Annotated in this window: 52 protein-coding genes and 1 other RNA gene (2 of these 53 cut by a window edge); 25 read left to right on the top strand and 28 right to left on the bottom strand. The window is 54.6% G+C overall.

What is annotated here, in order from left to right; all coding sequences use genetic code 11:
* Window positions 1-371, top strand: partial view of a 4Fe-4S dicluster domain-containing protein gene (locus J0A66_RS07525; RefSeq protein WP_206573173.1) — the 3' portion only. It extends 1,270 nt beyond the left edge of the window; only the last 371 of its 1,641 coding nucleotides appear in the window; its start codon lies beyond the left edge, outside the window; its stop codon occupies window positions 369-371.
* Between the two features lies 1 nt (window position 372).
* Here J0A66_RS07525 and J0A66_RS07520 read toward each other — a convergent pair whose 3' ends face one another.
* The gene (locus J0A66_RS07520) at window positions 373-1,254 is read right to left on the bottom strand and encodes a LysR family transcriptional regulator (RefSeq protein ID WP_206573172.1); all 882 of its coding nucleotides are present in this window, start codon (window positions 1,252-1,254) and stop codon (window positions 373-375) included.
* Window positions 1,255-1,349: 95 nt separating this feature from the next.
* Here J0A66_RS07520 and J0A66_RS07515 point away from each other — a divergent pair, with 95 nt between their 5' ends.
* Window positions 1,350-1,958: a LysE family translocator gene (locus tag J0A66_RS07515; RefSeq protein ID WP_206573171.1), complete on the top strand. Its 609-nt coding sequence runs from the start codon at window positions 1,350-1,352 to the stop codon at window positions 1,956-1,958.
* A gap of 126 nt (window positions 1,959-2,084) precedes the next feature.
* Window positions 2,085-4,931 carry a M16 family metallopeptidase gene (locus J0A66_RS07510; protein ID WP_206573170.1) on the top strand — a complete coding sequence of 949 codons (2,847 nt, stop codon included), beginning with the start codon at window positions 2,085-2,087 and terminating at the stop codon, window positions 4,929-4,931.
* Window positions 4,932-5,172: 241 nt separating this feature from the next.
* On the opposite strand, the gene J0A66_RS07505 is transcribed toward J0A66_RS07510, so the two are convergent.
* A complete protein-coding gene (locus J0A66_RS07505; RefSeq protein WP_206573169.1) occupies window positions 5,173-5,997 on the bottom strand; it encodes a MipA/OmpV family protein in 825 nt (274 codons plus the stop codon).
* A 333-nt stretch (window positions 5,998-6,330) separates the two neighbouring features.
* Here J0A66_RS07505 and J0A66_RS07500 point away from each other — a divergent pair, with 333 nt between their 5' ends.
* The 3 genes from J0A66_RS07500 (at window position 6,331) to J0A66_RS07490 (ending at window position 11,089) form a co-directional block, all read left to right on the top strand.
* Window positions 6,331-8,715 (top strand): TonB-dependent receptor, encoded by a 2,385-nt coding sequence (locus J0A66_RS07500; RefSeq protein ID WP_206573168.1) that lies wholly within the window; start codon window positions 6,331-6,333, stop codon window positions 8,713-8,715.
* 13 nt (window positions 8,716-8,728) lie between these two features.
* Window positions 8,729-9,430, top strand: coding sequence for a response regulator transcription factor (locus tag J0A66_RS07495; RefSeq protein WP_241264065.1), 702 nt, complete (start codon window positions 8,729-8,731; stop codon window positions 9,428-9,430).
* A 402-nt stretch (window positions 9,431-9,832) separates the two neighbouring features.
* Window positions 9,833-11,089: a sensor histidine kinase gene (locus J0A66_RS07490; RefSeq protein ID WP_241264064.1), complete on the top strand. Its 1,257-nt coding sequence runs from the start codon at window positions 9,833-9,835 to the stop codon at window positions 11,087-11,089.
* A gap of 96 nt (window positions 11,090-11,185) precedes the next feature.
* Here the strand turns inward: J0A66_RS07490 and greA are convergent, their stop codons facing one another.
* The 3 genes from greA to carA are packed head-to-tail and all read right to left on the bottom strand — an operon-like array spanning window position 11,186 to window position 16,025.
* The gene (gene greA / locus J0A66_RS07485; protein ID WP_206573167.1) at window positions 11,186-11,662 is read right to left on the bottom strand and encodes a transcription elongation factor GreA; all 477 of its coding nucleotides are present in this window, start codon (window positions 11,660-11,662) and stop codon (window positions 11,186-11,188) included.
* Complete coding sequence (gene carB / locus J0A66_RS07480; protein ID WP_206573166.1) at window positions 11,662-14,883, bottom strand: carbamoyl-phosphate synthase large subunit; 3,222 nt, start codon at window positions 14,881-14,883, stop codon at window positions 11,662-11,664. The genes greA and carB overlap by 1 nt, the downstream gene beginning before the upstream one ends.
* A gap of 11 nt (window positions 14,884-14,894) precedes the next feature.
* Window positions 14,895-16,025, bottom strand: a complete 1,131-nt coding sequence (carA, locus tag J0A66_RS07475) for a glutamine-hydrolyzing carbamoyl-phosphate synthase small subunit (RefSeq protein WP_206573165.1) — start codon at window positions 16,023-16,025, stop codon at window positions 14,895-14,897.
* Window positions 16,026-16,744: 719 nt separating this feature from the next.
* Here carA and J0A66_RS07470 point away from each other — a divergent pair.
* The gene (locus J0A66_RS07470; protein WP_206573164.1) at window positions 16,745-17,422 is read left to right on the top strand and encodes a hypothetical protein; all 678 of its coding nucleotides are present in this window, start codon (window positions 16,745-16,747) and stop codon (window positions 17,420-17,422) included.
* The gene (pulA, locus tag J0A66_RS07465; protein WP_206573163.1) at window positions 17,422-21,468 is read left to right on the top strand and encodes a pullulanase-type alpha-1,6-glucosidase; all 4,047 of its coding nucleotides are present in this window, start codon (window positions 17,422-17,424) and stop codon (window positions 21,466-21,468) included. Before J0A66_RS07470 ends, pulA begins: the two co-directional genes overlap by 1 nt.
* A 44-nt stretch (window positions 21,469-21,512) precedes the next feature.
* Here the strand turns inward: pulA and dapB are convergent, their stop codons facing one another.
* From dapB to grpE, 7 genes are all read right to left on the bottom strand, one after another.
* Entirely contained in the window at window positions 21,513-22,313 is an 801-nt protein-coding gene (gene dapB, locus J0A66_RS07460) for a 4-hydroxy-tetrahydrodipicolinate reductase (RefSeq protein WP_206573162.1), read from the bottom strand.
* Window positions 22,314-22,417: 104 nt separating this feature from the next.
* Window positions 22,418-23,131, bottom strand: coding sequence for a substrate-binding periplasmic protein (locus J0A66_RS07455; protein ID WP_206573161.1), 714 nt, complete (start codon window positions 23,129-23,131; stop codon window positions 22,418-22,420).
* Window positions 23,132-23,343: 212 nt separating this feature from the next.
* A complete protein-coding gene (locus J0A66_RS07450; RefSeq protein ID WP_206573160.1) occupies window positions 23,344-24,378 on the bottom strand; it encodes a sugar-transfer associated ATP-grasp domain-containing protein in 1,035 nt (344 codons plus the stop codon).
* A 43-nt stretch (window positions 24,379-24,421) separates the two neighbouring features.
* Window positions 24,422-25,201: a class I SAM-dependent methyltransferase gene (locus J0A66_RS07445; RefSeq protein WP_206573159.1), complete on the bottom strand. Its 780-nt coding sequence runs from the start codon at window positions 25,199-25,201 to the stop codon at window positions 24,422-24,424.
* Window positions 25,202-25,379: 178 nt separating this feature from the next.
* Complete coding sequence (gene dnaJ / locus J0A66_RS07440; protein ID WP_206573310.1) at window positions 25,380-26,513, bottom strand: molecular chaperone DnaJ; 1,134 nt, start codon at window positions 26,511-26,513, stop codon at window positions 25,380-25,382.
* A gap of 103 nt (window positions 26,514-26,616) precedes the next feature.
* A complete protein-coding gene (dnaK, locus tag J0A66_RS07435) occupies window positions 26,617-28,536 on the bottom strand; it encodes a molecular chaperone DnaK (protein ID WP_206573158.1) in 1,920 nt (639 codons plus the stop codon).
* 118 nt (window positions 28,537-28,654) lie between these two features.
* On the bottom strand, window positions 28,655-29,260 hold the full coding sequence (gene grpE, locus J0A66_RS07430) for a nucleotide exchange factor GrpE (RefSeq protein WP_206573157.1): 606 nt from the start codon (window positions 29,258-29,260) through the stop codon (window positions 28,655-28,657).
* Between the two features lie 206 nt (window positions 29,261-29,466).
* Here grpE and nadK point away from each other — a divergent pair, with 206 nt between their 5' ends.
* From nadK to J0A66_RS07415, 3 genes are all read left to right on the top strand, one after another.
* Entirely contained in the window at window positions 29,467-30,348 is an 882-nt protein-coding gene (gene nadK, locus J0A66_RS07425) for an NAD(+) kinase (RefSeq protein ID WP_206573156.1), read from the top strand.
* 151 nt (window positions 30,349-30,499) lie between these two features.
* Window positions 30,500-32,176 carry a DNA repair protein RecN gene (gene recN / locus J0A66_RS07420; RefSeq protein WP_206573155.1) on the top strand — a complete coding sequence of 559 codons (1,677 nt, stop codon included), beginning with the start codon at window positions 30,500-30,502 and terminating at the stop codon, window positions 32,174-32,176.
* Between the two features lie 191 nt (window positions 32,177-32,367).
* Window positions 32,368-32,718 carry an outer membrane protein assembly factor BamE gene (locus tag J0A66_RS07415; RefSeq protein ID WP_206573154.1) on the top strand — a complete coding sequence of 117 codons (351 nt, stop codon included), beginning with the start codon at window positions 32,368-32,370 and terminating at the stop codon, window positions 32,716-32,718.
* Window positions 32,719-32,789: 71 nt separating this feature from the next.
* Here J0A66_RS07415 and J0A66_RS07410 read toward each other — a convergent pair whose 3' ends face one another.
* Both J0A66_RS07410 and J0A66_RS07405 read right to left on the bottom strand, forming a co-directional pair.
* Window positions 32,790-33,161 (bottom strand): RnfH family protein, encoded by a 372-nt coding sequence (locus J0A66_RS07410; protein ID WP_206573153.1) that lies wholly within the window; start codon window positions 33,159-33,161, stop codon window positions 32,790-32,792.
* Window positions 33,154-33,588 carry a type II toxin-antitoxin system RatA family toxin gene (locus J0A66_RS07405; RefSeq protein WP_206573152.1) on the bottom strand — a complete coding sequence of 145 codons (435 nt, stop codon included), beginning with the start codon at window positions 33,586-33,588 and terminating at the stop codon, window positions 33,154-33,156. The genes J0A66_RS07410 and J0A66_RS07405 overlap by 8 nt, the downstream gene beginning before the upstream one ends.
* Window positions 33,589-33,773: 185 nt before the next feature.
* Between J0A66_RS07405 and smpB the strand changes: the two genes are divergently transcribed.
* The 4 genes from smpB (at window position 33,774) to J0A66_RS07385 (ending at window position 36,943) form a co-directional block, all read left to right on the top strand.
* Window positions 33,774-34,253 carry an SsrA-binding protein SmpB gene (smpB, locus tag J0A66_RS07400; protein ID WP_206573151.1) on the top strand — a complete coding sequence of 160 codons (480 nt, stop codon included), beginning with the start codon at window positions 33,774-33,776 and terminating at the stop codon, window positions 34,251-34,253.
* Between the two features lie 95 nt (window positions 34,254-34,348).
* Window positions 34,349-34,709, top strand: a transfer-messenger RNA (tmRNA) gene (gene ssrA, locus J0A66_RS07395).
* Window positions 34,710-35,159: 450 nt separating this feature from the next.
* Entirely contained in the window at window positions 35,160-35,897 is a 738-nt protein-coding gene (locus tag J0A66_RS07390) for an SDR family oxidoreductase (RefSeq protein WP_206573150.1), read from the top strand.
* 101 nt (window positions 35,898-35,998) lie between these two features.
* Window positions 35,999-36,943 carry a YihY/virulence factor BrkB family protein gene (locus J0A66_RS07385; protein WP_206573149.1) on the top strand — a complete coding sequence of 315 codons (945 nt, stop codon included), beginning with the start codon at window positions 35,999-36,001 and terminating at the stop codon, window positions 36,941-36,943.
* A 12-nt stretch (window positions 36,944-36,955) separates the two neighbouring features.
* Here J0A66_RS07385 and J0A66_RS07380 read toward each other — a convergent pair whose 3' ends face one another.
* Together J0A66_RS07380 and J0A66_RS07375 are read right to left on the bottom strand one after the other, a co-directional pair.
* A complete protein-coding gene (locus tag J0A66_RS07380; RefSeq protein ID WP_206573148.1) occupies window positions 36,956-38,020 on the bottom strand; it encodes a saccharopine dehydrogenase family protein in 1,065 nt (354 codons plus the stop codon).
* A gap of 290 nt (window positions 38,021-38,310) precedes the next feature.
* The gene (locus J0A66_RS07375) at window positions 38,311-39,216 is read right to left on the bottom strand and encodes a LysR family transcriptional regulator (RefSeq protein WP_206573147.1); all 906 of its coding nucleotides are present in this window, start codon (window positions 39,214-39,216) and stop codon (window positions 38,311-38,313) included.
* 92 nt (window positions 39,217-39,308) lie between these two features.
* On the opposite strand from J0A66_RS07375, the gene J0A66_RS07370 reads away from it, so the two are divergent.
* From J0A66_RS07370 to J0A66_RS07350, 5 genes are read left to right on the top strand one after another with little or no spacing between them, the layout of a single operon-like run.
* Window positions 39,309-40,517 (top strand): acyl-CoA dehydrogenase family protein, encoded by a 1,209-nt coding sequence (locus tag J0A66_RS07370; RefSeq protein WP_206573146.1) that lies wholly within the window; start codon window positions 39,309-39,311, stop codon window positions 40,515-40,517.
* Window positions 40,514-41,296 (top strand): SDR family NAD(P)-dependent oxidoreductase, encoded by a 783-nt coding sequence (locus J0A66_RS07365; RefSeq protein WP_206573145.1) that lies wholly within the window; start codon window positions 40,514-40,516, stop codon window positions 41,294-41,296. The genes J0A66_RS07370 and J0A66_RS07365 overlap by 4 nt, the downstream gene beginning before the upstream one ends.
* A 12-nt stretch (window positions 41,297-41,308) precedes the next feature.
* Window positions 41,309-42,364 carry a phosphotransferase family protein gene (locus J0A66_RS07360; protein ID WP_206573144.1) on the top strand — a complete coding sequence of 352 codons (1,056 nt, stop codon included), beginning with the start codon at window positions 41,309-41,311 and terminating at the stop codon, window positions 42,362-42,364.
* Window positions 42,361-43,041: a histidine phosphatase family protein gene (locus tag J0A66_RS07355; RefSeq protein ID WP_206573143.1), complete on the top strand. Its 681-nt coding sequence runs from the start codon at window positions 42,361-42,363 to the stop codon at window positions 43,039-43,041. The genes J0A66_RS07360 and J0A66_RS07355 overlap by 4 nt, the downstream gene beginning before the upstream one ends.
* Before the next feature lie 10 nt (window positions 43,042-43,051).
* Window positions 43,052-43,822, top strand: a complete 771-nt coding sequence (locus J0A66_RS07350; RefSeq protein ID WP_206573142.1) for an SDR family oxidoreductase — start codon at window positions 43,052-43,054, stop codon at window positions 43,820-43,822.
* Here the strand turns inward: J0A66_RS07350 and J0A66_RS07345 are convergent.
* Window positions 43,807-44,706, bottom strand: coding sequence for a LysR substrate-binding domain-containing protein (locus J0A66_RS07345; RefSeq protein ID WP_241264089.1), 900 nt, complete (start codon window positions 44,704-44,706; stop codon window positions 43,807-43,809). The two genes, J0A66_RS07350 and J0A66_RS07345, sit on opposite strands and share 16 nt — an antisense overlap.
* Window positions 44,707-44,878: 172 nt before the next feature.
* Here J0A66_RS07345 and J0A66_RS07340 point away from each other — a divergent pair, with 172 nt between their 5' ends.
* The gene (locus J0A66_RS07340; protein WP_206573140.1) at window positions 44,879-45,196 is read left to right on the top strand and encodes a hypothetical protein; all 318 of its coding nucleotides are present in this window, start codon (window positions 44,879-44,881) and stop codon (window positions 45,194-45,196) included.
* Window positions 45,197-45,485: 289 nt separating this feature from the next.
* Window positions 45,486-45,881, top strand: a complete 396-nt coding sequence (locus tag J0A66_RS07335; protein WP_206573139.1) for a DUF3718 domain-containing protein — start codon at window positions 45,486-45,488, stop codon at window positions 45,879-45,881.
* Window positions 45,882-45,979: 98 nt separating this feature from the next.
* Here J0A66_RS07335 and J0A66_RS07330 read toward each other — a convergent pair whose 3' ends face one another.
* The gene (locus tag J0A66_RS07330) at window positions 45,980-46,750 is read right to left on the bottom strand and encodes a substrate-binding periplasmic protein (RefSeq protein WP_206573138.1); all 771 of its coding nucleotides are present in this window, start codon (window positions 46,748-46,750) and stop codon (window positions 45,980-45,982) included.
* A 302-nt stretch (window positions 46,751-47,052) separates the two neighbouring features.
* Between J0A66_RS07330 and J0A66_RS07325 the strand changes: the two genes are divergently transcribed.
* The 3 genes from J0A66_RS07325 to J0A66_RS07315 are packed head-to-tail and all read left to right on the top strand — an operon-like array spanning window position 47,053 to window position 49,408.
* Window positions 47,053-47,967: an aminotransferase class IV gene (locus J0A66_RS07325; RefSeq protein WP_206573137.1), complete on the top strand. Its 915-nt coding sequence runs from the start codon at window positions 47,053-47,055 to the stop codon at window positions 47,965-47,967.
* Window positions 47,964-48,689 carry a sulfotransferase-like domain-containing protein gene (locus J0A66_RS07320; protein WP_206573136.1) on the top strand — a complete coding sequence of 242 codons (726 nt, stop codon included), beginning with the start codon at window positions 47,964-47,966 and terminating at the stop codon, window positions 48,687-48,689. Before J0A66_RS07325 ends, J0A66_RS07320 begins: the two co-directional genes overlap by 4 nt.
* Before the next feature lie 17 nt (window positions 48,690-48,706).
* Complete coding sequence (locus tag J0A66_RS07315) at window positions 48,707-49,408, top strand: DUF4336 domain-containing protein (protein WP_206573135.1); 702 nt, start codon at window positions 48,707-48,709, stop codon at window positions 49,406-49,408.
* A gap of 6 nt (window positions 49,409-49,414) precedes the next feature.
* Here J0A66_RS07315 and J0A66_RS07310 read toward each other — a convergent pair whose 3' ends face one another.
* The 10 genes from J0A66_RS07310 to tsaB form a co-directional block, all read right to left on the bottom strand.
* On the bottom strand, window positions 49,415-49,912 hold the full coding sequence (locus J0A66_RS07310; RefSeq protein WP_206573134.1) for a YcgN family cysteine cluster protein: 498 nt from the start codon (window positions 49,910-49,912) through the stop codon (window positions 49,415-49,417).
* A complete protein-coding gene (locus J0A66_RS07305) occupies window positions 49,909-50,574 on the bottom strand; it encodes a fumarylacetoacetate hydrolase family protein (RefSeq protein WP_206573133.1) in 666 nt (221 codons plus the stop codon). The genes J0A66_RS07310 and J0A66_RS07305 overlap by 4 nt, the downstream gene beginning before the upstream one ends.
* Window positions 50,552-51,550, bottom strand: coding sequence for a lytic murein transglycosylase (locus tag J0A66_RS07300; protein ID WP_206573132.1), 999 nt, complete (start codon window positions 51,548-51,550; stop codon window positions 50,552-50,554). Before J0A66_RS07300 ends, J0A66_RS07305 begins: the two co-directional genes overlap by 23 nt.
* Entirely contained in the window at window positions 51,547-51,831 is a 285-nt protein-coding gene (locus J0A66_RS07295; RefSeq protein ID WP_206573131.1) for a YcgL domain-containing protein, read from the bottom strand. The genes J0A66_RS07300 and J0A66_RS07295 overlap by 4 nt, the downstream gene beginning before the upstream one ends.
* A gap of 31 nt (window positions 51,832-51,862) precedes the next feature.
* A complete protein-coding gene (gene rnd, locus J0A66_RS07290) occupies window positions 51,863-53,005 on the bottom strand; it encodes a ribonuclease D (RefSeq protein ID WP_206573130.1) in 1,143 nt (380 codons plus the stop codon).
* A 37-nt stretch (window positions 53,006-53,042) separates the two neighbouring features.
* On the bottom strand, window positions 53,043-54,698 hold the full coding sequence (gene fadD / locus J0A66_RS07285; protein ID WP_338143871.1) for a long-chain-fatty-acid--CoA ligase FadD: 1,656 nt from the start codon (window positions 54,696-54,698) through the stop codon (window positions 53,043-53,045).
* 116 nt (window positions 54,699-54,814) lie between these two features.
* A complete protein-coding gene (locus tag J0A66_RS07280; RefSeq protein ID WP_206573128.1) occupies window positions 54,815-55,663 on the bottom strand; it encodes an alpha/beta fold hydrolase in 849 nt (282 codons plus the stop codon).
* A 159-nt stretch (window positions 55,664-55,822) separates the two neighbouring features.
* Entirely contained in the window at window positions 55,823-56,515 is a 693-nt protein-coding gene (locus J0A66_RS07275; protein WP_206573127.1) for a Slp family lipoprotein, read from the bottom strand.
* Window positions 56,516-56,662: 147 nt separating this feature from the next.
* On the bottom strand, window positions 56,663-56,977 hold the full coding sequence (locus J0A66_RS07270; protein ID WP_206573126.1) for a hypothetical protein: 315 nt from the start codon (window positions 56,975-56,977) through the stop codon (window positions 56,663-56,665).
* Between the two features lie 119 nt (window positions 56,978-57,096).
* On the bottom strand, window positions 57,097-57,671 hold the 3' portion of the coding sequence (gene tsaB / locus J0A66_RS07265; RefSeq protein WP_206573125.1) for a tRNA (adenosine(37)-N6)-threonylcarbamoyltransferase complex dimerization subunit type 1 TsaB. The gene runs 109 nt beyond the window's last position; the window shows 575 of its 684 coding nt (coding positions 110-684); its start codon lies off the right edge, out of view — the gene reads right to left on this strand; it ends in the stop codon at window positions 57,097-57,099.

The following is a 57,671-nucleotide window of genomic DNA, read 5'->3' as shown; positions in this document are numbered from 1 at the left end:
ATCTGACCCTGGCCCACAAGGACAAGGCCACTAAGCCTGACTACCCTAAACCGGATGGCGTGCTGAGTTTCGACAAGCTGTCCTCGGTATTTTTGTCCAACACCAATCATGAAGAAGATCAGCCCTGCCACCTCAAGCTCAAGGATGACAGCGTGCCGGTTAAGGTGAATCTGGCCAAGTACGACGAGCCTGCCCAGCGATACTGCCCAGCAGCAGTCTACGAGATAGTCGAGGAGGCAGACGGGCCCAGGTTGCAGATCAACGCGCAAAACTGCGTACACTGTAAAACCTGTGATATTAAGGATCCCACCCAGAATATCGTCTGGGTGACACCCGAAGGCACCGGCGGACCCAACTATCCCAATATGTAACTCACCAATTGCGTTGTTGTTCCAGAAAATCGAGCAGCCGTCTGACCAGGTGATTGGGCGCCGTATTCCCGGGCCAGACGGCATACAGCGGAATCGGCGCAACCTGCCAGTCGGGCAATACTTCTGTCAGCCTGCCGTCTTTCAGCGCCTCATCCACCATGGCTGAGGGCGGCGTGGCCAACCCCATCCCCAGTATTGACAGGTAGCTCATGGCCTCCACACTGTTCACCTCCATATAGGTGTGAAAAGCCACTTCCCGGCGCACCTGGCCTTTGCTCAGCATTCTGGAGGCCGGCAGCATGCGTAACTTAATCCATCTCCACCTCTGCAGGGATTCAGGCTCCTCAGGCTCTGGCTGTTGTCGAAAGTACCCCGGCGAACAAACGAGTTTTCGCTTAATCGCCCCCAGCGGTCTGGCTTTGAGTGAACTGTCCTCCAACTGTCCGGCACGAAAGGCCAGGTCGATCGCATCGGCATAGAGATCCCTGCAATCATCACTGAATTCCAGTTGCATCCGGATGGCCGGATGCAGGTTGGCAAATTCGGCTATCCCCCCCAGCAAGGGCGATTGTTGCAACGCCGTCGACAGACTCAGACGAAGTTTCCCACTGAGCCTCCCATCGTCCGGGTGAATTCTGGCCAACCCCTCCTGCACCGCCTTTACCATGTCCATTGCGTGCTGCTGCAGCAATTCCCCTTCATGGGTCAGTGAGAGCCGACGGGTGGATCGGTATATAAGCGCTACCCCCAGGCGCTTTTCCAACTGGCTAACATGGTAACTGACGACTGAGGGTGACAAACCCAGTTCGGCAGCGGCCCGCGTAAAGGAGCCGTGGCGGGCCACCTGGGCAAACACTGCCATGGCGCGGATATCTTCGATCATTAGACATCTAATTGGAAAAGTATTTTCTAATTGCAGCAATTTATCGAATGAATAACAAGAGCCTACAATGACAAAAACCTATCAGGAGAGCTGCCATGTGGATGCTGCTTAGTATGAGCCTTTTTGCCTTTTCACTCTCGGTGACGCCGGGACCGGTCAATCTCGTCAGCTTCATTAACGGATTGAACCACGGCTTGTATAAAGCCCAGGCTTTTGTGCTGGGGGCCACCATTGGCTTTTGTCTGTTGCTGATGGCCTGTGGCCTGGGTATGGAGGCGTTGATTGGCCAACATCCCCAGCTTGGCCCCTGGCTGGGCGCCCTGGGGGCGGTATTTATTCTCTATCTGGGTTATCGCATTGCCTTTGGTTCCTCTAGCGAAGCTCATCAGCAGCAGCCCCTGGCCGGATTTCTCCAGGGCTTTACGCTGCAATGGCTAAATCCCAAGGCCTGGGCGGCCTGTTTGTCAGCCGTTTCAGCTTTTAACCTTACCCAGTCAGGACATGTGCTGCTGCTATTCGTCGGGCTGTATTTCGTCTGCTGTTATCTGGGCATCAGTCTCTGGGCCTGGGTCGGTACCAGACTTCGGCATCATGCTTCCTCGGCAAGGGTGTCCGGGTACCTGAATCTGGCCACAGGTGTCACCTTGTTCCTATTGGGCGGTTACCTGTTTATTCAAAGAGGATTAAGCCTGCCCTTTGACTGACCAGTACACAGCTTGTAACAGGCAATTTCCAGTCTGGCGGAGTAAAGCACTTGTCCTTGGGGAATCGATTCTGCATATTAGCCGGTTATAGAAACGCTCTTGCAGTAACCTAGAAGGATCTCTGTTTTGACCAAAGCTTCCTGCTTGTTGGTGGCCGTCGCCCTTATCAGCCTGACCGCCTGTAGCCCGACTCCCAATGCCTCCCTGCCTGCGGGTGTCACCCTGATTGAGAAGGTGCAGGCCAGCGACGATACGTTGGTAATCCCCTACAGCAAATACCGGCTGGCCAATGGCCTGACCCTGATCGTGCATGAGGATCACTCCGATCCCCTGGTGCATGTGGATGTAACCTATCATGTGGGCTCCTCCAGGGAAGAGCCCGGCCAGTCAGGTTTCGCCCATTTCTTTGAACATATGATGTTCCAGGGTACAGAGCACGTGGCGGACGAGGAGCATTTCCGGCTGATTACCGAAGCGGGCGGCACCATGAACGGCACCACCAGTTCGGATCGGACCAATTACTATCAGACCGTGCCGGTTAACCAATTGGAAACCGTATTATGGCTCGAATCCGATCGTATGGGCTTTTTGCTCGATGCGGTGACCCAGGAAAAATTCGAGGTGCAGCGGGAAACCGTTAAAAATGAACGTGGCCAGCGGGTGGATAACCAGCCTTACGGCCGCCTGGGTGAAAGCGTCGCCCAGGCCCTGTATCCGCCCGACCATCCCTATTCCTGGCCTGTCATAGGCTGGATGGAAGATCTCAACCGGGTCAACGTCAATGACCTGAAGAAGTTCTTCCTGCGCTGGTACGGGCCCAATAACGCCACCCTGACCGTAGGCGGAGATGTGAACAGCCAGGAGGTGGTGCGCCTGGTGGACAAATACTTCGGTGATATCCCAGCCGGGCCTGCCGTCAGCCCGCCCACAGCGCCTGAGGTAGCGTTGGACAGGACGCGCTACCTGTCCCTGCAGGACAATGTGCACCTGCCACTGCTGTATATCGCCTATCCCACTGTGGAAGCGTTTCATCCGGATGAAGCCGCGCTGGACGTGCTGATGCAGATTTTAGGCTCGGGACGCAACTCTTTGCTGTATCAGAATCTGGTCAAGTCACAACAGGCCGTGCAGGCCCAGGCCAGCCATGGCTGTTCTGAGCTGGCCTGTCAGTTTGCCCTGCTGGCACTACCCCACCCCAGTGCCGGCATGTCACTGGATAAGATGGAACAGGCGATCCGCGACAGCCTGCAGGAATTTGAGCAACGCGGCGTCACCCAGGACGATCTGGACAAAATCAAAGTCGAGATATACACCGATGCCATCTTCGGCCTGCAAAGTGTGCAGGGTAAGGTTTCGCAGCTGGCCAGTTACGAAACCTTCCTGGGCAATCCGGACTTTATCCAGAAACAGGTGGACCGTTACAAGTCAGTGAGCAAGGAAGACGTGATGCGGGTGTATGACAAATACATCAAAGACCAGCCGTCCGTGGTGATGAGCATCGTGCCCGCCGGACAGCCACAACTGGCGGCAAGAGAGGACAATTACCAGCCGCCCGTCCGGCCCCAATTGGGCCCTTCCGATACCAAGGCCGAAGATCTGAGCTTTCGCACCACGCCGAAAACCTTTGACAGGTCGGTAAGGCCTAAGCCAGGCCCTAACCCCGCGGTAACCCTGCCGGTGTACTGGCAGGACAAATGGGCTAACGGCATAGAGATCCTGGGGACCGACAACCCGGAAACTCCCACCACGGCCCTATTGCTGCGAGTACAGGGCGGCGCCTATCAACAGGCTCCTGAAAAAGCCGGCGTAGCCGGCATTCTGGCCGCCATGCTCACTGAAGACACCCAACTTCGCAGCAGCGAGGAAATGAGCCGGGCACTGGATAAGCTGGGCAGCAGCATCCTGGTCAGCGCCACCGATGAGAGTCTGGATGTATTCGTCAACAGCCTGAGTGAAAACCTGCCCCAGACTCTTAACCTGCTGGAAGAGTTTTTGTTTATGCCCGCCTTTAATCCGGATGATTTCGACAGGATTAAAAACCGCGCCATTGAGTCGGTCAGAAATGCCAAGAAGAACCCCGGTTATCTGGCCAATGAAGCCTTGCGTGAGCTGCTCTACGGTAAGGACAGCATCGCCGGTATGCCTAGGGGGGGCACCGAGCAGAGTCTGGCCAGCATTTCACTTGCAGATGTGAAAAATTACTACCAAACCTGGTTCAAACCCGCCGAGGCAGAGCTGATTCTGGTCTCCGACCTGGATAAACAGGCCATCTTCGCCAATCTGGATAAGATGCAGGCCTGGACTGGCAGCGCCCCGGATGCTGAGCCAGTGTTCGGCGAGCCGGTTTATCAGCCCGGCAGTATCTATCTGGTCAACAAGGATGAGGCCGCCCAGTCGGCTATCCGTATTGGCAAGCGCGGCCTGAAAAAGGACTTTACCGGTGAGTTCTACCGCACCGGATTGATGAACTTCCCCTTAGGCGGCGCCTTTAACAGCCGTATTAACCTCAACCTGCGTGAAGACAAGGGCTATACCTACGGCGCCGGCTCCGGCTTTGGTGGCGACAGCTATGTAGGCCGCCTTACCGTCTCGGCCGATGTCAGAGCCGATGTAACAGTCGAAGCACTCAAGGAGCTGTACGGCGAGATCCGCCAGTACGCCAAAGAAGGAATCGATAAAAACGAACTGGCTTTCCTACGCCTGGCCATCAATCAGCAGGACGCCCTGGAATACGAGACCCCCTACGCCAAGCTCAGCTTCCTGGCCCAGATCCTCAAATACGATCTTGAGCCCGGCTTTGTCAAAGCGCGGGCCAGGATCGTGGATAATATCACCGCCAAAGAAATCAACGCCCTGGCCGAGAAGCATTTGCAGTTGGATGAAATGGTCACGGTCATCGTAGGGGATGCCGAAACCCTCAAACCCAAGCTACAGGAACTGGACAAGCCGGTGATGGATTATCATTTGGAGTGAGCTTGGGGCTTGGTCGCAGCCAGTTGGCTGCGATCTGCTTTCAGCAAGGTTTCACACGGCGATGCCATGAGCGCAGTGGATGCTCCTTATCAGGGAAGTTTTTAAACGGCATCGCCGGATAGATCGGTTTGTTTATGCCTACAACTGAAGGTGAAGGTTTAAAATTTGTGGACTCGCCTTTAACCCTTAGCAGACATTCAGCGACTGAACGAAAATATATTCAATTCTCTTCTAGGGTGCATTAAAAAACATAAACAAAGCCAATACCGATTTCCGCTTCATAATCATTCCGGGATAGGGGGCTATCTGAAACGTCACTCCCGTAACGTTCGTAAAGCGCTTCACCGAAAAGCTGCCAGTTCTTGTTCAGGTAATACCGATAGTTAACATTAATGCCAACGGATCTGAATCCGCCATCAACATCGGTTTGGGGAATACCTGAATCGATGGATTGTTGCGCATTCACTCCAAAGCCCCGGTTGGCGAACTCGCTATCGTGAAAAGTGACCACCGCGCCGATTTCCCAGCCAGTGCCGTCAGGTTGGCAAGCCAAACAGGTTCCTACGCCGAAAATCCCCAGTGTGCCAATGCTTCCTGTTGATATCCGGCCATCTAAGAAGTAACGCCAGTCTTGTCCCAGGGCATGACGCACTTCCAACAGCAATTCCGCCCCAGACCCCGATTCGCCTAAGCCATTGAGTCTGCCATCTTTTGAGTCACCCTCTTCACGACCTTCTTCGTAGCCTAAGGAGGCTTGAAACAACCAGGAATCATCCACCAAAGTCCGCCAGCCAATGGCTTCTCCAGCCCAGAAAAAAATGTGTTCGCCAGTTCGCCACTGCACCCCGCCAGCCGGATCAACCTCTAGCTCAAATTCATCCGAACCCTCATAAGCAGACTCATATTCAACGCCAAGCCCAACGCCAACCCCCCAACCATCACCATGGGTAAAATCGTCGATGGAAGGAAGCGGAACCAGAGGTGTTTTTGTCTCTGCTGCATTTATCGCTCCAAAATATAAAAGCGTGCCAGCAAATGTGGCGAGTGGAAGCTGTATTCTTTTCATGGTTTCATTCCCGATAAAGTACTAGGCGGTAATACGATTTACTCCAGAGCGGGATCAACCTTTTACAGAAGAATTTGTACCGGCATTTTGTCTGTGAACTAATCAGCCCTGTTGGTGGAAAGGCTGATATTGTCACTGATTGAACACTAAACCCCTTACAAAAAGAATTTGACGCTGCTGATATTACCTTCACATTTCAGCGACGTTTTAGTCACATTGGCTTTGCTAATCTTCCAGCGTTTCATCAACTAAATACGGTCGATTCTGGGAGGGAAGCAATATGAACAGGCATTTGAAGCACGTCTCGTGGCTGACACATAGAGGGATAACATTATGAGCCGGCAATACCGACAAGTATCGTGGTTGACCCTGTGGACCCTCCTGATCGGTTTTTCATTTTTTAGCCATGCAGCAGAGGCACCCGGTGCGCTGACCCTGATAGTCAAAGATCAGACTACTGACCGGCCACTCTCAGGCGTGCAGATCAGGATCAGGGAACGGGAAACCGCTTCCATACAAACTTTAGAAACCGACGAACAAGGTCGCATCGTCGTTGAACAGCTCGACCCGGGGCTCTACTCGGTGGACCTGGCCAAAAGCGGGTTCACTTCATTGTATGAACCAAGCGTACGGGTGGTTTCGCGCAAAAACATCAAGATAGAGTTCAAACTTAGAGAAGTGGAAATAGAGAAAGTAGTGGTGCTAGGAAAGCAAACCGATACATTTGCATCAGCTTCCAGCATCTATCTCGACAGAGAAGCGCTGCGAAGCGCTGTGGGCGGCGGCGCAGATCCGCTGCTCTCACTGGACGGATTGCCGGGCCTGGCATCCGCCAGTGAATTCGCCAGCTTTAGTGTACGCGGTCGTGGCCCAAGAGATAATTTGCTATTCGTTGATGACTTTCCCTTTGATAAAGCGGTGCACTTTGATGCGACACTGGGTGAAGAGGAAGATGTCGGTGGTGGAGGTCGTTTCTCGATTTTTGCACCGAACGTTATCGACGGGGCTGAGTTCTCCCCAGGGGGCTGGGGCCCTGCTTATGGTGGCCGTGCCGCATCGCTGCTGAAACTGGATGTTGCCGATGGCAATCCTAGCCCTTCAGCCAGCCTTCGCCTCGATCTTGCGGGTTATGAAGTGGGTTACGACGGTCCTGCCGGTATCACTGAAGACGCCACGATGCTCGTTTCTGCCCGGCGACTTGACTTCGGTGCTTTGTTTGAAACCATTGAAGAACTGGATATTGGCGAACCTGTGTTAAGAGATATCATCCTGAAATCGGTCATACCCGTCAACCCGGACAACCGCATTGAAATTCTCCTGATGGATACACACGAGGACTATACCCGCGGTGTGACTCACGTTGCCGAATCGCCCGACTTTGAAGATACTGCGCTGCTGGATTTTGAACAGGATAGTGATTTGTATGGCCTGACATTGCGATCACTGATCGGTGACAAAGCGGTCTGGACCAACAAAGTTTATTACCGCACAAGCGACAAAGTCAGCTCGGAAGGCGAAGCCTTTCCTGATCTGGTACCAGCAGAATCCCCCCCGTCCAGTTTTCCGGTGCGCGAAGACATTATTACCATTGGTGAAGATGAGACGGAGATTGGCTGGCGAAGCGATTTTGAGACAATAAATCAATGGGGTGTGTTCAGTGCCGGTGTGCGGGTAACGCAAATTGAACTGGATTACCACACTGTCCTAGATGGCGACTGGATCCGTTTTGTTTACGACGATGATGATTTCAGACCTGACCCCGGGCAGCAATATATTGTGTTGACTCCCGAGAACATCAACTCTTCAATCAATCAGAAAGAAACCAGCTACGCCGGCTACGTCGATCAGGTTTTTGAACTTGGTGCTTGGGATGTTGGCACCGGCTTACGGGTGGAGCGGGATGGTTTTGCCGACCAAAGCTTCGCGTCGCCCAGGTTCAGCGTCAACTGGCAGCCGGGTGAACGGGTTAAATATTTTGCCACCGCAGGACTCTTTTATCAGTCACCCCGGTTTTTAGAGCTCGCCGCTAATGAGTCAAACAACCTTAAGAACGAAAAAATCACCCATGCCAGTGTCGGTTTAAACTACTTTCTGAACAGCCAATGGTCGGTACTAACGGAGACCTACTATCAAAACCTCGACGACCTGGTGGTCGACCTTGATCGGGCAAGCGGAACCTTTGCCAACATTGGGGAAGGCAGATCGTACGGCGTCGACATCGTGGTCAACGGTACGATCCGTGAAGGCCTTTACGCCAGCGCAACCTATTCTTACAACGATGCCGTAGTTGACCGCAAAGACGGTCGCGGTGCTGTGGCCGCTGAATTCAGTCGTAAGCATGTCGCCACCCTCGGTCTGACCTGGGAAATCAACGACCGCTGGAAGGTCGCCGGGCGCTACAAGTATCTCTCCGGCAGGCCAGACGACAACTTTGTTATTCACTCAGACGTATTGGGGCCCGGACAGCCACTACGCTATTCGAAAGAGATCACCGAGCGTAATGTCGGTCGCAAAAGCGGCTACAGTTTGTTGAACCTTCGCGTTGATTATCGGCGCGCATTCGGACCCATAGATGTCACAGCCTTTCTCGATGTCATCAACGTAACCTCAGCGTCATCGAGCGACGACACCGAGTTTGACTATCGCCGGGGCGTTGAAGTGAAAGACGATAGCGAGGCCGAGCCGCTTATTGGTCTTCGACTGGACTATGCCTGGTAAGGGGGAGGAACATATGGCACACGGGCTTGGTTCGGCGTCGATTAGAGCATTGATTGTCGAAGACAACCGCGACATATGTGAAAACATTGCCGCCTATCTGGAAAAGCACAGCTATATACTGGATTTTGCCTATGACGGTATCAGCGCGATGCACATTGCGTTGACAAACCCGTTTGACGTAATTGTTCTGGATCTGATGCTGCCGGGGATGGATGGCCTGAGTTTTTGCCAGAAGCTGCGAACCGATGCCTTCGTTGCAACGCCTGTGCTTATGCTAACGGCAAGAGACACGCTTGACGATAAACTTAAGGGGTTCGAGGCGGGCGCCGATGACTATTTGGTCAAGCCATTCGCATTACAGGAGCTGCATGCCCGACTGCAAGCGCTTTATAAACGCAGTCACGGAAAAACCGACAACCTGTTAACTGTGGGTGAGCTGACTTTGAATAGGTCCACGCTGCAAGTGCATCGCGCAGGAAGGCGCGTCGATCTCAACCCTGCCTGCATGAAACTACTGCAGCGATTGATGGAAGAGGCTCCCTCTGTTGTGGCACGCGATACGCTCGAAACCTTGCTGTGGGCTGACGAGCGCCCCGATGGTGACGCGCTACGCTCGCACATGTACAAGCTGCGTCAGGCCATCGACAGACCGTTTGACAGCCCGCTGATTCATACTGTGCATCGCATCGGCTACCGAATTTCAGAGGATGAGTAGTGGCTGTTAACCTCTTATGCGCGCGTTGCTGGCGGCCATTTTATTGTCCATCGAGGCCACAGGAGTGAAGTTTAGTGGGCCAAAATAAGCGACTGACCTATGAGAATGGAATCCATTGGAACAGCAAAGCTGGCCGCGAAGCGGTGAAATATAGGGATAGATTTCATATCACGCGGCTGGGCGGAAAAAAATGCCCGGAGCAATTTGTAACAGCTTGGCTGGCCGTTTGTCGGCGAGCATCAGGGATGACAGGAGTAAGAATGGCACCAGCCCCCTTTTCTGAAAGAGAGGGGGTTGAGGCTATAAATGGCTCATTCCGGGTTGCGCCAGCTTCGTTCAGATGGCTAAACCACACCACACGCGCCTTGATTGAGCTATTTATATCTCTCAACAAAGGGGTATATGAAAGATAAACAGCCTCTGAAAATGTACCGGCTCAGTTTACGCAAACGCGTCGCCTTTGCCTTTGCAATCTGTGTTGCCGCACTCAGCGTAGCCTGGGGATTCGCTTTCTTCGCTGCCATCAGGTTGAGCGAAGACCGTGTGCTGACACAACAGCTGCAGGTTGCTGCCAACAGCTATCCCGTTATGCCGGTGAACCTTCGCGGCTACGATGCGGTTGCCCGCTTGCCCGAATCACTGCAGGAGTGGGCGCAGACCAACCCCGCTGAGGGACTGTACGAATTCGAAGCCGAAGAGTTGCATGTGGCGGTAATCCCCTCCGGCAGTGAAAAGCCGCGCGCCTTTGTGGTGTTCGATGTAGCCGGGATTGAAGCGGCATCGTCAGAGGATTGGTGGTTGCTGCTGGTTATCACCGGTGTCGTAGGGACGCTCGGTGCCCTTGGTTTCGGACTGGGCGTGGTTGTGATGCGCAAAGCTGTCGCTCCTGTGGCGCAACTCGCCAGAGCGGTGGAGGACATCGACCTGGAGCACCTGTCAGCCGAAGATTATAAACGCATAGAGTCCGGTCGGTTTGGTGATGATGAGGTTGGCATGCTCGCTGAGACCATTGAGAAAACCCTTGAGCGTATCAGCGCTTTTGTTGAGAGGGAGCGATACTTTACCAGCTCAGCCAGTCATGAGTTGCGTACGCCCATCACGGTGATCACCGGCGCACTTGAACTGCTGGAACAAAGCGATCTGTCAGCAGCCGATGCGAAGGCGCTGAATCGGGTGAGGCGTGCGACGCTCGACATGAAAACCACCATTGAAATGTTTTTGTGCCTGGCCCGCGAAACCGACGACGGTTTGTATGACGAGCAGTTTTCAGTGATGCCGCTGGTGAGCAAAGCGATAGATCAGCAACGCTACCTGCTGAACGGCAAGTGTATCGATGTGGATATACACGAACTGGCCAAACCCTTAGTCTGCGGACATCCACAGGCTTTTTCTATCGCGGTCAATAATCTGGTGCGAAATGCGTTCGAGCACACACTCGACGGGCAGGGACCGATCACTATTCTCATCAAAGAGCAGGAGCTCTTAGTCACCAATCAGGTATGCAGTAACGCAGATGAGCGGCACACGCCGACCGAGGCGCCTTCGCATCATGGGTATGGTCTGGGCCTGGGTATAGTGCAACGGCTGTGTGAGCGCAATGGCTGGTCGTTTTCGCTGCTCGCTGACAAGAAGCGTGTAGCCACCCGTCTGTCGTGGTGACGACGGAAGCCATTGGAGATACTGAACCCTGTTGGGGCCACACAAACAAAAAACGGCGCCACGGGGCGCCGTTTTTAATTTCAAGCAAAAGCAGATCTAAAGATATTCCACTTCCACAATCTCATACTCCACCGCGCCAGCGGGGGTCTGGATATTCACCACGTCATCCTGGCTCTTGCCAATCAGCCCACGGGCGATGGGCGAGTTAACGGAGATCAGGTTGTTTTTGATATCCGCTTCGTCGTCGCCGACGATACGGTAACGGGTTTCCTTGTCCGTATCCAGGTTGAGCAGGGTCACGGTGGCGCCGAAAATGACCTTGCCATTATTGGTCATCTTGGTCACATCGATAATCTGCGCATTGGACAGTTTGGCTTCGATATCCTGAATGCGGCCTTCGCAGAAGCCCTGCTGCTCACGGGCAGCGTGGTATTCGGCATTTTCTTTCAGGTCGCCGTGCTCGCGGGCATCGGCAATGGCCTGAATGATTTGCGGCCGCTTGACACTTTTCAGTTCATTCAGCTCATTGCGCAGCATCTCTGCGCCTTTAGCTGTCATGGGTATTGGTTGCATTAACGACTTACTCTCTCATGTAATTCCTGAACAGAGCTGACTCTGGCCCTGTCATCTGCTTCCTGTGCATTGGTAGTAGCAAAGGCTGCATTCATAGTGGTGGTATAGGCGACTTTATTCAACAGGGCCTCACGACGAATATACACAGAATCATTAATCGCCTGGCGCCCCTCGGTAGTATTGATAATGTAAGAATACACACCGTTTTTAATCGCATCGACAATGTTCGGCCGGCCCTCAGCCAGCTTGTTGACCACCGCACATTCTAAGCCCGCATCATTAATGACCTGAGCCGTGCCTTTGGTGGCTTCCAGCTTGAAGCCTTTGGCCAGCATGGCCTTGGCAAGCTCCACCACTCTTTGCTTGTCCGTTTCGCGCACCGACAGCAGGGCCTTGCCGCGCTTCGGCAAAGGCGAACTGGCACCCAGGTTGGCCTTGGCATAGGCCTCTTCGAAGCTTTCACCCACGCCCATCACCTCACCGGTGCTGCGCATCTCAGGGCCAAGCAAGGGATCGACCCCCTGGAACTTGGCAAAGGGCATCACTACTTCCTTGACGGAGAAGTAAGGCGGGATGATCTCCCGGGTCACGCCCTGCTCGGCCAGCGACTGACCGGCCATGGCCCGGGCAGCGATTTTGGCTACCGGCACACCGGTCGCCTTGGACACGAAGGGCACGGTGCGGGCCGCACGGGGGTTAACTTCGATAAGATAGACTTCTCCGCCTTTTACCGCAAACTGGGTATTCATCAGGCCGATTACGCCAAGCTCCAGGGCCATGGCCCTGACCTGCTCACGCATCTTGTCCTGGATCTCCTTTGGCAGGCTGTAAGGCGGCAACGAACAGGCCGAATCACCTGAGTGAACACCCGCCTGTTCGATATGCTCCATAATACCGCCGATGACGACCTCCTTACCGTCGCTCATGGCATCGATATCCACTTCGATGGCATCATCCAAGAAGCGATCCAGCAACACCGGCGAATCGTTGGAAACTTTCACCGCTTCATTCAGGTAACGTTTCAAATCCTTAATGTCATAGACGATTTCCATGGCCCGGCCACCCAGCACATAGGAAGGACGCACCACCAGCGGGAAGCCGATCCGTTCGGCCTGGATCAGGGCCTGTTCCACATTGCTGACCGTGGCATTGGCCGGCTGCTTAAGGTTCAGCTTGTGCACCATCTGCAGGAAACGTTCACGGTCTTCGGCGCGGTCAATGGCATCCGGGCTGGTGCCGATAATAGGTACGCCGTTGGCTTCCAGAGCGCGGGCCAGTTTCAGCGGCGTCTGGCCCCCGTACTGGACGATCACGCCTTTGGGCTTCTCAACCCGGACGATTTCCAGTACGTCTTCCAGGGTCACCGGCTCGAAATACAGGCGATCCGAGGTGTCGTAATCGGTGGAGACTGTTTCAGGGTTGCAGTTGACCATAATGGTCTCATAGCCGTCCTCACGCAGGGCCAGGGCCGCATGCACACAACAGTAGTCGAACTCGATCCCCTGGCCGATACGGTTCGGCCCGCCCCCAAGCACCATGATCTTATCGCGATCGCTGGGGTTGGCTTCGCATTCCTCATCATAGGTGGAGTACATATAAGCGGTGCTGGTGGCAAACTCGGCGGCACAGGTATCCACCCGCTTGTAGACGGGTACTATACCCATCTTATGGCGGTTGCCCCGTACGTCGGCCTCGGCCACATTGGTCAGGGCCGCCAGGCGCGCGTCCGAGAAGCCTTTGCGTTTTAGCTGACGCATCAGGTCTTCATCAATACCCGACAGACCCAATTCGGCCACCCTGGCTTCCATCTGCACCAGATCTTCAATCTGCACCAGGAACCAGCGGTCAACATTGGTCAGTTGGAATATCTCATCCACCGACATGCCGATCCTGAAGGCATCGGCGATGTAGAACAACCGCTCGGCGCCGGCTTCACGCAACTCACGCACAATACGGGTGCGGGCATCAGAATCATTTAAATCAATAACAGGATCCAGCCCGTTGGCGCCGGTTTCCAGGCCACGAATGGCTTTTTGCAGGGACTCCTGCTGGTTACGGCCGATGGCCATCACCTCGCCCACCGACTTCATCTGTGTGGTCAGGCGATCATTGGCACCGGGGAATTTTTCAAAATTGAAACGTGGGATCTTGGTGACCACGTAGTCGATGGACGGCTCAAAGGAAGCCGGGGTCAAACCGCCGGTTATCTCATTGGCCAGTTCATCCAGGGTATAGCCTACCGCCAGTTTGGCGGCCACTTTGGCAATGGGGAAGCCGGTAGCCTTGGAGGCCAGCGCCGATGAGCGGGACACCCGGGGGTTCATCTCAATGATAACCATACGACCGGTCTGGGGGTCGACACCAAACTGCACGTTGGAACCGCCTGTTTCCACACCGATTTCACGCAGAATCGCCAGCGAGGCGTTACGCATGATCTGGAATTCCTTGTCGGTCAGGGTCTGGGCCGGAGCCACTGTGATGGAATCGCCGGTGTGGATACCCATAGGATCGAAGTTTTCGATGGTACACACGATAATGCAGTTGTCGTTCTTGTCCCGCACCACTTCCATTTCATATTCTTTCCAGCCAATCAGCGACTCGTCAATCAGCAGCTCATTGGTGGGCGAGAGATCCAGGCCGCGCCGGCAGACTTCCTCGAATTCCTCGATGTTGTAGGCAATACCGCCGCCGCTGCCGCCCATGGTAAAGGACGGGCGGATAATGCAGGGGAAGCCGATGCGCGAGAGTACATCGTGGGCCTGTTCCATGCTGTGGGCAATTTCGGCACGGGGACATTCCAGGCCGATGCTTTTCATGGCCTGATCGAAACGTTCCCGATCCTCGGCCTTGTCGATGGCATCGGCGGTGGCGCCGATCATCTCAACACCGAATTCCTTCAATACACCGTGACGGTCAAGATCCAGCGCGCAGTTCAATGCGGTCTGGCCGCCCATGGTGGGCAGGATGGCGTCCGGGCGCTCTTTTTCGATAATCTTCTTTACTACCTCCCAGTGAATGGGCTCGATGTAGGTGGCATCGGCCATTTCCGGGTCGGTCATGATAGTCGCCGGGTTGGAGTTAACCAGGATCACCCGGAATCCTTCCTCGCGCAGCGCTTTGCACGCCTGGGCGCCTGAGTAGTCAAATTCACAGGCCTGGCCGATAACGATGGGGCCGGCGCCGAGAATCAGAATGCTTTTTAAATCGGTACGTTTTGGCATGCTTCCCCCTGTTACTTATTGGCTGCGATAAGGTCGATAAAATGGTCGAACAACGGCGCCGCATCATGCGGGCCGGGGCTGGCCTCGGGGTGTCCCTGAAAGCTGAACGCCGGCTTGTCTGTGCGATGAATACCCTGGATGGATTTGTCGAACAGGGAAATGTGGGTCACCTCCAGGTTGGAGGGCATGGTCTTCTCATCCACCGCAAAACCGTGATTCTGACTGGTAATCATCACCCTGTTGTTGGGGATGTCCTTAACCGGATGGTTAGCCCCGTGGTGACCGAACTTCATTTTCATGGTTTTGGCGCCGCTGGCCAGGGCCAGTAACTGATGTCCCAGGCAGATGCCAAAGGTGGGGATGCCCTTGTCCACAATAGTTTTGATGGCCTCAATGGCATAGGTACAAGGCTCCGGGTCGCCAGGTCCATTGGACAGGAATACCCCATCGGGATTCATGGCCAGCACTTCATCGGCCGGGGTCTGGGCCGGCACCACCGTCAGCTTGCAGCCGCGATCCACCAGCATACGCAGGATATTGTGCTTGGCGCCGTAATCGTAGGCCACCACGTGGAAGGGCAGATCCTGGCGATTCTCCTCATGACCGCTGCCCAGCTTCCAGGAGCCGTGGTTCCACACATAGGTCTTGTCCGTGCACACTTCCTTGGCCAGATCCATTCCCTTCAGGCCGGGGAATTTCTTCGCTGCCTGAAGCGCCTTGGCTTCATCCAAATCGTCGCCGGCCATGATGCAGCCGCTTTGCGCCCCTGTGGTCCTGAGAATACGGGTCAGGCGACGGGTGTCGATATCGGCGATGCCCAGAATATTGTGCTTTTTAAGGTAGTCGGAAAGGGAGAGCTGATTGCGGAAGTTACTGGCGATGATGGGGAGGTCTCTGATAATCAGGCCTTTGGCCCAGATCCGGTTGGACTCCTCATCTTCGTCATTGGTACCTGTGTTGCCAATGTGAGGATAGGTAAGGGTCACTATCTGTTCGGCATAGGATGGGTCGGTGAGGATTTCCTGGTATCCCGTCATGGCGGTATTGAACACCACCTCTCCCACCGTGATACCATCGGCTCCAATTGCTGTCCCTTTGAAAACCGAACCGTCTTCGAGGACTAAAAGGGCGGATTTAGTCAAGTCAACCTCCTATTCGCTGCCCATATCCCTTTACTTGGCAATACGGGCATTCTGGCAACCTAAAAAAAACGGGTGTAAATGTCTGATTTACATCCCGTTTACTTGAATTTGCTGACTTCGCAGGCCGGACACTCCCGGTAAAAAGCAAAAAATTGGCAAATTCTTGGTAGTCTACATTAACTTGATAAATTCGTCCATTCTGAATTGGAAATTTTATATAAACAGCCCTTTAAACACAAAATTCCATCTAAACACACAAAACCACAAGTATCCTGTCTGCGGATGGCTCAGTTATTGTTGGCAGACCTTGCTTTTGCCCATCTCTGACAGCACTATCCCGGCCTGGTCTTACCCTGGGTGTAAGTTATTCTGACACCACCACCCTCCTGTTGCAGAGGATCCCCGGCCTGGCTGCCCTGATGCAACGGCAGAAAAATCCAAAGGGTTGGCACCCTTAATCCATCTTCTGTTTACCGCTATCAATTTGATTTTTAATAAATAAATATGCCAGATCGATGGTTACTTACAGTCGGTTGAATGGCGCCGGTGGCTCCCATGAAAACCGTTGTCCAAATGCAGTGTCAAGAATGCTGACACTCAAACAGCTGCATACGTATTCATTCGTCAAAGCCGTCACTAACCCTTGCCTGACGAGTTTTTGTTCAACTATTGTCAAGCGCTTGTAAGCATTTTGTTAAACCCCTGACGGAGAACACCTAGTGAAGCGTTACTCGAAGCTCTTGCTGCCCCTGTGCCTGCTGTTAACCCTGCCGGTACAGGCCGCCCTTATTACCAACGGTGATTTCCAGAGCTGTGATCTCGGCGGTTGGAACCTGGATACAGACGGCCTGGGCGACCAGGGTGCCACGGGTGATTTTGCCGTTGAAAACAATGCCGGTCACTGTCGTGCCCTGCTGACGGTGGATGACGGGCAAAACGCCAGCGCCTTTTTTGCCAATACCCTCTATCAGGAGCTGGATCTCAGTGTTGCCGCCGGACAGTCACTGTGGCTGAGTTTTGACTGGGAGTTTTTCGGGACCGACGGCGACCCGCTGTCCGGTGACTTCTTCAATATTTCCCTCAATGACGGCCTGGGCAACCTGTACGGAGCCGATGGCCAGTTGGGGGCGCTGTTGCAATCCTCCCTGGAAGGGCAGAGCAGTTACGGATCTGGGAGCCTCAATATCCTGCTGGACAGCAGTTTTTATAACCAGTCAGGCTGGTTCCTGGACTTTACACTGCAGGAAGGCTTTGCCATTGGTGACGGGCTGTTCTCCACCCTGGCCATCGATAATGTCAGTTTGCGCGCAGTCTCAGTGCAGGTCAGTGAGCCCGCCCTGCCCGCTTTGATGCTGCTGGGAATTCTGGCACTGTGTATGCGCAGGAGGATAAACTGATGTTCCGCTATCTTCTGAGCCTGTGTTTTTTGCTGCTGGCCCTGCCGGCAGCGGCCGATTGGCAGGACCAGTCGGAGGTCTCCTTCGATTATTCCCCAAGGCCGGTTTTCGATCGTATCAACCGCCAGTATGTGAGCCAGGTAACCCTGACCCACCAGGGTGAGGAGACACTCCCCGGCCCCCTGCGGGTGGTGGTGGATAGCAGCACCCATACCCTGAAAAATGCCGATGGCGAAGTGGACGGCAAGCCCTATATATCCCTTGCTGCAGAGAGCCTATCCCCGGGACAGTCCCTGTCATTCACCCTTAATCTGAGTATGGAACGGGTACCGCTGGCCTTATCGCTGCGATTACAGGCCGATATTGAGGATTCAGGCACCGGTCTGGTGCTGACAGACAATCAGATAGCCGTCTTTTACCAGCGTGAAGACAATGACTATACGGGTTGGGGTCTGCACCTGTGGAACGGCGAAGGCTGTGGCAATTATGCCCCCCCCACCCGCGACAGCGACTATTTCGCCAACTGGAGCAATCCCTACCCCGCCGATGGGATCCATCCCGAGTATGGTGCCTATTACGTTCTGACTATTGAGCCTGGTGCCGGATGTTATAACTTTATTATCCATAAGGACGATGACAAGGCTCTGGGACCGGATAACAGTCGTTTCGAGCCCGCCCAGGGTCAACAGGGTTTTACCTTCCACGGTTATGCAGAGATCTGGTATGAGCCACTGACCAGTCGGCCACTGTTCCTCGACGGTGCGCGGGCCCACTGGCTGGGTACCGACACTCTGGTGTGGCAGACAGGCCAGGCAGCCGAATATCGCCTTTATCACAGTGAGTCGGCAACCTTGTCGCCCATCGACGATGACAAACTGCAAAGTACCGATTATCTGCCGTTAAGCCCTGCCGATGCCGATGCCAGTTATTATCAGCGCGATCCACAGCTGACTGGTTTCAGCGGCTTTAGTCTGAGCCTGGAAGAGGATCAGGCCAAATCACTGGTCAGGAACCAGTTGATTGCGGTGGCGCTGGACGCTGAAGGAAACCTGGCCGATGCCACCCGGGTCCAAACGGGGCGGCTGCTGGACTATCTCTATACCCGCAGCCACAACGATGCCGATGAGTCCACGCTTGGCGTTCAATACCTGGGTGAGCAGGTGCTGGTATCGGTCTGGGCACCCACCGCCCGGGCACTGACATTGCAGGTGTTCGATCAGCACAAAGATCCACTGTCCAGCCACCCTATGCAATGGGATGCCGGTACCGGCATCTGGTCCTATACCGGCAACAAAGCACAGCTGGATAGGCGCTTCTACCAATTCCAGGTGGAAGTCTTCCATCCTCTGACCGAACAGGTGGAAGTCCTGACCAGTACCGATCCCTACTCCGTTAGTCTTTCCACCAATGGTCGTTACAGCCAGTTTGTTAACCTCAAAGATGCGGATCTCAAGCCCGCCGGCTGGGATGGCCATCCGGTGCCCACTGTCGGCGCCCCGGAAGACAGTATTATTTACGAGACCCACATCCGTGATTTCAGTGTCTGGGATGAGACTGTCAGCGCAGGCAACCGCGGCAAATACCTGGCATTTACCGAGGCGAACAGTCAGTCAGTTCAGCACCTGCAGTCCTTACAGCAGGCGGGGCTGACCCACATTCACCTGCTGCCGGCCAATGATATTGCCTCCATCGAAGAAGACACGAACAAGCGGGTGGATCTGAGCGACACCGTGGGCCGGCTGTGCCAGTTTAATGCCAGTGCACCTGTGTGCGGGGTGGAGGATGCCAGTGCCACGTTGCAACAGGTGCTGGAAAGCTATACCCCCGGTACGACAGACGCCCAGGCCCTGATCGATGCCATGCGCGCCCTGGATGGCTTTAACTGGGGTTACGACCCACATCATTTTGCCGCCCCTGAAGGAAGCTATGCCAGTGATCCGGACGGCGTAGCGCGAATTATTGAGATGCGCGCCATGAACCAGGCATTGCATGAGATGGGCCTGCGCACCGTGCTGGATGTGGTGTACAACCATACGGCCTCCTCCGGATTGTATGACAACTCGGTGCTGGACAAGCTGGTACCCGGCTACTACCAGCGTCTCAACGAGGTCAGCGGCCGCATCGAAAATTCCACCTGCTGTGAAAATACCGCCACAGAGCTGGTGATGATGAGCAAACTGATGCGCGACTCGCTGGTGATATTCGCCGAACAGTTTGGCTTTGACGGTTTTCGTTTTGATCTGATGGGCCATATTCCACGAGATGCCGTGTTATCAGCCAGGGACGCGGTCCGTGCCGTGGATCCTGACACCTATTTCTATGGGGAAGGCTGGAATTTTGGTGAGGTAGTCAATAACAGGCGCTTCGAACAGGCCTCTCAACTGGCCATGGCCGGTACCGAAGTGGGTACTTTCTCGGATCGCCAGCGTGAAGCTGTGCGCAGCGGTGCCCTGTTCAACGCAGGTGGCAGCCTGCATGAGCAGGACACCACCCGCATCGGTTTGGCCGGTAATATCGGCAGCTTTGAGTTTGTCGCCGCCAGCGGTAACTACCTGTCTGCCTTTGATTACCAGTGGAATGGTCAGCCGGCCGGTTATGCGCAGGATCCTGCCGATACGGTCAACTATGTGTCCAAGCACGACAATGAGACCCTGTGGGACAAACTGCAGTTTGTGTTGCCCTCCGATATGGACGCCGCCGAACGGGTCAGGATCCAGAATCAGGCACTGAGCTATCCTCTGCTCAGTCAGGGCATTCCTTTCCTGCACCTGGGCTCGGATCTGCTGCGCTCCAAATCCATGGATCGCAACACCTATGACTCGGGCGACTGGTTCAACCGGGTTGACTTCAGTCTGACGACCAACAACTGGAATGTCGGTCTGCCCCGTGCGGCTGACAACCAGAACAACTGGCTGGCCATCAGTGCCGCCAGTAGCAACCCTAACAGTCAGGTGGGGCCTGCCGATATAGCTTTCAGCGCAGCCATATTCCGCGAGTTTGTGCAGATCCGCTCAGGCAGTCCGCTGTTTCGCCTAACGGATGCCGGTCAGGTTCGCCAGCGTCTGAAGTTTCATAACACAGGGGAAGACCAGCTCCAGGGTCTGATCGCGATGAGCCTGGACGATGGGTTAGGGCTACCGGATCTGGATCCGGCATATGATGCCCTGGTGGTGGTATTTAACAGCAGCAGCGCCGCCCAGAGCGTCGAAATAGACGACGCCAACGGCTTTGTATTGCATCCGGTACAGCAGGGCTCTGAGGATCCCTTACTGCAGCAGGCCTCTGCCAATGGTGGGCACTTCAACGTACCGGCACGCACCACTGCGGTGTTCGTTAAACCACAAAGCGGGGACCAGGGCTATGGCCTGAGTGCACTGCCTCCTTATGGTGACCAGCCCATATACCTGCGCGGGGGCCTTAACGACTGGGAGACTTCCCTGCCCTTCAGTTATCAGGGCAATGACCGTTACATCCTGGATGTTCAACTGGAAACGGGAAGTTTTGAGTTTAAGATTGCCGACCAAAGCTTCAGTGCGGTCAATCTTGGTGGTGGCTTCCCGGTCACCGTGGGACAGCCGCAGACCCTCTATCAGCAAGGCAACAACCTCAGCCTGACAATCACTCAGGCTGGCGGTTATCGCTTTGAGCTGGATGCAAGCAACAGCAGCAGTCCGACCCTGACCATTATCCCGGAGGACCCCACGGCCATCCCGCCTCCCTATGGCAACCATACCCTTTACCTGCGGGGCAGCCTCAACGGCTGGGGCACCGGGATGCCACTGGCTTATGAGGGGGACGGCATTTATCAGGCCACACTGGCCCTGCCAGCCGGCACCCATCAGTTCAAGATTGCCGATGCTGACTGGGGCGGTACGGGAGGTGCCAATCTGGGCGGTAACCTGACCCTGACGGCCGGGGATACCGTTACCCTGGTGCCCGGCAGCAATGACAACCTGACCTTGTCATTAGCTGCAGGGGATGACTATCGGGTCACACTTGACGCCAGCAGTCTGGCGGGCCCCCTGCTGACCATTGCCTTTCCATAACACAAAACGGGGCCTCATGGCCCCGTTCTCTTCCGCAGTATAGGCTATTCCAGCCCCAAAACCTGCTGCATATTATACAGGCCGGCCGGTTTGTCTTTCACCCAAAGGGCGGCTCTGAGGGCGCCCCTGGCGAAGGTCAGACGGCTGCTGGCTTTATGGGTCAGCTCGAGCCGTTCCCCGATATCGGCAAACAGTGCCGTGTGCTCCCCCACCACGTCCCCAGCGCGTACAGTGGCAAAGCCGATTTGCTTCTGCGGCCTTTGTCCCGTGTGGCCTTCACGGCCGTATACGGCACATTGGTTCAGATCCCAATCGAGGGTATCGGCAATAGCCTCCCCCATGGCCATAGCCGTGCCGGACGGCGCATCCACTTTATGTCTGTGATGAGTTTCCCAGATCTCGATATCGGCGGTTTCTCCCATGACTCTGGCTGTCTGCTTGAGAAGATTCAGCAATAGGTTCACACCCACGCTGTAGTTGGCGGCAAAGACAATGGGGATGGATTGGGCCGCTGTAGTGAGCAGTGATTTCTGAGACAGGGTTAACCCCGTGGTCCCCACCACAACGGGCTTGCCATGGGCCACGCACCAGTCGAGATTGCCTTTGAGCGCCTGGGGCAGGGTAAAGTCGATCATGACATCGACCTGACCGGCCCGGTCGTCCGGCCGATCACTGACGGTCAGACCGGTACGGCCGATGCCGGCCAGTTCTCCCACATCCATGCCCAGCCAGTCCGAGCCAGAACGCACCAGTGCTGCGACCAGCTCAGCCTGTTCCGATTGGTGAAAAGCTTCAATAAGGACCCTGCCCATGCGCCCGTTGGCGCCGAATATTCCTGCTTTCATGCACAATTCCTGTCACGATTTGATGGCCGGATTGTGCCCTAATCCTGACCCGGCGTCAGCTTACAAAGCCCTATAAGACATAAGCAGATGGCAGGCCGGTAGCCTCAAGGCCAGTCCTTTTCCAGTAGTTGCTGGTATTCACCAGATTCTTTCAGTTGCCGCAGCCCCTGATTGAAAAGGTCGGTCAGCCTTTTGTCCCAGGTCGCTCCTGGATAGGTTACGGTGGGAAAGATTGGGTGAATACGCAGGCGGCCTGCGCCGTAATGCTTTTCGCTGAAGTACTCCAAAACCTTGCGATCACCGACCACCAAATCCACCCTGTCATTGAACAACAGGGTAAATTGCTGGGCACGGTCAGCCATCTCCAGGTATCCCCCATCCTCGACCAGGCTGGCAAATATCGGCCCAAGCACGTCCGAGGCTTTCTGGTAGGCCACCACGGCTTTGCCTTGCAGGTCCTGCAAGTCATCAAGTTTGAACCTGGCACTGCGGCGGCTGACAGCCACATCCTGAATCGGCATATAGGGCATGGTGGGATAAGCACCCGGTACCTCAAAGGCCATGGGGCTGGCATAATCCAGCTCTTTATCGTGGAATTTCTGCACCAGGCGCTCGTGGCTGAATACTTCCACCCGCACCTGGTAGCCGGCCTGTTCAAAAATGCGGGTCACCATCTGGTAATCGATACCGGTCAACTGACCAGCTTCATCTGCATAGGCCCAGGGCGCAGAGTAGTGCAATCCTATCCGCAAGGGTCTGTCAGCATTGGCCAGACAAACTGAGGTAAAAAGCAACATGATCAGGACTAACTGCTTCATGGTCCGGATGCCCTCGTTTGTTAAAATAATCGAGTTGGGCCTAGGGCCTGTTTATTGAGCTATATAGCTTTGTCTGAGTACGTTCTCTCCAGACTCCCCACCTTATAACCTTAATTGATACCACTGGCCAGGAAGCGAGCTTCAAATCTGCCCGGTTCAATTCGCTCAGCGACAGAGGTTTCACGGACATCCTATTGATTAATATATTTTTATCAGCCAAGCAATCTGGCCATTGGCATGTCGAAATTACGTGCCGTGACTTTATCCGGCTCCAGGTTTAATTCGATAATCACCGGTCCGTCTTTACCAATAGCCATATCCAGACCGGTAAAATGCGCATGGGGAAAGGCCCGCAACGCGTTGCCGGCCAGCTCCAGACATTCGGCCCAGAAAGGCAACTGACAGCCGGTTAGGGGCACGCCGGTATCCGGATGCTCAGTAAAAAGCTGCGGAATCACTTCACAACTCATGGCCTGGATCAGACGCCCACTGGCCATATCAATTTTGACTACAAAGCCCCCCTGTCCTGCATTGTCCACCAGGGCGCCCTGCCTGCCTACGCGTAAAATACTGCCCAGAATCTCCACCCCTGTGGCTGATTGCCTAACCCAGATCCTCAGGGTATTGACACTGGTGGGATTGAATCCCGCCATCATTGGATGCTGGATGAAAAATTCTTCGATTAATATTCCCTCATCGACATCCATATGTGTTTGTACAAACTGCTCGACTGACAATGCCACAGTCTTATCCAGGGGTTCCAAGGTGATATCGTCATGACTGAGCCTGATCCTGGCGGCAACAAATCCGCTGCCCCCCCAGCCTTCTGTGTGTTTGAAGCATAAGATTTGCCCTGCCCTTTCCCTGAGAACGGCCTGCAAATCCCCCGGCCTGCACAAGGGACGGCCATCCGCTGCATAGCCCTTATAAGAATGGAAGAAACCGACAAAGGCGGGGGTCGGTATACGGGCCAGTTGCAGTAAGGCCTTTTCTGCCACCTTGTGCTGTGAGAACTTTCGGTAAGCCGGCGGGTTAAGAAGATTGAGTCGCTTGAGATATTGCTCGCCATTAAAAAAAGCCATTTTATCCGCCAGCGAATATTCGGGTCGCCACAGCCTGGCCTCGTAATACATAACCGGACCCAGTCTGCGCAGCACAAACAGCAGTCCAAGCTCAGTAAACTGGCGCCACCTGGAAATGCCGTTCTCCCGTTGAATCCGCCTGGAGGCCTGGTTGACAAATTTCACCTTTTTCCCCAGTTGATGCCAAAACTTGCCCGGCCGGTCTGAATCAGCGGCCATATGCACTCTCCCGTAACCTCGGGGCCGGCCTGGCACTCAGATAATACAAACTCCATTGCAACCGGTGTTTGCCGTCTGACTCCCCCGGCGATAAATAATCCTGAATACCACTTAGAATGGTCTGTTCATCCGCCTTATCCAGACCGAACAGATCCCTGCAATAGCTGACCATTTCCTCCTGCGTTGTGAAGTTCCAGGTAAAATTATGTAATTTTGCCCTTTCCACCCGAAAGCCGTTTGCATCCAGTTGTTCCTGGACAGATTCATCCCAAAACAGCCCCTCATGCCCCATGGAGTTAAACTCATGGACAAACTCGTTGAGGAACTTTGCCTGTGGCGTATCCCTCAGCACATCGGCCACCACCAGGCGCCCCGAGGGGTCGAGCACCCGGGCACACTCCCTGAAGAAACTGAGTTTATCTTCAACATGATGCAAAGCGGCCAGCGACAACATGCGCTGTACGCCGGCATCTTGCAGCGGCAAGGCATGAAAGTCTCCGATGAGGCTTTTGCAGCCGGATGAGGTTGGACAATGCCGGGCAAATTCTGAGGTCGTTTCGATAAACAGGCAATGAGGCGAATCATCCTGCAGATACTGTTTCAAATAGCCGCCTCCGGCAGGCATATCTGCCAGCCACTGACCCGCCTTGGGTTGCAGGTACTCCAATGCGATGGAAAACTCTGCATCCCGTGCCCGTGGCGAACGCTCCATAGCGCGATGATAAAGCCAGGCGCGACTCTTGAATATTTTCTGATAGCTGTCAAACATCTCTTTTACCCGTAGGATCCTCAGTACCAACAAGAACGTGTATTGTCTGCAAAATGAGACAGCAGCTTTGATCCTTACGCTATCACTGGATCGATAGGGCAGACCAGCCCAAAGATTCGGCATACGGCGGTAATGCATAAAAAAACCCGGCAGCGCCGGGTTTTTGCAGGAGTTGGGATCAACTGGTTAAATCATCAAAAAACTTCTTCACGCCGTCGAAGAAGCCTTTTTCCCTGGGACGGTACTTGGCGGCTTCATCGCCGGTGCCCATGGACTTATCCAGTTCTTCAAGCATTTCTTTCTGCCTGGCGTTGAGGTTGACGGGTGTTTCCACCACCACTTTGCACATCAGATCGCCTACCGTGCCGCTGCGTACTGATTTGACGCCCTTGCCGCGCAAACGGAACATGCGTCCTGTCTGGGTCTCGGGGGCAACCTTCAGCTTGACTTTGCCATCCAGGGTCGGCACTTCGATATCGCCGCCAAGCGCTGCGCGGGTAAAGCTGATAGGCACCTCGCAGTAAAGATTATTGCCGTCACGGACAAAAATCGGGTGCTCCTTGATATGCACCTGCACATAGAGATCGCCTGCCGGCCCACCCATCTCGCCGGCTTCCCCTTCGCCACTCAGACGAATACGGTCTCCGGTGTCCACACCGGCCGGTACCTTGACCGACAGGGTCTTGGATTTCTCCACCCGGCCGTGGCCGTGACACTTACGGCAGGGGTCGGCAATGATCTTGCCCCGTCCCGAACAGGTGGGACAGGTCTGCTGCACGGCGAAAAAGCCCTGGCGCATCTGCACCTGGCCCTGGCCGTGACAGGTGGGACAGGTGGTGGGGCTGGTGCCCTTCCTGGCACCTGAGCCGTCGCATTCGTCACAGCCCACCAGGGTGGGCACCTTGATCTCGACATTTTTGCCCCGGACTGCGTCTTCCAACGACATCTCCAGGTTATAGCGGAGATCCGAGCCCTGCCGGGCACGGGACTGGCGACGGGCACCGCCACCGAAAATGTCACCGAACACATCGCCGAAAATGTCGCCGAAATCCGCATGGCCGCCACGGGCGCCGCCACCCCGGTTGGGATCGACACCGGCATGGCCGTACCTGTCGTAGGCAGCACGTTTCTGTTCGTCAGTGAGGACCTCGTAAGCTTCCTGCACTTCCTTAAATTTTTCTTCCAGGGCCTTGTCACCCTTGGTTCGGTCAGGGTGATACTTCATGGCCATACGCTTGTAGGCCTTTTTGATATCTCTTTCGGAGGCGTCTTTGGCCACCCCTAACACTTCGTAATAGTCTTGCTTCGACATATTGCTGGTCAGCTCCGATACAAACTCGGGCGCCAAAGGAAAAGTCCCCTGCGCCCGACGTTAGCTGCGGCCGCCTGCGCGGCCGCGTTAAGGTGACTCAAGATTACTTCTTGTTGTCGTCTTTGACTTCTTCGAACTCGGCATCCACCACGTCGTCGTCACCTGCTTTGGAAGCCTGGGCCTCACCTTCAGCACCCTGTTGGGCCTGCTTGGCCTGGGCCACTTCCATCAGCTTGCCGGACGCCTCGATAAGGGCCTGGGTCTTGGCTTCGATCTCAGCCTTGTCACTGCCCTTAATGGCGCTTTCCAGTGCGGACAGGGCCTCTTCGATCTTCGCTTTGTCGTCCTCACCCAGCGCATCGCCGGCTTCTTCCACCTGCTTGCGGGTGGCGTGAACCAGTCCATCGGCCTGGTTGCGAGCCTGTACCAGCTCCTCGAACTTCTTGTCCGCTTCCTTATTGGCTTCGGCGTCCCGTACCATCTGGTTCACTTCCTCCTCGGACAGACCTGAGGAAGCCTGGATGGTAATCTTCTGCTCCTTGCCGGTGTCCTTGTCCTTAGCGGAGACGTGCAGGATACCGTCTGCATCAATATCGAAGGTCACCTCGATTTGCGGCGCGCCACGCGTAGCCGGACGAATACCCTCCAGGTTAAACTGCCCCAGTGATTTGTTGCCGGAGGCCTGCTTACGCTCCCCCTGCAGCACGTGCACTGTTACCGCAGACTGGTTGTCTTCGGCAGTGGAGAACACCTGCGACTTCTTGGTCGGAATCGTGGTGTTCTTTTCGATCAGCTTGGTCATCACACCGCCCATGGTTTCAATACCCAGGGACAGAGGCGTCACATCCAGCAACAATACGTCTTTCACCTCGCCGGCCAGCACGCCGCCCTGGATAGCCGCACCCACTGCTACGGCTTCATCTGGGTTGACGTCTTTACGCGGCTCTTTGCCGAAGAATTCAGTTACATACTTCTGTACCAGCGGCATACGGGTCTGACCGCCCACCAGAATGATATCGTGAATATCATTCACTGACAGATCGGCATCGGCCAGCGCCTGCTTGACCGGCTCCAGTGAATTCTTGACCATGTCTTCCACCAGGGATTCCAGCTTGGCGCGGGTCACCTTGATGGTCAGGTGCTTGGGACCTGAAGCATCTGCAGTAATATAGGGCAGGTTCACTTCGGTCTGCTGGGCAGAAGAAAGCTCAATCTTGGCTTTCTCACCCGCTTCCTTGAGACGCTGCATGGCCAGGGGATCCTTACGCAGATCCATGCCCTGGTCTTTCTTGAATTCGTCCACCAGATAAGTAATCAGGCGATTGTCGAAATCTTCACCCCCTAAGTGCGTGTCACCGTTGGTGGCCAGAACTTCAAAGGTATGCTCCCCTTCCACTTCATCGATTTCGATGATGGAAATATCAAACGTACCACCGCCCAGGTCGTAGACAGCAATGACATTGTCACCCTTCTTCCTGTCCATTCCATAGGCCAGGGCCGCAGCGGTGGGCTCGTTGATAATCCGCTTCACTTCAAGCCCGGCAATACGGCCTGCATCTTTGGTAGCCTGACGCTGGGAGTCATTGAAGTAGGCCGGTACCGTGATCACGGCCGCGGTGACTTCCTCACCCAGGTAGTCCTCGGCAGTCTTCTTCATCTTCTTCAGCACTTCGGCAGAAATCTGCGGCGGTGCTATTTTCTTGTCGTTCACTTCGACCCAGGCGTCACCGTTATCAGCCTTGATGATGCCGAACGGCATGATGTCGATGTCGCGCTGCACTTCTTTGTCTTCCCAGCGACGACCAATCAACCGCTTGATGGCGAACAAGGTGTTCTTGGGGTTGGTAACGGCCTGACGCTTGGCAGGTTGACCAACCAATGTCTCGCCGTCTTTGGTAAAAGCGATAATCGAGGGGGTAGTACGATCCCCTTCGGCATTTTCTATTACACGAGGTTTGTCACCGTCCAGCACGGCAACACATGAATTGGTTGTACCCAAGTCAATACCAATGATTCTACCCATTAGTCCACTCCAAATGATTCGTTAAAACCTGATGTTCTCTTTGTGGGGTTGTGACACTTTGTTTTCAACAAGGTCAGCAAAAAAATCCCCAAAATCTCTGTGTTTATATGCCTGGTGCTCAGGCTTCGGTATCCACACCGCCGTCCGGGGCACGGGACACCATGACCATGGCCGGACGCAGCAGCCGACCATTCAGCTCATAGCCCTTCTGCATCACCGCCATCACCGAGTTGGGCTCCAGCTCGGCGCTTTCCTGCATAGCCATGGCCTGATGCAGGTCCGGATTAAAAGGCTGACCCTGCGGGTCGATGACCTGCATACCGAATTTCTCTATGGTGGAAATAAAGGATTTGTGCGTCAGTTCCACCCCTTCCACCAAGGGCTTAACCGCTTCATTGGACGCATCGGCCACCTGCAGGGCACGCTCCAGATTGTCGATAACCGGCAGCAATTCGCCGGCAAAGCGCTCCAGGGCAAACTTACGCGCCTTGTCCACTTCTGCATCGGCACGCTTGCGGGCGTTGTCCATGTCGGCGCGGGCCCGTAAAACGGAATCCTTCTGTTCGCTCAGGGTTGCCTTGGCGGCAGCCAATTCGGCTTCCAGCTCGGCAATCCGCTGTTGTTCAGGGCTCAACTCCTGTCCGGCTTCACTCTGTTGATTCTGTTCGGCCGTGTCAGCCTGGGGCTGATCCTGATCTTTTTCTGGCTGCTGCTCAGTGCTCATTCGCCTCTCCGTCAAAACTCTCGGTTATGAAAATTAATCGCTGCTCTAGATGGGGTTGCCGCCGGCCGATTCAAGGGCTTTTTTTTTATTTCCCTGAATTATCTGCGGGTATTGGCAGGGCAAGTCCCGCAGAGCTTGTATATTTGCCTGTGAAGTGACGATAATTTTCAATAAGATAGGCGACAAACTCCACACGGCCTAAGCGGATGCAAGCAGGTTTTGACACCATAGGACTGATTGGCAAACTCAACCATGAAGGGGCGACAGAAAGCCTCAGCGCCATCCATGCCTATCTGAAAAAACGCGGCTGCCGCATCCTGGTGGAAGAGCGGGTTGCCAAAGAGCTGGACGAAAGCGAACTCGAAGTTCTGGATCTGGTCAGCATTGGCAGGGAAGCGGACCTGGCCATAGTAGTGGGCGGCGACGGCAATATGCTCGGTGCTGCCCGGGTACTGTCACGCTTCAATGTAGGCGTCGTAGGAGTTAACCGGGGTAATCTGGGCTTTCTGACCGATATCCACCCGGATAATATCGAAACCGAACTGGACGATATTTTTGCCGGCAACTACCAGACCGAGCAGCGCTTTCTTCTGGAGGTGGAGGTTTACCGCCATGATCAGCTAAAGAGCAACAATGCGGCGATCAATGAAGCAGTCCTCCACCACGGCAAGGTCGCTCACATGATGGAGTTTGAAGTCTACATTGATGACCACTTCGTCTTCAGCCAGCGTTCAGACGGTTTGATCGTGGCCACCCCTACCGGGTCTACTGCCTATTCCCTGTCCGGCGGGGGCCCCATTATCACCCCCAACCTGGATACCTTGTGCCTGGTGCCCATGTTTCCCCATACGCTGTCCAGCCGTCCCATCGTTGTGGATGCCAACAGCATGGTGCGTCTGGTGGTATCACCTGATAACAGCGAAGCACTTCAGGTCAGCTGCGACGGCCATGTGGTACTGAGCGTGCTGCCGGGAGACGAAATTCGTATCCGCAAGAATCCCTATACCCTGCGCCTGATCCATCCCAAGAGTTACAACTATTTCAATGTACTTCGCACCAAGCTGGGCTGGGGCAGTAAGCTGTATTGAGTGAGGAGAAAACCTGACTTAACCAAGTGACCTCTCAAACTTTTTCTGCCCACTCACCACCCTCATTCTGCAAAAATCTTTTCCACTGTCTGGACAAGATAAATTTACTGTATATAGTTACAGCATCTGTATAGATTAACAGGTGTTTATCATGCTGCTGCAACTTTCTGTGCGTAACTTCGCCATCGTCCAGTCCCTGGACATCGACCTGCAATCCGGTATGACTGCCATTACCGGCGAAACGGGAGCGGGAAAATCCATTGCCATCGATGCGCTGGGATTATGCCTGGGTGAAAGAGCCGACGCGGGCATGGTACGCGGTGGAGCTGACAAGGCCGAAATTACCGCCTGTTTTACCCTGGCCAATCTGCCGCAGGCGCAACGCTGGCTGGCCCGGCAGGAACTGGCGGATCCGGATGAGGATCAGGACTGTATCATCCGCCGGGTGATCTCGGCAGAAGGCCGTTCCAAAGCCTTTATCAACGGGGTGCCCGTTTCCCTGCAACAATTGAAGGGACTGGGCCAGTATCTGGTCAATATTCATGGTCAGCACGCCCATCATCAGTTACTCAAAGCAGACAACCAACGCGTGATCCTGGACGAGTTTGCCGATCATGAATCTCTTCAGCAGGAGGTGGTGACGCAATATCAGGCCCTGCAGGAAAGTCGAAAACACTATCAGGAACTGCAGGAAAGTCGCGAACAACGTGAGGCCAGGCGCCAGTTGCTGGAGTACCAGGTACAGGAACTGAATGAATTTGCCATCGAAGAAGGCGAATTCGAACAACTGGAAACCGAGCATAAAAGGCTGAGCCACAGCCAGAGCCTGCTGGAACAATCACAGTTGAGCTTTTATCAGTTATACGACTCTGATGAGATCAATGCCCTGTCCATTATCCAGCAGTCTATCGACCGCCTGTCAGAGTTGCAGGAACATGACGCTACCCTGGGCCCGATCGTTGAGCTGCTGTCAGAGGCCAATATCCAGGTGGACGAGGCCTCCCAGCAATTGCGAGACTACATGGAAGGACTGGAGATCGATCCCCTGCGCATGCAGCAGGTTGAAGCACGATTCTCACGAGCCATGGAGCTGGCGCGCAAGCATCAGGTAGTGCCAGAAGGTTTGTATCAGTACCATCAGCAACTGCTGGGCGAGTTTGACCAGTTGCAACAGGATGATGATCTGCTCAATGAACTGGCCGGTAAACTGGAATTACAGTATCAGGCCTACCAGCATTCAGCTTTGGCACTCAGCCAATCCCGTCAGCAGGCTGCCGACAGGTTGGCTGAAGCGGTGCAAAGCCAGATTCGACTGATGAATATGAAGCAGGCCTGCTTCCAGGTTCAGGTCAGTTACGATGAACAGGCCCCGGCCAGTCGCCATGGTCTGGATCAGGTGCATCTGCTGGTAGCCACGAACCCGGGGCAGACACCCGACCTGCTGGAGAAAGTCGCCTCGGGCGGCGAGCTGTCCCGTATCGGTCTGGCTATCCAGGTTATTTCCAGTGCCAGCCATCAGGTGCCCACCCTGATCTTCGACGAAGTGGACACCGGTATCAGCGGTCCCACCGCTTCGGTGGTGGGGCAGTTGCTAAGACGCCTGGGAGAAACCGCCCAGGTGCTCTGTGTTACCCACCTCCCGCAGGTGGCCGCCAGTGGTCATCATCAGATGCTGGTCACCAAGTTCAGTGACGGCAAGACCACCGAAACCCATATGATGTCCCTGGAACAGGATCAGCGGGTGGAAGAGCTTGCCAGATTATTGGCCGGAGACAAACTGACTGAGTCGGCCCTGGCTAATGCCCGGGAACTTTTAGGCCAGCACTGACTCCTATTTTGCACTTGAATCCGTGCAGCCTGTCCACATATAGAAGCTAACAATTTGCGTGGAGGAGCCCGGAGCAGGACGTTGAATCCTGTTCCGGGCGCTTCTTTATTGGCAGCCTCAATCAGGCAGGCAGATAGACAGTCACCTGCCACTAAGTTAGGATGCTGCCTCCTTGAGAAAAGCAAAATAATATGAAGTACACAAAACTCCTCATCAGTCTCCTTGTTATTGCCAGCTTGCAGGCCTGCAGCAGTTGGATTTACCGTATTGATATTCCGCAGGGAAACTACCTGGACGAAAAGGATGTGCAGAAACTGCGTATTCAGATGACCAAGGAACAGGTGATCTATGTGCTGGGCCAGCCCGTGGTCAATGACCCTTTCAACCAGGACAAGTGGTATTACGTCTATACCATGAAGCGTGGTATGAGTGACGACCATGTGCGCAAGGAACTGATTATAGAATTCGACAATGGCAAGCTGGCCAAAGTCAGCGGCGACTTCGAAATGGGCGAAGACTTTAATACCCCCTTGGACCAGTAAGTGCTAACACCCGAATAGAAAAGAAAAAAGCCAGCGTTTGCTGGCTTTTTCCTATTTTGTCGCCGCTTATTTCAATCAGGCTGTTCCTCTTCGTCCCCTTCCTGCCGCTTAAGGGGATTGGGCCGTCCGCCAGTCACCTTGTCTGCCCTGCCCTCATCCTTGGCCTTCTCGGCACGGCGACGCCTGGCTTCCTTGGGGTCGGCAATCAGTGGCCTGAAAATGGCAATGCGATCACCTTCCCTGGGCTCATCGGACAGCTTGCAGGTGCGATACCAGATGCCCACCTTGTTATTATCCAAATCGATCTCAGGAAAGCGTTGCAGGATCCCCGAAGCGCGGATTGCCTGCTCCACCGTACTGCCCTGCTCGACCACCACTTCCAGCAGCGCCTGTTTGTCCGGCAGGGCGTAAGTCACTTCCAGCCGAATCTGCTTATCAGTCACCGTAAACCTCCCTGGCCCTTTTGGTAAAGGCATCCACCATATTACTGGCGATACTGGAGAACACTTTGCCAAAAGCCATCTGTGCCAGACGGCTGGAAAATTCAAACTCCAGGTTTAACTCAATCTTGCAGGCATCCTCTGACAGAGGAATAAACTGCCAGCCGCCCCGCAAATGAGTAAACGGTCCGTCGACCAGCTGCATGCGGATGTACTCGCCGCGCTTGAGTTCGTTCAGGGTGGTAAACCACTGCCTAAGGCCGCCCTTACTGACCAGCAGAGAGGCTTTCATATGGGCTTCATCGCTTTCCAGTACTTTGGTTTCGGCACAGCCCGGCAAAAAGCAGGGGTAGGCGCTCACATCGTTGACCAGATCAAACATCGACTCGGCGCTGAAACTGACCAGCGCACTGCGATTCACGTTTGGCATCAGTACTCCTCTTTGCCACTCCTCTGCACGGGAGCTTCAGCTTTTCGTCCCACAATTAAACCAACCGGAGACGAGAAAAATTCGTTGCAGTATAACCGTAAAGCCCGCCATGATGCATGCCTGAAAAACGCATCCGGTGGTCCTTCCACTCGCTAATAAAAATGGTTCGGGTATAATACGCGGCGATGAACAAGAAGCACTCAAAATCCAATCAAAGCAATACCATAGCGCTGAACAAAAAAGCCAGGCATGAATACTTCCTGGAGGACAAGTTCGAGGCAGGTGTTTCCCTGCAGGGCTGGGAAGTCAAAAGTATCCGGGCCGGCAAGGCGAATATTGCCGACAGTTATGTGATTATCCAAAATGGCGAAGCTTACCTCCTTGGCGCCCAGATCCAACCCATGAATCAGGCGTCAAGTCATGTGGTCTGCGATCCAAACCGGACCCGTAAACTGCTGCTCAAGCGTCGCGAACTGAACCGGTTGATCGGCCTGCGCGAGCGTCAGGGATACTCCATTGTCTGTACTGCCATGTACTGGAAAAAATGCTGGGTCAAGGTCGAGATCTATCTGGCCAAGGGCAAGCAGAGCCAGGACAAGCGTGACACCATTAAGGACAGAGACTGGTCGCGGCAGAAGGAACGAATCATGAAACACGCTGTCTGAGTACCAGGCGGAATTCAGCGTAAGGAAAATCTTCCTTACCACCCTTGAATAAAGTAGACTCCGCCCTCACTTAGATAGAGTGACAAAACGCTTTCGGGGCTGATTTAGGATTCGACAGGATTCTGGACGCTCGAGGTGCATGCAGAGGATGCGGTTGGCCTCTCAAAAAAACCGCATTAAAGTAGTCGCAAACGACGAAAACTACGCTCTCGCCGCTTAATAACCGGCCGTGAGCCCTTCCACTCTGGCTTTGTCCATGGGTAGAGGTTCGGAAGGTCATCCACATGGACTAGCGAGGGAAACCCGCCTGGGGTTGAACCGCGAAATAGAATCAGGACCGCTACGAGAAATCCTGTTTGTCGGAGTTCGAAGTAGTTAAATAAAAGACAAACTAAGCATGTAGTACCAACAGTTGACGCTTTCTGGACGGGGGTTCAACTCCCCCCAGCTCCACCAAATTAAAAAAGGCCACCCCGCAAAGGTGGCCTTTTTTAATTTGGCCGCTGCGGCGGACGCGCGCCCCCGTGGGGGTTCACGAGCAACGTCTGGAGCGTTGCCGAACATCGCTGCCGTCTGCCGATAGCCCGAAGGGTGAGGCCAGGGATGGGCCGAATAGCTCCCCCATCGGATCTTGCTAACTGCAATACAGGCTGCCGCTTTTCTATCCAGTCTTGCCTGCGCTGAAAGGCATGGTTTTTTTATTGGTTGAATTAGGGAATTGCAAGTCCCATAGAGGGTTCACCAGTTCGTCTGGAACGAACTGGAACAGCCGCAGGCTGGCCCAAAGGGCCAGATACAAGGAAGTATTTTGTAGCTCCCCCCAGCAGACTGAAAAGGCATCGATTGCTTGACCAGACAAGTCAGCCTCTTTTACCTTGGCAACACTTAAGATCTGATGGGAATCCCATGACCCAGAGTAAAACCGTGCTGGTAACAGGCGGCAGCCGTGGCATAGGCGCCGCCACCAGCCTGCTGCTCGCTTCTCAGGGCTATCAGGTGGCAGTCAATTACCTCAGACAACAGGACGAAGCCAGTCAGCTGGTGGAGAAAATTCGCTCCGGGGGCGGCCAGGCTCAAGCATTTCAGGCCGATATAAGTCATGAGGCACAGGTTATCCGGCTGTTTGAGCAGATAGATAGTCTGTTGGGACCTGTGACCCATCTGGTTAACAATGCCGCGATCCTGCTGCCGCAATCCAGACTCATTGATATGGATGTCGAGCGGATCAGCCGGCTGCTGCAGGTCAATGTCACCGGCACCTTTCTGTGTTGCCGGGAGGCTCTTAAGCGCATGCAATCAGGCGCAGCCATCGTCAATGTGTCCTCGGTGGCCGCCAGGACAGGTTCCCCCAACGAATATATCGACTATGCAGCCTCCAAAGGGGCTATCGACAGTCTGACCCGAGGCCTGGCGGTGGAAGTCGCACCGCAGGGTATCCGGGTAAACGCGGTCAGGCCGGGCTTTATCCACACCCGGATGCATGCAGACGGCGGGGAACCGGAACGCATCGAAAGGCTGAAAAGCCGGATTCCGATGGGCAGGGGCGGTGAGCCGGAAGAAGTGGCCGCGGCCATTGCCTGGCTGCTGTCGGATCAGGCTTCCTATCTGACCGGTACTTTTATGGATTTGGCCGGCGGGGTCTGAGGCTGATCAGAATTTTCCTGTTGAATCCGTGCCTGGTCCCTTGTGCGGATTGGCATTGTCTACACTCAAGGTTAAGACCAGAGCAAGCAAAGGAACAGGCAATGAACAAGGGCCACAAGGCCTCTCATCCGGGTCAGATCCCACTGGCCGGGTGGTGGGCTATCAGCCGGCGTATCTTCCGCAAAATGGCAGATGACAGACTGCCACTGATAGCTGCCGGCGTGGCCTTTTATTTCCTGCTCGCCCTGTTCCCGTTGCTGGCGGCGTTTATTTCCCTGTATGGACTCCTGGTGGACAGCCAGCAGCTGACCCAACACCTGGATGCCATGGTGGGTATACTGCCCTACGACAGCCGACAGCTTTTGCTGGAACATGCCGGGCGACTTGTAGGCTCATCGCAGGCAACCCTGAGCATGGGCGCCCTGCTGAGTCTGCTATTTGCCCTTTGGAGCGGCAGCCGAGGGGCCCAGGCGTTGATGTCGGCCTCCAATATCACCTACGGGGAAGCAGAGGATCGGGGATGGCTGAAGGGCCTGCTCATGCGCCTGGCATTGACCCTGGGGGCAGTGGTCTTTTTGGTCATCTCCTTGTCGCTGATTACCTGGCTGCCCTTGCTGCTTGAATCCATTGGCCTGGGCCGCATCGGCGAGCAACTTTTCTCCGGCCTGACCTGGCCGTTTCTGGCACTGATTTTCAGTTTAGGTCTGTCACTAATGTATCGTTATGCCCCCTATCGACGACGGGCCAAATGGCGCTGGATCACGCCGGGTTCGGCGATTGCCACCCTGCTCTGGCTGATGGCCTCTGCGGCTTTTTCCCTCTACGTCAGCGAGTTTTCTCGTTATAACGAGACCTATGGTTCATTGGGCGGCATTGTGATTCTGCTGATGTGGCTTTACCTGAGTGCCTACATCATCCTTTTTGGCGCCGAATTCAATGCCGCTACTGAGCACCAGACCAATCAGGACAGCACAAAGGGACCGGACAAGCCGATGGGAGAAAGAGGGGCCTACGTTGCCGATACCCTCCCCGACAAAGACTCGTAACACATCAGGCCTTCATTCTGAAAGCCACTCCAGTTGGGTGACCCCGGGCAGTCGCCAGACAAAGTCCGCCCCCATCATCTTCGACGGGGTGGTACAACCCTGGCCACTCACCTCACCGGCCATCAGCGCCTGGATCATGGCCAGTGGCGCTGAGATAGTCAGGTCATAACCGTTGGGCGTAATAAAGCGAGCCGTTTTGCGATTACCCTGTTCGTCCCATACCTGCCCCCACAAAATGGTGGGACTCTCCCTGCGTACTTCTTCAGACGGGCCTTTAATACGTTTATCCACCTGTTTCTTGCTCCAGGCCTGTACCCAGGACAGGGACCAGAACCAGCGGAATTTTTGCATCCTGTGTACCCGTTTGACCGTGTTGGGTGAAACGGGCACATACACAGCCACGTTAGGAATGCCGGTACTGTGATAGGCGGTGCTGACATCGCCCCAGGGGATAGTCATAGCCAGTCGCTCTCCCTGGCCGAAATCGATCTGCCGGGTTCTGGAATAAATACCCTTGATGCGGCCGTTTTCCCTTACCTTACACAGCTCTCCCATACCCTCTGCCATGGTCTTGGCTGTCCCCGGGCTTAGGTGTTTGCCGGCCTTGTAGGCAAGTTCCAGATGAGTAGCCGACGGCAAGGCCTGTTTCAGTTTGGCGGCAAGACAATCGGTAGGGACCACATCGAACCCCACTCCCGGGCAGACCAGGATACCGGCTTCCCTGGCTCTCTTGTCTGTGTCAGTGGAGTGGCATTGCTCGAATACGGCTATCTCGCCGGTAATATCGAAGTAGTGGGTGGCGGTATCCAGGCAGGCGTCCAGCATCGGCTGGCTGGTCGAGGAGAAAGGACCGGCGCAATGCAGCACTAAGTCCACATCGTTGAGGGCCTGGCGGACCGCCTGACCATCGGACAAGTCAAACACCCGGGACGGCAACGCCAGCTCATCGGCCAGCGCTTTGATCTTTTCACCGCTGCGGCCAGCCAGAATCGGCTGCATACCACGGGCCTTGGCCTCCCTGGCAATCAGGCTGGCACTGTAGCCATTAGCACCATAGATCATCCAATTTCGTTGCATGTTATTCTCCTGTGACATTAGAGGCTGTTTATCTTTCATATGCCCCTCTGGTGAGAGATAAAAATGGCTCAACCCATAGGGCTGGGGCTATTTTCCCGCCCAGTGGCGTCATCAGTCGCTTATTTAGGCCCACTAAACTTCACTCCTGCCGCCTTGCTGGACAAGAAAATAGCCGCCAGCAGAGGCGCACATGAAAGATAAACAGCCTCTAGGTGGCCGGACCAGACTGGTCTTTTTTATTAATTTCATAAAACCTGTCAGGAAGCAAAGGCTAGATTAACCGACCCGGCTCACAGAGCAGGGATCAGCGCCAGGATCTGCTCCCGAAGCCAAACGTTAGCGGGATCCTCACCTCGGGATCTGTGCCAATACAGATAGACCTCCAGTTTCAGTTCAGGCAGGGGAAAATCAGCCAGGGAAAAAGCATGCAGCCTCTGAATCTGGGAGAAAAACAACCTGGGCAGAGTCACCAGGCAATCTGTTCCCGCCGCCAACTGGCAAGCAGTCCAATGACTCTGGCAACGCATAGAAAGCTCTCTTGAGTGTCCATGACGGGCCAGGAAGTGATCCTCTATTCCCTGTCCCTGGGCCCGGCGGCTGACCAGCACATGTTTGGCCGCTAAGTACCCGGACAGTGATAAGGACTGCGCCAGCAGGGGATGGCCTTGTCGGCCCAGTACCACATAGTCGCTTTGCAGCAACAACTGCTGTTGAATCTGATCATTGACCAGGGTGGCCGCGTCAATGGCCAGATCAAATTCACCGCCTACCAGTCGCTCAATGACAGACTCGCGACTGATGCCCTGCCCGGTCACCGTCACCCTGGGTGCCGCCTGTGCCAGTCTGCTCATCAGCGGCGGCAACAACAGGTTCTCTATAGCGCTGTTAAGCCCCAGCACGAACCGCTGATTGGACTGGCCGGGGTCAAATCTGTGCAACTGGGCCAGGCTGCTGTCCAGCAGAGCCAGAGCCGGGGTCATTGCAGTGACCAACCGCTCAGCCTTGGCAGTGGGTACCATACGCCGTCCCCGTCGTTCAAACAGTGGATCGTCCAGGGCGAGACGCAAACGGTTCAAGGCATGGCTGATGGCGGGTTGGGAGACATGCAGGATCTCCCCGGCCCGGGTAGTGGAGCGACAGTCGTAAAGCACTTTCATCAGCACCAGCAGATTCAAATCCAGCTTATTAATATTCATTATCTGAATCAAAAGTAATAAATAGAATTCATTCCTTTTATACGAATGAATTAACTAGACTGCAAGCAAGTTCAAATCCTCAGGCTCTTTGCATGTTCGAACTTTCACTCCATGCCCGGCAGACGCTCAAGCAGGTCACAGAACGGGTACAGCAGCAAATCATTCCGTTGGAACAGCCCTTTGCACAAGCCATGGCCAATCCAGACCGGGGTTGGCAACTGATGCCAGAGCTTGAGACGCTTAAGTTGGATTGCCGGGAAAAGGGACTGTGGAACCTGTTTATGCCGGTTAAGGAGTATGGCGCCGGCTTTAGCAACTATGAATACGCCCTGATGGCCGAGGCAATGGGACACAGCCTGCTGGCCCCCGAAGTATTCAACTGTAATGCCCCTGATACGGGAAATATGGAAGTGCTGGTACATTACGGATCGCAGCTACAACAGGAGCAATGGCTTAAGCCCCTGCTGCGCGGGGACATCCGTTCGGCCTTTTGTATGACCGAGCCAGAGGTAGCCAGCAGCGATGCCACCAATATGCAGGCCACTGCCCAAATCCAGGGCAATGAGGTAGTGCTTAACGGTCGCAAATGGTGGAGCACGGGAATCGGCCATCCAAACTGCCGGATGCTGATCTTTATGGGCCTGACCTTCCCGGAAGCCCCCAAGCATCAGCAACATTCCATGGTCCTGGTGCCCAGGGACCATCCGGGGGTAAAAATAGAGCGATTGCTCAGTGTATTTGGGAGCAGGCACCTGCCACAGGGTCACGGGGAAGTCAGCTTCGACAATGTGCGCCTGCCACTGGGTGCCATTATTGCCGGTCCCGGTCGCGGCTTCGAAATCGCCCAGGGACGACTGGGACCTGGACGGATCCACCACGCCATGCGCGCCATCGGCGCCGCTGAACGTCTGCTGAAAATGATGATTGAGCGGGGTATCCACCGTCGGGCTTTCGGCAAGCCGCTGATCGATTTAGGCGGCAACAGGGAGCGTATCGCCAATCACAGGATGGCCATCGATCAGGCCCGGCTCCTGTGCCTGCATACGGCCAGACTCATCGACAACCAGGGCATCAAGGCTGCCATCTGCGAGGTAGCGCAAATCAAGGTGGTGGCAGCCAATCTGATGCAGCAGGTAGCAGATGACGCTATCCAGATGCACGGCGGCGCCGGAGTGGATGACAGCCTGCCACTGGCTGAATTCTGGGCCGGCGGCAGAGTGCTGCGCATCGCCGATGGCCCCGATGAGGTTCACCGCGCCACCATCGCCAAACTGGAACTGAAGAAATACGGACATCTATGAGCCAATACATTCTGATTACCGGTGGTGCCCACGGGCTGGGTCTGGCCCTGGCCAAAGTCCATGCCAGACGCGGCGACCAAATCTTTATCCTGGATATCAATCCTGAAAATGGTCAACAGGCAGTGAGGACGCTGAATGCCCTTGGCGGTCACAGCCGGTTTATTCAAACCGACCTGACCAGTGCGCAGGCCTGCCGGCAGGCTATTGATGAGGTTATCTCCACCTGGTCCCACATTGACAGACTGTACAATAATGCCGGCATTGCTGGGCGTATCTGCAAGCTGGAACAGCAGCAGGACGAGGACTGGCAACAGGTATTTGAGCTGAATCTGTTTGCACAGGCGCGGCTGACCCGGTTGCTGCTGCCTCAGCTGCGACAGAGCGCAAAGGCCCATGTGACCAATATTGCCTCCATGGCCGGTCTGCTGTGTGGCAGCCACACCTCCATTTACAGTGCCAGCAAGGCGGCGGTGATTGCTCTTTCGGAGGTGTTGCAACAGGAACTGGGTAAGGAAAAGATTGGAGTAACGGTCGCCTGTCCGGCATTTTTCCAGACTGCCCTGGCACATAGTATTCCGAAGCAGGATGCAAAAGCCCGTCTGGCGGTGGAGAAGCTGATGCAGCGCAGCCCCCTGAATGCCGATGAGGTAGCCACGATTATCATTGAAGCCTCGGATCAGGGCCAGTTCTTATGCCTGCCTCACAGGCGTGAGCGCTGGATGTGGTACCTCAAGCGCCTGCATCCTGGCGCCTTGTATTCCCTGATGCGTAAACTCTGAGTAAGGAATATTATGCGCGAGCAAGACAACACCATAGCCCCTAGAGACGGTGAGCATCTGCCGCTGGAGAGGGTAGATCAGTGGCTGAAAAGCCAATGTCCACACCTTCAGGGCCAGCCACAGATCCGTCAGTTTCCGGCCGGGGCGTCCAATCTCACTTACCGGCTCGCCTACGATAACGACACATTCATCCTGCGCCGACCGCCCTTTGGCAAACTGCCGGCAGGCGCCCATGATGTGGCCCGTGAGGCAAAGCTGATGCAGGCGCTTAAACCCCATTATCCCTATGTGCCCGAGGTACGGCTTATCTGCACCGACCATCGGGTAATGGCTTGTGATTTTTATCTGATGAGTGAAGTAAGGGGCCTGATTCTGCGCCGTGAATTGCCGGATTCTTTGCCTGCAAGCCCTACCACCAGTGACTCCCTGTGCCGGATCTATATTGAGGGACTGGCCCGGTTGCATAACCTGGATATCAAATGCTGTGGCCTGGAGGGTTTGGGTAAAGGCGAAGGCTATATGCAGCGCCAGATATCGGGCTGGCGAAAACGACTGGAAAGAGCCAAGACAGAAGATGTGGCCGATTTTCTTCCTATAAGTGAGTGGCTGGATGCCAATCAGCCTGCTGAAGACTCTCCCTGTGTGATCCATAACGACTACCGGTTCGATAATCTGGTGCTTGACCCGGACAGCCTTGAAGTTATCGGGGTATTGGACTGGGAACTGGCCACCCTGGGCGATCCCTTGATGGATCTGGGTAGCGCTCTGGCTTATTGGGTGGAACCCCAGGATCATACCATTATGCAACAGGTCAGGCTGCAACCGACTCATCTGCCGGGCATGCTGAGTCGCGATGACATGGTGGCTGCCTATTTTGAGGCCACTGGCCGTGATCCCGTGCCTTTTGGTTATTATCAGATCTTCGGCCTGTTCCGTCTGGCCGGCATCGTCCAGCAAATCTATCAGCGCTATTTTACCGGCCAGACCAAGGATGCACGCTTTGCCGGTTTCGGGCATCTCAGTAACCATCTGCACCAGCGCTGTCTGGCATTGATGGAGCAACAATGACTATCAGGTATCTGCATCTGGTCCGCCATGGGCAAGCTGCCAGCGATCTGCACCAGTATGACGATCTGAGCGCACTGGGCCACCGGCAGATGCAGCATCTGGGCAGACAGATGCAAGATCTGCTTGAGCAGGCCAGGTTTCATTGCGGCAGTCTCAGGCGACAGCAGCAAAGTGGTCAGGCATTTTTAAACGGTGCGGGGTTGAGCCAGCAAGTGAGGCTGTGTGACGATTTCGATGAGTTCGACTTTCTGGACGTGCTGTTTTGCGTGAGACCCCAGTGGCGGGATCCGGCTCAGATGCAAAAGACCCTGCAGGAAGAAGCAGAACCCGAACAGGCCTTTATGCAGATATTTAAGCAGGCCATGCAGCGTTGGGTGTCAGGGACTGAACAGGGGGACTATAAAGAAAGCTGGCAGGCATTTTCTGCCCGCACCCACCGGGGCATGCAGGCCCTTACCACGGACAGCCATCATTGGGTATTCACCTCAGGGGGCGTGATTGCCGCCCTCACAGCTGCAGCCATGAAACTGGACGGTATCCAGGCCATTCACCTGAACAGCCGGATTGCCAATGGCTCTGTGACCAGCTTCTTGTCAGTGGGCGATCGCTGGCGCTTGCTGACATTTAACCAAATCCAACACTTTTTGCCCCATCCCGAATTACTGACCTTCAGATAAGGAGCCAATGATGAGTCCATCCAATCCCTTCGACCTAACCGGCAAAGTTGCGCTGGTTACGGGTGCAAGCCGCGGCATAGGTGAGGCCATCGCCAAATCGCTTGCCGCACAGGGGGCCCGGGTCATCGTGTCCAGCCGCAAGTTGGAGGGCTGTGAACAGGTTGCCGGACAGATCCGCCAGGCCGGTGGTCAGGCTGAGGCTATGGCCTGTCATATCGGCGATCTTGCTGCCATGCAGCAGACGGTAGCGCAAATCATCGAGCGTTTCGGCCGTATTGACATACTGATAAATAATGCTGCGGCAAACCCTTACTTCGGTCCCATAGACAAGACGCCGGTGGAGGCCTTCGACAAGACGCTGGAGATTAATATCCGCGGCTATTTCTATATGACTAACCTGGTGGGCCAACAGATGAAAAAGCAAGGCAGTGGCAGCATCGTAAATGTGGCCTCGGTTAACGGTGTGATCCCCGGCGAAGGTCAGGGCATCTATTCCATCACCAAGTCGGCGGTGATTGCCATGACCAGGGCTCATGCCAAAGAATGGGCCGCCAGAGGCATCCGGGTTAACTGCCTGCTGCCCGGTCTGACCAACACCAAATTTGCCAGTGCCATTACTGACAATCCGGATATTATGAAACAAGTACTGCCGCATATTCCCATGGGCCGGGCCGCCGAACCGGAAGAAATGACCGGCCAGGTTCTCTACTTTGCCAGTGACGCCAGTCGCTATACCACCGGGGCCTGTGTCAATGTAGACGGCGGTTATTTGCTGGTGTGAATTGCCGCTTCTGATATAGGGGCCATGGCCCGGGTCAGCCATTGCTGAAACTGGCGGATTTTTTCCCGTTCAAAATAACGTTGTGGCGCAACCAGATAATAGCTGTACAGGCTGGCACACTGAAAATCATTCACCCGGGCCAACAACCCGCGCTGGATCAGTTCATAGACCAAACTGTGCCTGACCAGCGCCAGCCCCTGGCCGGCCAGTGCAGCTTCGATAATCAGGCTGGAGTCCTGGGACTGCAGAGCCACATTGCAATCAGTCAGTTGCAGATGATTTTCCTGCATAAAAAGCCCCAGGGCCTGCTGATCATCTCCTGACACATCCACCAAAAGCGGCACCTGACGCAAGTCCCGGCTGGCTTTTAACAGGTTGGGATGGCAGATGGGATAGAAATAGTCATCCAGCAACTTGATACTGTGCAGATCGGCATAGCTGCCCTGGCCGAAACGAATAGCCAGATCCAGATCCGTTCCCTCAAACTCCAGCCTTTGCGTGGTGGGCAGCAAACGTACGCTGAACTGCGGATGCTGGCGATGAAAGTCGCCCAGCCGGGAAGCCAGCCAACGATTAGCAAAAGAGGGTATAAGGGTAATGTTGAGCACATCCGGACGGGGATCCCTTCCCAGCGATGCCACCCCCTGCTCCAGGCTGTTAAAGGCCTCGGTCACATAACCGAACAACTGTTGCCCCTGCTCCGTCAGTCTGACCTCCCGGTTCAGACGCACAAACAGCGGTAAGTCCAAATGGGACTCGAGCAGCCTTATCTGCTGGCTGATCGCTGCCTGGGTCACATTCAATTGTGACGCCGCCTGTTTGAAGCTGAGCAAGCTGGCAGCCACCTGGAAGTATTGTAGTGACTTAAGAGGGGGAAGTCGCATCTTCACTTAAGATATTCTTATCTTGTTGATAGTTTTAATCGTTTGTCAGTCCTGTTAACCATCACTAATTTATAGGCAAGGTAAAGAAAATACAAGTCAACCGCCGGAGGAAGAAACGGCGAATGATTAACAATTTCTTACCTGCCTATTCGCTAACCCGGAGACAAACACCATGAAGCACTTTCTGTTTATCCTTACCCTATTCCTGGTCATCAGTGGACTGGGGCAGGCCCAGAGTCTGGAGAAGCTGTATACCGAGCCTGGCTACCCGTATGGAGAACTGGTCCGTCGCAGTGAGCAGGTGCGACTTAGCTACCATCCCAAGGGCCAGCAAATAAGCTGCAGCGCAGAGATCCACCAAGGAGATCGAAGCTGGAGAGGCCAGCGGCAGCTCATTGATGCCCGGGACTTTGACAAAGCGCCGTTCGAAGCCTGTCTGGACAGAGGCGAAGCCAAGGCGATTCTCGGACAACTCGTCAGCCAGTCCTGACTTGTCTGGGCCGGACAGAATCCGGCCTCATCGTCCTGATTTAACCTCTCAAGCCATGCCGTACCCCTCTGGTCAGGGAAGCCCCTGGCCAACCCGCCTGCGCACTATTCCTTGCGCAGGCAGATCACCCATCCCGCCCCCTATGCCCGCCCATGCAGTTGCTTGTCACTAAAAGGTATCAGTTCACATACTCAGGTACGATTTTCAGCCTATCGGCTGTTGAATCTTTTTCATACACTTTTCCTCGTCAAGACCATTAACACTTTGTTTAATTTAAGAGGCCATCAACATGAAAAATTCAGCTATCGCCATCCTGGTTTCCCTGTCTGCTGCGGCATTTGCCCCTGCCAGTTTTGCCGACATCAACGACGATCTGCAAAATATCTGCACTATCGTGAAGAACGATGACAAGTCCGAATTGCGCAAGAAACTGAAAAAAGTGCAGGACGACTACAACCTGCGCCTGGGTGATTACTACACCGGCATCAGCTGTGGTGGTAGCAGCCTGATTCGCTACTCCATGGAAAACAATGCGGTAGAAGTGGGCACCTATATGATCAAGAAAATGACCAAAACCGATCTGACCCAGGCCGAACAGGACGGCATGCCGCTGCAAACCTGGGCAGAAACCAATGGCCACATCGGCACAGAGATTGGTAAAGAATTGCTCGACCGTATCAGCTGAAACCAGTCTGATCCCTCTCCCTTTAATCCCGCCAATGGCGGGATTTTTGTTTCTGGGGTCAAAAGGAACCGCATAACTGCTGATTAATCCGATTGGTATTATTTACCGGCCAGCTCCGGCAAATCCGTTTTCAGTCCGTAGTTGGCCATCAGTTGCTGGATGTCCACCTGATGGTCAGTCAGAAACTGATTAAACTGATTTAGTCTGTCCAGTTCCCTCACCGTGGAGAGATGGTAGCTGACTCTGGATACGGGCAGATTGGGAGCCACCACCAGACTGTCCTGCAAACCCAGTTGGGACAGTTGATGCATGATGACATTATATTCTCCCTCTGCGACAGTGACCCGCCCTTTGAGGACCATCAGTGCGGCAGCCAGGCTGTCGTTGACTTCAATAAATTCAAAATTATGGTTGGGCTTGACCGACAGCCATTTGGTGGGAGTAAAACCGCGCACGATAGATAAGGAACGGACCTGCGGCAGGCTAATGGAGACGTGCTCGGGCTTCACCAGGGCCACCCCCAGAATAGATACCACTGCATGGCTGTAGTAACGACCATCGTCCCCTTCCCTGAGAGCCTGCCACTTGGGGTTGTCCGGATAGATAAAGTCGATTGTTTCTGCCTGGCCATCGCTGAACAGGCGCTTAACAGGCATGGGGATATAGCGGATATCCAGGTCATACTCCCTGGCAAAGCGCCTGAACAGATCACCAGCGAAGCCCCTGAGCTCACCCCTGGTAATATCGTAATGAGGGTAATGGTCGATCTGTTGTATGCCAATCACCAGTGGCGGTAACTTCTTTGCGGGAGCCTCTTGTCCCACGACAGGCAAAACGATCAGCAGAATCAATAAGTTTAGTAAACGCACTCGGGATCCCGTCAGATAATGGCCGGATAACACCGATCGGTGTATCAGCGCGACCAGACCGCACCTTTCCCATCCCGGGAAGCCAAGCTGTCACCTCACCTGCAGGCCATATGGCAACAGCGCCTTAAGAGTGTCAGACAAATCTGTCGATTTGTCAGCTTTTATTTGCCGCTTTGTTATACGACCAGCAATTGATCTACATCGGATAATTCGGCTGCCTCGGCCCACGGGGGATGAAATTCCAGCTCCCTTTCGGCTAAGCTGGGCAAGGTTCAACAACAACAAGAACAGAGGAGAGCAGGATGGCGAAAGGTACCCATGAGTATCAGGATGATCCGCGCAATGCGGAGATACTGATCAATATCAATGGCGAACTGATCAAAAGGGCAGATGCCAAGATATCCGTGTTTGACAGCGGCTTTATCCTGGGTGATGGCGTGTGGGAAGGTATCCGCCTGCATCATGGCAAGCTGGCTTTTATCGATCGTCATATGAAGCGCTTGTACGACGGGGCCAAGGCCCTGGATATGGATATTGGCATTACCCCTCAGGCGTTGGTTCAACGCATCGAACGCACCTGTCAGGCCAACCATATGCAGGACGGTGTGCATATCCGTCTGATGGTCACAAGGGGCCTTAAGGCCACCCCCTATCAGGATCCGCGTGTCACTGTGGGCAAGGCGACTATTGTCATTATTGCTGAATTCAAAACACCCCTAAGAACGTCCGATTTCAAAGGGATCCGTCTGTTTACCAGTCATGTGCGAAGGGGTTACCCGGATGTGCAGGATCCGAAGCTCAATACCCATTCCAAGCTCAATTGCATCTTTGCCTGCATCCAGGCCGCCAAAGCGGGTGCCGACGAAGCCCTGATGTTGGATCCCCATGGTTTTGTAGCCACCTGCAACTCGACTCATTTTTTTATTGTGCGCAATAACGAAGTCTGGACATCCAGTGGCGACTATTGTCTGGACGGTATTACCCGCCGTAACGTGATCGATTTGTGCAAGGCCAACCAGATCCCTGTCTTTGAACGTAATTTCAGCCTGTCGGATGTCTACGGCGCCGAGGAAGCCTTTGTCACAGGCACTTTCGCCGGCCTGACGCCGGTAAGGGAAGTAGACGGGCGCCAGATTGGTGATGGCACCTGGCCGATGATTGACAGGTTACAGCAACACTATGTGCAGTTGATAGAACAGGAGGGCCAGTCCCTATGACGATAAGAATTGCCATGTGGTCGGGACCACGCAATCTGTCCACTGCCATGATGCGCAGCTGGGAAAACCGTCCCGACTGCGAAGTGGTTGACGAGCCTTTTTACGCCTATTACCTGAATAAAACCCGGGCAGATCATCCCTTTTTCGATGAGATTCTGGCGGCCCAGAGCTCGGACTATATGACAGTGGCCAAAGAACTGAGTGAAACCCCCGTTTCCAGCAAGCTGCAATACCAGAAACATATGACTCACCATATGCTGCCAGGCTGTGAGATGAATTGGTGCAGGGATATCCGGCATTGCTTCCTGATCCGGGACCCTGCCGAGGTGGTCAACTCCTACACTAATAGTATGGGCCAATGCAGCGCTGAAGATATCGGCATTGAACGCCAGTATGAACTGTACGAGCAGATAAGCCGCATCAGCGATCAACAGATTCCCGTATTGGATGGCAATGATGTGCTCAAAGATCCGCAAACCATGATCCCGGCCCTGTGCGAGGCATTAAATGTACCCTTCTATGAGCAGATGCTGAGCTGGCCGCCTGGAAGGCGCGACAGCGACGGGGTATGGGCCCCCCACTGGTATCATTCTGTGGAGGCCTCCACCGGTTTCGCTCCCTATCAGGAGAAAGAGTTGAACTTGACCGGCGCACAAATAGATGTTGTGGAACAATGTCGTCCTTTCTACCTGAAGTTAAGAGAAAAACGCATCAGCGGCTGAGCCTGGAGAGACACGACATGGATAGTCCACCGCTAAAAGCTCTGGCCCGGGATCTCTGGATCCATGATGGGCCAGCAGTCCCCTTCTACGGACTGCCTTACAGCACCAGAATGACAGTGGTCAGGCTGAAAGATGGCAGTCTGTGGATTCATTCACCTGCGCAATTGTCAGACAGCTTGACGACAGCGATAGACGCCCTGGGCCCGATCTGTCATCTGATTGCCCCCAACAAGCTGCACCACCTGTCTCTGGCCGACTGGCAGCGACGCTATCCTCAGGCGGGGGCATATGGTGCGCCGGGACTGGCCGAGAAACGACCCGACCTGGCCTTCGACGGCATATTGACGGATAGTCCCCCCTCTGCCTGGCAGGGACAGATTGACCAACATATCTTCAAGGGAAGTGCCGTCATGATGGAGGCAGTATTTTTTCACCCGCCCTCCAGGACATTGATCCTGACCGACCTGGTGGAGAATTTTCCCAGGGACTACTTTCACGGCTGGAGACGATGGGCCGCCAGACTTTCCGGTATTCTGGCTCCTAACGGCAGGACACCTTTGGATTGGCGCCTGAGTTTTCTCTTCAATAAAAGTCAGGCCAGACAGTCATTGCAACAGTTATATGACTGGCGGCCCGAACGTATCCTGTTGGCCCATGGGCAATGGATAGAGAAGGACGCGATGGCGTTCCTGCGCCGCTCGTTCAGTTGGCTGGACTGATGATAGTCAGTCCAGATCCTCAAGGGGCCACAGGGCTATATACTCTTCAAACTCCTCTGGCTCCATACCGTCGTCAGAGACAGTTTTGCCCCTGACCGACATGCCGGCCTGATGCATGGCAGACTTTTTGCCCTTATGCAGCAACGGATGCCAGGATGGCAGGCCCCGCCCTTCGTGCAGCCGCCGGTAGCTGCAACTGGGTGGCATAAAGAAAATGTCTTTCAGATTGTCCCGGGTCAGTTTCACGCAATCCGGCACAAGCTCAGTGCGCTTCGCATACTGGGTACACTGACAACTTTTGGTGTTGAGCAGATGACAGACCACGCTGGTATACACCAGTTGTTCGCCGTCACGCAGGAAATCGGTGGGCTGGTCATCGCCCTCCTCATCCTCGATAAACTTGTGCAAACAGCATTTGCCGCAACCATCACAGATAGCCTCCCATTCCCGGTCATTCATCTGCTCCAGGTCCTTGTGCTCCCAGAATCTGTTTGCTTGTGTCATGCAGCTCTCACCTGCGCCTGCGCGGCGAGCAGTGAGCCCATACTGGCCCTAAGCTTATCTCCTGGCTGCAGGGGACCGACACCGGAAGGGGTACCGGTCAGCACCAGATCGCCGGGTTGCAGGGTAAAATAACGCGAAACCTCTGCCACCAGCGCCGCCATGCTGTGGATCATCAACCCTGCATCGCCCTTCTGACGCACTTGCCCGTTGACTTCAAGCTGGAATTGCAATCTTTGTGGCTGTGGCAACTGGCCCAGTGGCACAAAGCCGCTTAGGGGACAACTGCCGTCAAAGGCTTTGGCCCGCTCCCAGGGCTGTCCTTTGGCCTTAAGTTGATCCTGCACTTCACGCAAGGTCAAATCCAGGGCCAGGCCGATGCCCCACACACCCTGCATGGCTTGTTGCTCGCTGACTCCCCGGATGGGTTTCCCGATCAGTAACGCCAGTTCCAGCTCATGGTGGCAGGGTCCCTGCACAACAGGAACGACGATGTCGTCGGTAAAAGGGACCATCGAGGTGGCCGGTTTGATAAACAGCAATGGCTGTTCCGGAACCTCATTGTTCAGCTCCTGTATATGGGCCAGATAATTACGCCCCACACAAACAGCCTTACCGACCGGCAGCCCGATGGGCTGCTGTTTATTGTCCAGGTGCTGATACATGCGACTCCCGGATTTCAGCCTTGATACGGTCAGAAAGATAGCCCACGGCACTGCCAAAATAGGTGGAACGGTTCCAGTTCATCAGGGTATGGAAGTTGTCATAAACCAGATAAAGGCGCCCGTGTTCATCGTCAGGCATAATCAGGCTGGCGCGCAAGTCCCGCCCAGGTAAATCCGAGCCGTCATAACGGCGCACGCCCAGGGCCTGCCATTCACTAAGCGTTTTCATTTTATCCTTCTCCAGGCCCGTGAGTTGTAAGTCGAACCCAGCCGGAATAGTCACCTGACGGCCCCAGGTCTGACTGTCATCCCAGCCCACCGTTTTCAGATAATTGGCAATGGATGCAAACACATCGGCCTGATTCTGCCAGATATCTTTTTTACCGTCGCCGTCAAAGTCATAGGCATAGGCCAGAAACGAAGTGGGCATAAACTGACTCTGACCCATGGCACCCGCCCAGGAGCCCAGAAACTGATCCTTGCTGACATGCCCCTCATCGAGAATCTTCAGTGCCGCAAACAACTGCTTCTTAAACAGGGCTTCACGGCGCCCCTCATACGCCAGGGTGGCCAGGGCGGACACTACCGGATAATTGCCCTGGATCCGGCCGAAATTACTCTCGTTACCCCACAACGCCAGGATAAACCTGGGCTGAACACCGAATTTCCTGCCGACGGCCTCCAGTACCTCGCGATTTTCCACATACTTGTCGACGGCCTGCTTAACTTTCCAGTCCGGCACCCGACTGGACAGGTATTTGTCCAGAGTCAGTTTGAACTCCGGTTGGTTCTTATCTGAACTCACCGCCCTTTCATAGAAACGGATATCCGCAAAGGCCTGCTCAATGAGTTCGGCACTGAAGCCCTGTTCCGCAGCTTCCTGGCGAAGGGACACTACGTACTCGTCAAAGCTCGGTTTGCCCAGGGCGGTAAAGCTCAGTAAGAAAAGGGCGATGACCGATACTTTCTTAATCATTCTGTGGCTCCTTGTGGTGCGCTTTGTATGTGTTGCTTGAGAAGATTCTCTTTCGGGGGCGGCAGTTGCAGATAATAACCTTTCTCCTCCATGGCCTGGCGTACCTTGCCCGCATCGCTTAGTGCCAGCCTCGTCTCTGGTCCGAGCGCGATCACCATGATCAGTTGCGGTGAACCGAAGCTTTGCATCAACGGGGCCGGCACAGCAGAAAAATCGTCCCGGTTGGGAACAAAAAGATAGGTTTCGTCTTTTTTAGGACTCTTATATATGGCGCATAACATTCTGTGACCCCCTACCACCTGGCTGACCGGATCAGGACAAACTGACACCGACTATCTTACTGATGCCCGCTTTGAGCAGAGGTTCCCGCCAGGTGCAAATCAAATCCGGTCTGAGGCCTGTTAGTCTACCTTCATCCAGTTCGAACCACAGCCACTTGAGCAACTGATTGATCTGTTTTTTTGAGCCAAGCATCTCAACGGGGATCTGCAACTGCGTTGAAACTTCTTCGCAATGTTGCCTGATCGCCTGGGAGACCTGCTTGTAAGCAGGAAAATCCACCAGCCGCTCTACTTTATCGGGATAATGTTCCGGTGGAAGTTCATGGCACCGCTTAATGATTTCCAACAATTCATCACCATGGCGGCGGACATCCTGAGGCGGCATGCCATTGATGCCGTAGAATGCGTTCTTCTGCATCGGTTGACGCCTGGCCAGTTCAACCAGGTATTGTTCCTTGAATACAAAGTTCAGGGCCACATTGTTTTCCCTGGCTTTTTCCAGTCGCCATTTGGCCAGGTATTTTAGGGTCGCCAACGCCCTGCCCCTGAGCTGCCAGTTGTTCTTGATGGTCAGATAAGCCTGATCCGGAGCTAAATCAGTACGTTTCTTCAGCGCCAGTTGGGCCATTTCATCGAACACCCACTGTCGGCGCTCCAGCTTGTCAATGGCTTCTGCAATCATGGGGTACAGCCGGTAAAGGTACAATACATCATTGGCGGCGTAGCTGAGTTGCTGCTCACTGAGGGGGCGACTCAGCCAGTCAGTGCGGGATTCTCCCTTATCCAGACTCACGCTCAGCATCTCCTCAACCAGTTTGGCGTAGCCAAGGGACGGGCCCATGTTCAGCAATCCGGCGGCAAACTGTGTGTCAAACAAAGGAGCAGGAATGACCTGCATGGCCGTCCAGAAGGTTTCCAGGTCTTCGGAGCAGGAATGTAAAACCTTGACCACCTTGGGGTCGGTCAGTAGGGCTTTCAGGGGAGACAGATCGTCCATGGCCAGCGGATCGACCAGTACCAGAGCTTCACCGTCGTAGAGCTGAATAAGACCCAGTTGTGGATACAGGGTGCGGGTACGGACGAACTCCGTATCCACGGCGATGAATTCTTTCTGCCCCGCCTGCTCACAGAAGGCCTGCAGGGCTTGTCGATGATTGATAATGGTATAAGTCATAGTCTGAAATGAAAAAACCGGCTGACGCCGGTTTTGGTTAACCTTTGAGCTCCCGTCGCAGAATTTTACCCACGTTGGTCTTGGGCAACTCGTTGCGGAACTCGACTTTTCTCGGCACCTTGTAGCCGGTCAGGTGTTGGCGGCAATGGGCTATCAGCGCCTCTTCGGTCAGGGAGTCCTGTTTTTTGACCACAAACAACTTGACCATTTCCCCGGTGCTCTCACTGGGCACTCCCACGGCTGCCACTTCTGCCACACCGTCATGCATGGCGGCCACTTCCTCGATTTCGTTGGGAAACACATTGAAGCCGGACACCAGAATCATGTCTTTCTTGCGATCGACAATATAAAAACGGCCCTGTTCATCCACTTTGGCGATGTCGCCGGTGGCCAGCCAACCGTCCTTCAGTACTTCATTGGTGGACTCCTGGCGGTTCAGATATCCAAGCATGACCTGAGGGCCTTTTACGTGCATTTCGCCCGGCTCACCTGGAGCCACTTCCTGGCCCTCGTCATTCAGCAGCCTGATATCCGTGGATGGTAAGGGCATGCCTATGGAGCCGTTATACTCCTTGGTCATGGTCGGGTAATTGATGGTCACAACCGGCGAGCATTCTGTCAGGCCGTAGCCCTCCAGCAATACATGGCCGGTCACCCTGGCCCACTTTTCCGCCACCGGACGTTGTACTGCCATGCCGCCTCCCAGGGCAAACTTGAACCTGCTGAAGTCCAGGTCTTTGAATCCCGGGGTATTAAGCAACCCGTTAAACAGGGTATTGACACCGGTCAGCACCGTAAAGGGATACTTGCCTAACTCCTTGACGAACCCCGGCATGTCCCTGGGGTTGGTAATCAACAGGTTCTGACAGCCATACTTGACAAAAGTCAGGCAGTTGGCGACCAGAGCAAAGATATGGTAGAGGGGCAATGCCGTCACCACCAGTTCCTCGCCTTCGTCAATCACCGGGCTGAGTAAAACGGATATTTGCTCCAGGTTCGCTACCAGATTCCGGTGGGTCAGCATGGCACCTTTGGAAACGCCTGTCGTACCGCCGGTATATTGCAAAAAGGCGATATTGTCACCTGTAACCTCAGGCCGCTGATAAGGCAGGGACTTGCCTGCGCTGATAGCCTCCATAAAGCTTTTACTGCCAGGTAACGAAAAGGCCGGCACCATTTTTTTCACATGTTTGACCACCAGATTGACGATCCAGCGTTTGGGGACAGGCAACATGTCTCCCAGTTGGGTGAGAAATACCTGCCGGATCTGTGTTTCACCGACCACCTGTTGCAGGGTATGGGCAAAGTTCTCGACGATAATGATGGCCTTGGCTGCCGAATCGTTCAGTTGGTGTTTGAGTTCCCTGGCGGTATACAGGGGATTGACATTGACTACTGTCATACCGGCCCTGAGCACACCAAAGATCGCTACAGGATTCTGGAGCAGGTTCGGCATCATAATAGCGACAGCATCGCCCTTCTTAAGCTGCATACTTTGCAGATAGGCGGCGAATTGGCGAGTGTATTGATCCAGCTCCCTGTAGGTCATTTCATGACCCATATTGATGAAGGCTACCTTGTCGGCAAACTTTTCCACCGATTGCTCGAAGATATCCAGTATGGATGCGTAGTGATCCGCATCTATCTCGGCAGGAATATTACTTGGGTAGTGTTCGAGCCAGATTTTTTCCACATTGCCTCCTAGCGGCATTTTCTAATTATTGTAATGCTCTTCCGATCGGCAGGGTTTCGACCGGGAAATCCAATAGTAGCCAAAGCCCGGACAAAGATAAATCAGAAAAGTTGCCGCTATTTCTGGTCAACCTGAGCCCAAAAGCGTCGAATATGCTCGGCAACGGCGTGTGGGTTATCCATATGTACGTGATGTCCCCCCTCCGCCTCGGCAATTTGCAGTTGTGGAATGAGATTGGCCCGTTGCTGCTGATTGACCTTGATCTTGTCAAAGCCCTGACTGCCCATAATCGTCAGCACAGGGCAGCGAATCTGCTGCAGGAAAGCCTGGGCCTGAGCTTCTGTCATACGCAAGGAAGAGATGGTACGGAGGCGTCGGTCGGTGCGCCATTTCAACTCATCTTCTTCTTTCAGATTACGATCCGCTAACAAACTGGCGGCCTCCCGGCCGAGATCACCGGCCAGCATCCGGGCCGTGACCGCCCTTTTGCGACTGGGAGGATGGCGGGCAGGCTTGCTGTCTATCTCCAGGCGACTGAGTACGGACTCCCTCAGTTGCTGCGGACTGGACTGCTCATCCCTGCTCAGGGGGCCAAAGGCTTCTATCATGACCAGCGAGGCAATCCGCTCGGGGAAGGTGGCTGCGTAGAGAGAAGAGACAATACCGCCCATGGAATGCCCCAGCAGATGACAGCTTTGCCAGTCCAGACTATCCAGCAGTTCATGGATATCCTGCACCCAGTCCACCAGATGATAGTGGGCGTCGGCACTGCGATGCTCCGAATGGCCATGGCCGGCAAAATCCACCGCCACTATATCCATATGGTCAACATAGCCACTGATGGGAACAAAACTGGCGGCATTGTCCAGCCAGCCATGCAGGGCAAGCACTTTGGGGCCCTGAGGATTGCCAAATCTCAATCCACTTAATGTCAGGTGCCGCAGTGGCAGGCGTATCTCTTTCATTTGACTCCGGGTTGGTCGGCAGGCAACGAGCTAACAGTTAATCATGCCTGGCCCCATAAGAAAAACCCCTCTTTTGGCCGGTAACAAAAAAGCGGCATCTTTTTGCCGCTTTTCCTGCCAGCCTTCGCCGCCATTCAATATCAGGCGGCAAGGATTTGCCTAGTGCTGTTGTATCTTGCCCATTTCATTACGTTTAATCCTGGGCACCTGTGGCGAATCATTGCGGGGTCTGAGCACTTCAGGGGCTCGCCCGTCGTCACTACCCAGATCGGGCCTGCTCGGAGACGGATGGCCGACGGAGACAGGGGTGCGACTGCGTATTATCACCCGTTGATGGTAAGGCCACATATGCCAGCCATACCAGCCGTGATAGGGGTAGGGATAATAACCAAAACCGAATGTGGTGACATCCACCTGCTGGACTTCACGCCACAGGTGATATCCATCGGCCTTAATAGCCGGGAACACATAATCGTGTTCACCCACCCGATCGGTTTCACTGCCCAGCACTTTCCCGGTAATGGTCAGGCTGCGTCCCGGCTTGAATACCATAGGGTCAAGAAAGCCGTCGATGTAAACCCTGAAGCGTCCCATGCTGTCATCGCTGACTGAGGGGCGGCCATAGCTGCGTAAGGGATAATGGACCACCTCCACCAGTGTGGCGTCCTGCTTGTTGGTCACCTCGGCAATCACACCGCCCCAGCGAACCTGATTTCCAGCGGTCTGCTGAGGATTGGCGGACACCTGCTGATAACTGAGCAGATTGGTCCCTTCCTTTACCTGTAATTCATCGGGCAGGGTTGAACACCCCGCCATCAGTAAAATGCATCCTGCCAACAATATTTGTTTCATAACCACCTCTATACACTGTTCCCGGACATCCTGTTTGTCCTGTTACCTTACCACAATTATTGTGCCCGTAACTGAACCCGTACTGAACTTAACAGCCATATGTACGACCAGGTCTTTGAATTAAGTAAGGAAGAAGCATGACGGGGACTAAACGTAAGTGTCGATGCCCATGGACTGATGGATCTCTTCGCGCACCTGGCTTCGAGCCAGGCTTTGATACGCTTCTATGGCCTGACGGTTCCGGGATTCGGGCTGATCGTAAAACTGTTGCTGCTTACGGTACTTGTCCGCCTGGACCTGGACCTCTTCACTACCCTGGCGGGCTACGACCTGGGTGCGGGGAAATTCTGTGGGAGCATTGTCGGACTGCTGGCGCGGGTTGACCTCCCTGGGCGGCGGCTTGGCAGCGGGATTGAGAATCAGTCCTTGTTGTGCGGCAATCAGTGAGGATTCTATATCCACTCAATATCCCAACGGGAGTCTGCTCCCTTACAGCTTAGTGTCAGACCTATTGACCAGGCAAGATGGGTTCAGACAGTTCTACGCAAGATTCGTTCCAAACAAATTAAGGACTCCCACTACTATTCCCTGCCGGGCAACTTTTTCCAGGTGACCTTATCGCGTAGATAGATTGGCTGGATGTCCTCTACAGAGGTTGCCCGCCCCTGAGCAAATGCCGACGCCACCAGGGGCAGCATATATTCTGCACAAGGATAGAGGACTTCTTCCTGCACACGGACTCTAGCCCTGTCCGGTAAGGTTGAATAGGCCTGCCATCCACTGCCCACCCCGGTCCAAGCCGATTGTTCGCCGGGAAGCCTGGCTTGAGGAGGAGGCAGCACCGCTTCGGGCCCCACCAGTCGCATTAAACCGTTGCTCTCCTCGAAGCAGCCCCAGTAAACCTCATCCATTCTTGCATCAATAGCCGCCGCAACGCGGCGGCAGCCCTCAAGTTGAAAGGCCTGCTGCGCCATGGCCGCCAGGGTGGAAACCCCAACCACAGGCAGCGCGCTGCCCAGTGCAAGGCCTTGGATCATGCCGGTGGCTATTCTCACGCCGGTAAAGCTGCCAGGCCCGCGTCCGAATCCCAGAACATCCAGTTGTTCCAAATCCGCCCCCGCCTCTGACAGCAACTCATCCACCATGGGCAACAGCC

The sequence above is a fragment of the Bowmanella dokdonensis genome (genome assembly GCF_017254865.1).
Lineage (GTDB): Bacteria > Pseudomonadota > Gammaproteobacteria > Enterobacterales > Alteromonadaceae > Bowmanella > Bowmanella dokdonensis.
The sequence above is the reverse complement of the archived record's forward strand: the minus strand, read 5'-3'. Positions and strand labels throughout refer to the sequence as shown.

Bases quoted from the DNA above. Each gene is read 5' to 3' on its own strand.
- J0A66_RS07520 (WP_206573172.1), bottom strand. From the start codon at position 1,254: ATGATCGAAGATATCCGCGCCATGGCAGTGTTTGCCCAGGTGGCCCGC.
- J0A66_RS07515 (WP_206573171.1), top strand. From the start codon at position 1,350: ATGTGGATGCTGCTTAGTATGAGCCTTTTTGCCTTTTCACTCTCGGTG.
- J0A66_RS07505 (WP_206573169.1), bottom strand. From the start codon at position 5,997: ATGAAAAGAATACAGCTTCCACTCGCCACATTTGCTGGCACGCTTTTA.
- J0A66_RS07500 (WP_206573168.1), top strand. From the start codon at position 6,331: ATGAGCCGGCAATACCGACAAGTATCGTGGTTGACCCTGTGGACCCTC.
- J0A66_RS07495 (WP_241264065.1), top strand. From the start codon at position 8,729: ATGGCACACGGGCTTGGTTCGGCGTCGATTAGAGCATTGATTGTCGAA.
- J0A66_RS07490 (WP_241264064.1), top strand. From the start codon at position 9,833: ATGAAAGATAAACAGCCTCTGAAAATGTACCGGCTCAGTTTACGCAAA.
- greA (WP_206573167.1), bottom strand. From the start codon at position 11,662: ATGCAACCAATACCCATGACAGCTAAAGGCGCAGAGATGCTGCGCAAT.
- carB (WP_206573166.1), bottom strand. From the start codon at position 14,883: ATGCCAAAACGTACCGATTTAAAAAGCATTCTGATTCTCGGCGCCGGC.
- pulA (WP_206573163.1), top strand. From the start codon at position 17,422: ATGTTCCGCTATCTTCTGAGCCTGTGTTTTTTGCTGCTGGCCCTGCCG.
- dapB (WP_206573162.1), bottom strand. From the start codon at position 22,313: ATGAAAGCAGGAATATTCGGCGCCAACGGGCGCATGGGCAGGGTCCTT.
- J0A66_RS07455 (WP_206573161.1), bottom strand. From the start codon at position 23,131: ATGAAGCAGTTAGTCCTGATCATGTTGCTTTTTACCTCAGTTTGTCTG.
- J0A66_RS07445 (WP_206573159.1), bottom strand. From the start codon at position 25,201: ATGTTTGACAGCTATCAGAAAATATTCAAGAGTCGCGCCTGGCTTTAT.
- dnaJ (WP_206573310.1), bottom strand. From the start codon at position 26,513: ATGTCGAAGCAAGACTATTACGAAGTGTTAGGGGTGGCCAAAGACGCC.
- dnaK (WP_206573158.1), bottom strand. From the start codon at position 28,536: ATGGGTAGAATCATTGGTATTGACTTGGGTACAACCAATTCATGTGTT.
- grpE (WP_206573157.1), bottom strand. From the start codon at position 29,260: ATGAGCACTGAGCAGCAGCCAGAAAAAGATCAGGATCAGCCCCAGGCT.
- nadK (WP_206573156.1), top strand. From the start codon at position 29,467: ATGCAAGCAGGTTTTGACACCATAGGACTGATTGGCAAACTCAACCAT.
- recN (WP_206573155.1), top strand. From the start codon at position 30,500: ATGCTGCTGCAACTTTCTGTGCGTAACTTCGCCATCGTCCAGTCCCTG.
- J0A66_RS07415 (WP_206573154.1), top strand. From the start codon at position 32,368: ATGAAGTACACAAAACTCCTCATCAGTCTCCTTGTTATTGCCAGCTTG.
- J0A66_RS07405 (WP_206573152.1), bottom strand. From the start codon at position 33,588: ATGCCAAACGTGAATCGCAGTGCGCTGGTCAGTTTCAGCGCCGAGTCG.
- smpB (WP_206573151.1), top strand. From the start codon at position 33,774: ATGAACAAGAAGCACTCAAAATCCAATCAAAGCAATACCATAGCGCTG.
- J0A66_RS07390 (WP_206573150.1), top strand. From the start codon at position 35,160: ATGACCCAGAGTAAAACCGTGCTGGTAACAGGCGGCAGCCGTGGCATA.
- J0A66_RS07385 (WP_206573149.1), top strand. From the start codon at position 35,999: ATGAACAAGGGCCACAAGGCCTCTCATCCGGGTCAGATCCCACTGGCC.
- J0A66_RS07380 (WP_206573148.1), bottom strand. From the start codon at position 38,020: ATGCAACGAAATTGGATGATCTATGGTGCTAATGGCTACAGTGCCAGC.
- J0A66_RS07375 (WP_206573147.1), bottom strand. From the start codon at position 39,216: ATGAATATTAATAAGCTGGATTTGAATCTGCTGGTGCTGATGAAAGTG.
- J0A66_RS07370 (WP_206573146.1), top strand. From the start codon at position 39,309: ATGTTCGAACTTTCACTCCATGCCCGGCAGACGCTCAAGCAGGTCACA.
- J0A66_RS07365 (WP_206573145.1), top strand. From the start codon at position 40,514: ATGAGCCAATACATTCTGATTACCGGTGGTGCCCACGGGCTGGGTCTG.
- J0A66_RS07360 (WP_206573144.1), top strand. From the start codon at position 41,309: ATGCGCGAGCAAGACAACACCATAGCCCCTAGAGACGGTGAGCATCTG.
- J0A66_RS07355 (WP_206573143.1), top strand. From the start codon at position 42,361: ATGACTATCAGGTATCTGCATCTGGTCCGCCATGGGCAAGCTGCCAGC.
- J0A66_RS07350 (WP_206573142.1), top strand. From the start codon at position 43,052: ATGAGTCCATCCAATCCCTTCGACCTAACCGGCAAAGTTGCGCTGGTT.
- J0A66_RS07345 (WP_241264089.1), bottom strand. From the start codon at position 44,706: ATGCGACTTCCCCCTCTTAAGTCACTACAATACTTCCAGGTGGCTGCC.
- J0A66_RS07340 (WP_206573140.1), top strand. From the start codon at position 44,879: ATGAAGCACTTTCTGTTTATCCTTACCCTATTCCTGGTCATCAGTGGA.
- J0A66_RS07335 (WP_206573139.1), top strand. From the start codon at position 45,486: ATGAAAAATTCAGCTATCGCCATCCTGGTTTCCCTGTCTGCTGCGGCA.
- J0A66_RS07325 (WP_206573137.1), top strand. From the start codon at position 47,053: ATGGCGAAAGGTACCCATGAGTATCAGGATGATCCGCGCAATGCGGAG.
- J0A66_RS07320 (WP_206573136.1), top strand. From the start codon at position 47,964: ATGACGATAAGAATTGCCATGTGGTCGGGACCACGCAATCTGTCCACT.
- J0A66_RS07315 (WP_206573135.1), top strand. From the start codon at position 48,707: ATGGATAGTCCACCGCTAAAAGCTCTGGCCCGGGATCTCTGGATCCAT.
- J0A66_RS07310 (WP_206573134.1), bottom strand. From the start codon at position 49,912: ATGACACAAGCAAACAGATTCTGGGAGCACAAGGACCTGGAGCAGATG.
- J0A66_RS07305 (WP_206573133.1), bottom strand. From the start codon at position 50,574: ATGTATCAGCACCTGGACAATAAACAGCAGCCCATCGGGCTGCCGGTC.
- J0A66_RS07300 (WP_206573132.1), bottom strand. From the start codon at position 51,550: ATGATTAAGAAAGTATCGGTCATCGCCCTTTTCTTACTGAGCTTTACC.
- J0A66_RS07295 (WP_206573131.1), bottom strand. From the start codon at position 51,831: ATGTTATGCGCCATATATAAGAGTCCTAAAAAAGACGAAACCTATCTT.
- rnd (WP_206573130.1), bottom strand. From the start codon at position 53,005: ATGACTTATACCATTATCAATCATCGACAAGCCCTGCAGGCCTTCTGT.
- J0A66_RS07280 (WP_206573128.1), bottom strand. From the start codon at position 55,663: ATGAAAGAGATACGCCTGCCACTGCGGCACCTGACATTAAGTGGATTG.
- J0A66_RS07275 (WP_206573127.1), bottom strand. From the start codon at position 56,515: ATGAAACAAATATTGTTGGCAGGATGCATTTTACTGATGGCGGGGTGT.